The organism is Oceanimonas sp. CAM02 (genome assembly GCF_032842915.1).
GTDB lineage: Bacteria > Pseudomonadota > Gammaproteobacteria > Enterobacterales > Aeromonadaceae > Oceanimonas > Oceanimonas smirnovii.
In genome coordinates this window covers 171,708-214,368 of sequence record NZ_JAWJBK010000021.1, presented here as the reverse complement: position 1 = coordinate 214,368, position 42,661 = coordinate 171,708, and the positions used below count along the sequence as shown (strand labels likewise).

Below are 42,661 nucleotides of genomic sequence, written 5' to 3'. Positions count from 1 at the left end.
GAGTGTGGACGGCGCGCAAAGCGGCAGCACCAGCCTGGGCAGCTGGTCGGTGAGCCCCGACGGCACCTTCAATTACACCCTGACCAGTGCCACCACGGACGTGGATGGCGTGGCCGAGACCGACAGCTTCAGCTACACCGCGACCGACAGCGTCGGCAATACCGTGAGCAACACCGTGGTGATCACCATTGTGGATGACGAGCCGGTGGCGGAGGATGATAATGTCACCATTACAGAAGAAGGACTGCCAAAATATAACCTTACCCTGGTTATTGACATTTCTGGCAGTATGGCAGGAAGTAAACTGGCTTTAGCGAAAGCTGCATATATTAACCTGCTTAATAGTTTTGATGATATTTCATCTGATGTAAAAGTGAATGTCATTAGCTTTAATAGTAGTTCGCAAATTGTTGGTGAAGGACTTACTCTCTCTCAGGCTGAAGGGAGTATTAATTCTTTGGTTGCAGGTGGGACAACTAACTATAGGGCTGCATTAAATAATGCTGAGACAGTTCTCGGGAGAGCTCCAAGTGGTTATGTTGATAAGGTCTATTTCATTTCTGACGGGCAGCCTGTCCCTTCGTCAAATAATGCTCCGGATAGTTGGCAGGACTATGTGGATAACAATAATATTGATGTATATGTTGTTGGTGTTGGGATTAGCAGCTCAAATGTAAGTGCAGTTAACGAGCTTGATCGTGTAGAAAATAGTGGTGATGATCCGGTGTTGATTGATGACGCCAATGAGCTTGATGCCATATTCCAGGATACAGTACCAAGCCTTTACGCTGGGAATGTACTGATAAAAGGCTCGCAGAGCCAGGATGTTAATGATGATTTTTTTGGTGCTGATGGTCCTGCTCTAGAAAAGCTGGTGGGAATAGAGCATGATGGAATTTTTTATGAAGTAGGTGGAACTTCATCAAGTACACGGACTATAACCACAGAAAAAGGAGGGGAGTTCAGTATTGATGTTGATGGTAACTTTACTTACAAAGGGCCGGCAGATGTTGATGATGATATAACTGAGATTTTTATTTATACCATAGAGGATGCAGATGGAGATAGAGCAAATGCCACGTTAAGCATTACAGTGGAAGATCAGGATGCTGTAACAAGTCAGGCAAGTTACTTTAGCTTCGATTCTTCCAGTAATAACATTGTGGATGTAGGTTTTGGTGATAATATCCTTAACGGCACGGATATTGTGGATACCTTTGTGTTTTCCCAAGTGTCTATTGGTTCTACTAATGAAATTATTAATTACAATCAAGATGAGGATGTGGTGGATTTAAAAGCACTCCTTACAGGAGAGAGTGAAGATACTTTAACAAGTTATCTTGAGTTCAGCAAAGAAGGTAGTGACACTGTACTCACCGTCACGCCGTTGGGCGCAGGTAGCAGTGATACGCAGGAGATACGTTTTGAAAGCGTAGATCTGATGGGCTCCATGACCAGTGCTGAGCTGATTACGTCGATGGTAGATGATAATACGCTGCAGGTTGATAAAACCTGACGGGAGACAACCATGTCCAAAGTAACCACGGTAATGCTGCAGGGAGTGCGTTATCACTGGAATGGTGAAGATATTCTGGTGGATGACGGTGTAGGGTTGCCGTGGTCTTTGGCTGGGCCGGCACTGGAACAGGTGGAGCTTTACAACGAGGATGGCGACGTTTCCGGTGAGTTCAGTATTAACTTCGAGCAACAAAGCTGGTGGCTGCAAGGAGATAATATGGCTGATGCCGTGACGCTGGTAGACGACAGCGGAGCGGCGCTGGCCGCTTTATTATCTGATCCGGAGGCTCCTTTACCGGTTAGCCTGGATGATATTTTGCTTGGCAGCGAACTTGCCGGCCATCTGGATGGTGCGACCATCCCTGACACAGGCATGCCAGATGCAGAGTTGCTTGACGATGTGATCAATTGGCTCTCGGTGTATAGTGGCTACGAGTAACCATCTGCGGAGAGTGATTATGCGTAAATTTGTACGTCCTGCCTTCTATAGCTTGCCTTTGTTATTCAGCTCAGCCAGTTTTGCCATTGCTGTGCCCGATGCGCCGCATTTGGTTACGGAAGGTCAGGCCAGCATCAGTGTGGTACCGGACATGTCCACCCTGACGTTTAAAGTAACCGCATTAAAGGACGACAGCAGTGAGGCCAAAACCGAAGCAGACACTCGTGTGGCTGCCTTGTTTAGTGGTCTGAACGGTCTGGGTATCAAAAAAGCCGATATTGACAGCGGCAATCTGCTTACCCGGCCCGATTATCACTATCCTGAAAACGGCAAACGTGAGCTGAACGGTTACGTTGCTGAGCGCCATGTCACGGTAAGGTTGTATCAGCTGGATACCCTCAGTCAGGTAATTGATACTGTACTGAAGCAGGGCATACAAAATGTTCAAAATATTGCTTATGGTGTGCGTGAAGCTGACGGCTATCAGCAAAAAGCCCGGCAAGCAGCCATCAAGCGTGCTACCGAGCTTGCCACCGAGCTTGCCACCGGCTTTGATGAGAGCCTGGGCGATATTTATGCCATTGAATACACCGAGTCGTCGCCTGTGCATCCGCGTCCTCTGGGCATGGCTAAAATGATGGCCGCAGATGCGCCTGTCGAGAGCTATCAGCAAAACGAGATAGAGTTTACCGACAGAGTTCAGGTGGTTTATACCCTTAAGTAATTCTTAAAAAAAAATTTATAAGTTAAAAAAACGTGACTTTGATGGCAAAAATTCCCTAAGGTCGATGTTTTTGGTACTTTATGAAAAACCCTAACGCAGTAGTCATAAAGGACCCAGTAATGGCCAACTATTCTCTAGATAAAGATAAAATCAAAATTTTGTTGCTCGAAGGTGTGCACCAGGGCACGGTGGATTCTTTTAAAGCCGCTGGCTACAACAATATTGATTATCTGAAAACGTCTCTGGCCGAAGATGAGCTGAAAGAGCGCATTAAGGATGCGCATTTTGTGGGCCTGCGCTCCCGCACTCAACTGACTGAGTCTGTGCTGGATGCCGCTGAGAAGCTGGTTGCCATTGGGTGTTTTTGCATTGGCACTAACCAGGTTAACCTGGATGCGGCCCAGGTGCGCGGCATTCCCGTGTTTAATGCGCCTTTCTCCAACACCCGCAGTGTGGCTGAACTGGTGCTGGGCGAGCTGTTGTTGCTGCTGCGGGGTATTCCGGAGCGCAACGCCAAGGCCCATCGTGGTGAGTGGCAAAAAACCGCGACCGGCTCTTTTGAGGCGCGTGGCAAAAAGCTGGGCATTATCGGTTATGGCCACATTGGGACTCAGCTTGGCATTATTGCTGAAGGCATCGGCATGCAGGTGTATTACTACGACATTGAAAACAAGCTGTCGCTGGGTAATGCCATTCAGGTTGGCAGCCTGAAAGAGCTGCTTGGCATGGCGGATGTGGTGTCCTTGCATGTGCCGGAAACCGCGCAAACCAAGAACATGCTTGGTGCTGAAGAAATTGCGATGATGAAACCGGGAACCATTCTGATTAATGCCTCACGAGGCACAGTGGTCGACATTGATGCGCTGGCTTCTGCGCTGGCTTCCGGGCACATTGCCGGTGCCGCCATTGATGTATTCCCGGTTGAACCCAAGTCTAATGACGAAGAGTTTGTGTCTCCGCTACGAGAGTTTGATAACGTGATCCTGACGCCGCATATTGGCGGCTCTACTCAGGAAGCGCAGGAAAACATTGGTTATGAAGTAGCCGGCAAGCTGATTAAATATTCCGATAACGGCTCTACGCTGTCTGCTGTGAACTTCCCTGAAGTGTCTTTGCCCAGCCATGCCGGAACCAGCCGTTTGCTGCACATTCACCATAACAAGCCGGGCATTCTGAGCCAGATTGCGCAGGCCTTTGCGGGTGATGACATCAATATTGCCGCACAATATCTGCAAACGTCGCCGAAAATTGGTTATGTGGTGATTGATGTGGAAACCGCCCAAAGCGAGCAGGCTCTGGCCAAGCTGAAGGCCATTGATGGCACCATTCGTGCCCGTATTCTGCATTAATTGCCGGCATATCCGGTTATCATAAAGGGGCGAAAGCCCCTTTTTTAATGGTAAGATTTTGCGAATGAGCGAAGCGACTTCCAACATTTGCGTTGCTGACAGAACAAACGCCGGCCTGCGCCGAAGTGACGGGGTTATATTCAACGGGATAACAATATGAGCAAAGCACTGGATGATTTATTAACCTTGCTGGCCCTGGAGCCGCTGGATGATGGCCTTTACCGCGGCCAGAGCACAGATCTTGGCTTTGGTGCCGTGTTTGGCGGCCAGGTCATGGGGCAGGCGCTGGCAGCGGCTAAATATACGCTGCAGCCGGAGCGACCGGTGCACTCTTTCCACTCTTATTTTTTACGCCCGGGCGATGTTAACAAGCCCATTATCTACGATGTAGAAAACATCCGTGATGGCAAAACTACCTCCACCCGCCGGGTGCAGGCGCTGCAATATGGTAAGCCTATTTTTTATATGACGGCCTCGTTTCAGCAGCCGGCAGCCGGGTTTGAGCATCAGTCGCTTATGCCTGAGGTGCCGGGGCCGGAAGAGTTAACCCCTGAAAGCGAACGGCTGGCGGCGCTGGCCGACAAGGTGCCGGCCAAGCTGCGTAAAAAGCTGCTGGCAGAAAACCCTATCGATATGCGTCAGGTGAACTATGTGGATCCGATGAAGCCGGAAAAAGCCGAGCCGCTGCGCTATATCTGGCTGAAGGCCAATGGCGAGTTACCCGGCGATCCCCGCATTCATAAATATCTGCTGACCTATGCCGCTGATTTTAACTTTTTGCCCACGGCACTGATGCCCCATGGTCATTCGTTCTGGGAGCCGCAGCTGCAGGTGGCCACCATTGACCATTCCATGTGGTTTCATGACAACTTTCGGTTTGATGACTGGATCTTGTATGTCATGGAAAGCCCGCGCAGCATTGCCGGTCGAGGCCTGGTACAGGGGCACTTTTACAGCCGCGATGGTCGTCTGGTGGCCACGGCCATGCAGGAAGGGCTTATTCGTCCGCGGGGAGGTCAGTGATGGCTGTTTCCTGGCATGATGTGCTTGGCCCGGAAAAGCAACAGCCTTATTTTATTGAGGCCATAAATGCAGTAGATGCGGCCCGGGCTGCCGGTAAGCAGGTGTTTCCGCCCAGAAAGGATATGTTCCGGGCGCTTGAGCTGACACCGCTGGAGCATGTGAAAGTAGTGATGCTGGGGCAGGATCCCTACCACGGGCCGGGCCAGGCTCATGGTTTGTGTTTTTCGGTGCGCCCCGGTGTTAAGGTACCGCCTTCTTTGCGCAATATGTATAAAGAGCTGGAAACGGATATTCCCGGCTTTGTCGCGCCCGATCATGGTTTTCTTGAGCCGTGGGCGCAGCAGGGGGTGCTAATGCTGAATACGGTATTGACCGTAGAGCAGGGCAAGGCACATTCTCATGCTGGTTTTGGCTGGGAGATCTTTACTGACAAAGTGATTCAGGCAGTCAATGAGCATTGTGAGGGAGTGGTGTTTTTGCTGTGGGGCAGTCATGCCCAGAAAAAGGGCCGGCATATTAACCGGGAGCGTCATCATGTATTAAGCGGCCCGCATCCCAGCCCCTTGTCTGCCTACCGTGGTTTTTTTGGCTGCCGGCATTTTTCGCAAGCCAACCAGTTGCTGCAAAACGACGGCAAAACGCCTGTTAACTGGCAACTTGATTAATATATGCAGGTGTTTTTTCTTTTTTGCGTTGCAGCTTAATAATTTTGCAATAACAAAGTTCTACTTTATAACCTCTTGTGATATATCAATAGCCGACTGCAACTGATAACCAACAGGAGGGAGCTCACATGGAGAGGTCAAGCTTCGATCAGGACTTTGTAGTTGAACGGGCACCCCGTACACCACGGGAACCGGCAAAAAAGCGCAAGTGGCGGGAAATTGAAGCCATTATGGATAAAAAGCGTTTGCAGGAAGAGCTTCAGGATCTGGATTGCACCCTCGAACTTGAGGCGCTGCCCGAAGAGCTGGAGCTTTAAGAGCACAAAATAATCAAGGCGTCGCAAGACGCCTTTTTTATTCTGTTAAATCGTGGACGGAGGTCAGATCATCGCCTTCAGCATGTCTTCCAGCTTGTCCTGATCTACCGCGAAGTTACGAATGCCTTCGGCCAGCTTCTCGGTAGCCATGGCGTCCTGGTTTTGCTCCCAGCGGAACTCGGCTTCGGTCATGGGAGCGGGGCGGTCTTTATTAGCTCCGGTGTCTTTCAGCTTGGCTGTCACTGTTACGCTGGCATTGTTCAGCTCTTCCAGCAGGTCAGGGCCAATGGTGAGGCGATCGCAGCCGGCCAGCTCAATGATTTCGCCGGTATTACGGAAGCTGGCTCCCATGACGACTGTGCTATAGCCGTGGGTTTTGTAGTAGTTATAAATGCGGGTAACAGACTGTACGCCGGGATCTTCCTCTGCAGTGTAGTCTTTCTTGTCGGTGTTGTTTTTATACCAGTCGAGAATACGACCCACAAAAGGAGAGATCAGGTACGCGCCGGCTTCGGCACAGGCACGGGCCTGAGCAAAGCTGAACAGCAGCGTCAGGTTACAGTTAATACCTTCTTTTTCAAGCACTTCAGCAGCACGAATGCCTTCCCAGGTCGACGCCAGTTTGATCAGAATACGCTCTTTGGACACACCGGCATCGGCATACAGGGCGACAAGGCGGCGGGCCTTGGCAATGCTGGCTTCAGTGTCAAACGATAAACGAGCATCTACCTCGGTAGAGATGCGTCCGGGAATAATTTTCAGGATTTCACAGCCAATGTTCACGGCCAGCTTGTCGGAAGCGTCGATCAGCTGCTGCTCTGCATTCTGGCTTTGTGCTTTGGCCCAGCTAACGGCGTCTTCCAGCAGCGGGCGATATTCCGTAATTTGTGCCGCTTTCAGAATGAGTGAGGGGTTGGTGGTGGCGTCTTCGGGCTGATATTTGCGAATGGCTTCAATGTCGCCGGTGTCGGCTACCACTGTAGTGAGCTTGCGCAGTTGAGTAAGTGAATTGGCCATGAACGGGTCCTGTGGGTGTGTGTTAGCGCTATATTCTAATTTTATCCGGCACAAAAGTCATTTATCGCCATGCGGGCGCTTGTGGTACATTGCCCCGCTTCATACAGGACTAACGCAGAGGTGTTCATGGATTCTGTTATTGCCTTTATCAACAATCTGCTGTGGGGATCCGTACTGATCTACCTGCTGCTGGGTGTGGGCGTATTTTTTACCTTTCGATTAGGTTTTATTCAATTCCGCCATTTTGGCCATATGTTTTCAGTGCTGAAAAACAGCCGTAAAGCTGATGCGGCGGGCATTTCATCGTTTCAGGCGTTATGCACCAGTCTGGCGGCCCGGGTGGGCACCGGCAATCTGGCCGGGGTAGCGGTGGCGCTCTATCTGGGCGGACCGGGCGCTATTTTCTGGATGTGGCTGATTGCTCTGATTGGTATGGCTACTGCGTTTGCCGAAAGCGCGCTGGCCCAGCTTTACAAGGTAAAAGACGATGAGGGCAACTATCGTGGCGGGCCGGCCTATTACATGGAGCGCGGCCTGGGCATGCGCTGGATGGGGGTGCTGTTTGCCATTTTTCTGATTATTGCGTTTGGTCTGGTATTCAACGCGGTGCAGGCCAATTCTATCAGTGCTGCCATGCAGGTGGCCTTTAATGTGCCCGAATGGGCTTCCGGTATGGTGCTGGTGGTGCTGGCAGGGCTGATTATTTTTGGTGGCTTGCGCACCATAGCGCGCTTTGCAGAACTGGTGGTGCCGGTGATGGCGCTGGCATATTTGCTGATTGCGCTGGTGGTGGTGGCCATGAACATCACTGAGCTGCCCGGTGTGCTGTCGTTAATAGTGAAATCAGCTTTTGGTCTGGAGCAGGCCGGTGGTGGTGCCATGGGTTATGCCATTTCTCAGGCGCTGATTAATGGCATTAAGCGCGGTCTGTTCTCTAACGAGGCAGGCATGGGCTCGGCACCCAACGCGGCAGCCTCGGCTACCCCTTATCCGCCCCATCCGGCGTCTCAGGGCTATGTGCAAATGCTGGGTGTGTTTGCTGATACTCTTGTGATCTGTACCTGTACCGCGTCTATTATTCTGCTGTCGGGTCAGTTTGAACCAGGCTCTGGTGTGACCGGCATTGAGCTGACACAGAAAGCGCTGTCGAGCGAGGTGGGTGAGTGGGGCAATATCTTTATTGCCATTGCCATTTTGTTTTTTGCCTTTACCAGCATAGTGGCCAACTATGCCTACGCCGAGAACAACCTGGTGTTTCTGGAGCACAACCACGAAGGCGGCCTGCTGGTGTTCCGGCTGTTTGTGCTGGGCATGGTGATGTTTGGCTCTGTGGGTGAGCTGCCTATTATCTGGGCCATGGCCGATACCTCCATGGGCATGATGGCACTGATTAACCTGGTGGCTATCTTGCTGCTGTCGGGTGTGGTAGTGAAACTTGCCAAAGATTATAACAACCAGCGCAAGCTGGGCCGGCTGCCCACCTTTGATGTGACCAAATATCCCGAGCTGAAAAGCCAGCTGGAAGAAGGGATCTGGGACAAGAAGTAATATTGGGGAAGGTTGGCAATGAGCGCAGCGAATTTCAACATGAAGCCGGCTGCGGAATGTTGCTACGGCCTTCCCATGTGCTCCGGCCTCCGGGCCGGAGCCATCCAGCAGCCATACACTGTTTACAGGTACAGCTCAGAACCTGCAATTTTTGCCACTTACAGCTGACAGCTTATGGCTCCCCGAAGGGGTCAGGGCTGGTCGCCGACCAAAAACTGTTTGCTGATGGTTTTAAATGTGTCGGTGCCGGCTTGTTGCATCAGTTCGAACACCACCATTTCACGGCTGACAATCTGGGCACCGGCGTTGCGCATACGCTCCAGACCCAGCTGACGATTTTCTTCAGTACGGCTGCCTACCACATCGGCTACTACAAAGACATTTTTGCCGTTTTGCAGCAGATCGAGCACGGTTTGCAGCACGCACACATGGGTTTCCATGCCGCACACAATGATCTGACTGCGGCTTTGCCATTCTCTGGGCAGACAGCCGCCGGCCACCGCAGAAAAATGCACTTTGGTGGAAACCGCCGGGCGCTCGACCAGACTGGTGAGCGTGGGCAGAGTATGGCCCAGGCCACGGGGGTATTGTTCGGTGAACAGGGTGGGAATATTCAGTATTTGACAGGCCTGTATCAGCCAGCTGGCACGGGCGGCCAGCTGGTCACCCTGATGAATGGCAGGGACCAGTTTTTCCTGAATATCAACGACCAGCAAAGCGGCCTTTTCGGGTTGCATCAGCATGAATGCCTCCTTTTTGTAACAACTGCGTAAAGTATGCCGGAAACAGCCGGAATAAAAAGCCTGTTGGCGCACGCAATGTCTTGCCTGGCACTGATTTTCGATTTATTTATATTGCCGCTGCGTTGAGCGTTCGCTCTGTTCGCTGGCTTCTTTTTGTTGTGCTCAATTTTTTTGTTTTCGTCACTGTGTTGTTTTGCCGGGAGGTAAGGCGTTGATGAGTGGTGGCAATCCTTGCTTGAATTGTGGTGCCTGTTGTGCGTTTTTTCGCGTGTCATTTTATTGGGGCGAAGTGCACAGCGACTTTGCCGTGCCCGAAGCACTGACCGAGCCGGTATCGTTTGCGCGTCTGGCCATGAAAGGCACCAATCAGCCTTCACCGCGTTGTGTGGCGCTGCAAGGCGAAGTGGGAGGCTGTGTGTCCTGTAGTATTTATGAAAACCGGCCCGGGCCCTGCCGGGACTTTGAGGCCTTTGATGCCGAAGGTGCCTGCAACCGGGCCAGAGCTGCCCACGGCCTGCCACCGCTGGAGCCACCACTGGTTGCAGCTTAGTGGCGGAAAACATTGGTGTTTTTTTAATAGTCAGGTAATTTGGACAGCAGACAAACACAAGGAGCCCGGTTATGGAAAAACTCTCTGCCCTGGAGCAACGTGTTGTTGGCTGCCTGATTGAAAAGCAGGTATCTACGCCCGATGTATATCCGCTGACGCTGAACTCTCTGATTAACGCCTGCAACCAGAAAAGCAACCGAGATCCTGTGATGAGCCTGAGTGAAGGCGAGGTGCAGTCGGTACTGAATAACCTGGTTGCACGGCGGCTGGTGAACAATGTGGCGGGCTTTAATGCCCGGGCGGCAAAGTATCAGCACCGTTTTTGCAATACCGAGTTTGGCGAGCTGCACTTCAATGACGGTGAGCTGGCCATCATCTGCGAGCTGCTGCTGCGTGGCCCGCAAACTCCGGGAGAGCTGCGCAGCCGCTGTGCCCGGCTGCATCAGTTTGGTGACGTCAGTGAAGTGGATGCCTGCCTGCACAGCCTGATGGAAAAAGGCCCTTATGTCGTAAAACTGGCGCGCCTGCCCGGCAAGCGGGAAGCCCGCTATGCTCATTTGTTTGGCGATGTTCCTGTGGCTGATGCCGGCGCACCGGCTGCTGCAGTATCGGCTGTCGAAAACAGCGCAGCCCGTATTCAAGAGCTGGAAGCTGAGGTGGAAAGATTAAAGGCACGGATTAAAGAGCTGGAGGCGCAGTTGTAACAGGAGTGTGCAGAAATGTGACAGCAAGCGGTTGCTTTTGATTCTTTTCGGCAGTTCAATACGACTTAAGTACCATATCATCAGTATATGACAAGGAATGTTTGATGAAACTGACGCATAAGGTGGGGCTGACTGCTGCTGCCGTATTGTTGCTCACCGTTGGTTTGCTGTCCTGGTTGCAGCTTTCGCAGGTACGGGAAAGCCTGCGAGAGCAGACTGCGGCGTCTGTTCATGAAACCAGTGCCACCCTGGCTCGTCAGATTGAAAGCTGGCTTAATGGCAAGCTTGCTCTTATCGATATGGCTGCTCAGCAAATAAGCAGTGATTTCAGCCGTGAGCAGGTACAGCAGACATTTGATCTGCCGTTGCTGGCCGAAGAATTCATGCTTGTATTTGGTGGTCTGGGGAGCGAATACGGACGAGCCATCAGTAATACACCCAGCTGGAACCCTCCGGGCTGGGATGCCCGTCAGCGGGGCTGGTATCAGCTGGCACGGCAAGCTGACAGCGCCATATTAACCGAGCCCTATGCCGATGCCAGCACCGGTGAAATTCTGATTTCTGCAGTAGCCAAACTCACTGATAACGGCACCTTTCTGGGCGCTTTTGGCGGTGATCTCAGTCTGAAAAGCGTGTCTGAGTCTGTCAATGTGATTGATTTTAACGGGGCTGGTCATGCTTTTCTGGTGGCCGGTAACGGTAATATTATTTCTCACCCGGACAGTGCTCTCAACGGCCGTCAATTAAGTGAATTGTTTAATGGTGAAATGCCGGCGCTGAGCAATGAGCTGCATACCTTTGAGCTTGATGGGCAGCCCCACTGGGTGGCGTTTACGCCCCTCCACGATCTGCAGGGGGCAGACTGGTACATTGGTGTAGCACTGAATGAAAATATTGTGATGGCCCGGGCTGACAGACTGCAGTGGCAGTCAATGACAATTGCCGGTTTTGGAGTGACGGTAAGTCTGGCAATACTGGTGCTGCTGATGACCCGTCAGCTGAAGCCGCTGGGAGGTCTGTATCGTTCTCTTACCGATATTAACAGTGGTGAAGGTGATCTGACCAAGCGTCTGCCTGTTACCAGAAAAGATGAATTTGCGCTGGTTGCCGGCGAGTTCAATGGGTTTCTTGCTCATTTACAGCAGCTTATTGGAAATGTCATGACCAGTGCCCGGTCGCTTAAATCGAGCATTAATGAAACATCGGAGCAGTCGGAACAGGCTGAACAGGAATTACAGCGACAACTGCAGGAGCTTGATCAGCTTGCCACTGCCATGCATGAAATGGCTGCCACAGCCAATGATGTAGCCCGCCATGCACAGCAGGCTGCTGAGGCGGCGAACGCTGCCAGTCATGAAACCGAGCAGGGCGTTGCCGTGGTGGCGCGTTCTACACAGGCCATAGAACGTCTGTCTGCTGATATGGATGAAACCATGACATCAGTTAATGAGCTGGCTCAGCTTAGTCGCAATATAGAGTCTATTTTGTCTGTGATCACCGACATTGCCGAGCAGACTAATTTACTGGCCTTGAATGCGGCCATTGAGGCGGCCCGGGCAGGTGAGACGGGCAGGGGCTTTGCAGTGGTGGCGGATGAGGTTCGTTCACTGGCTTCTCGTACTCAGCAGTCTACCCGTGAAATCAGCGAGATGATCGAGCAGCTGCAGCAGGGAGTACAGCAAACCGAGCACAAAATGCAGCAAAGTCAGGCACTGGCTGCAGACACCACCACTGATGCAGCGGAAGCAAATGAAGTTCTGGTGCGTATTCGTGAAGCCATTGCCCGTATTAATGATATGAACCTGCAGATAGCCACAGCAGCGGAAGAGCAAAGCGCCACCAGTGAAGAGATTAACCAGAATACCACCAATATTCGGGATATCAGTCAGGGCGTTGCCGGCGGAGCGCTGGAGCAGTTGAGAAAATGTCAGGGCATGCTGGATCAAATGCAGCGCCAGGATCAGTTGCTGAGCCGGTTCAGGGTATAAAACCGGCAGCATCTGACTTACCGTTTTAATTCGTTAATAACGCCTTCGGGGCCATCGCGCAGGCCGCTTTGCTGAAACAGTAGGCACCTTGTTCATCGTTACAGCGTATCAAGAAAGGTATCGACTACCAGGTTGCTGCGCCGGCTGCGGGCGGTAATGACGCAAAAGCGGGTGGTAAAGCCCGGTTGCAAGGGTCTCAGCCGGCCGGCGGCCACCCAGGGGGCGGCATAGTGCTCGGGCAGATAGCCCAGATAACAACCGGTCAGCACCAGAAATAAAATACCTTCCCGATCGTTGGCATGGGCACCCGTGGTGTGCCCTGCATAGAGGGCTGCGGCCTCGGCTGCCTGCTGAAAGCGCGGCTGCACCACTTCATGACCTTCGGTATTGATGTTTTGAGCATTGAACAAGGGATGTGAATCGGCGCAATAAAGCCAGTTGCTTTCTTCATAAAGCGGGGAGTAATGCAGCCCCGGCAGCTCCCTGACCTGAGGGATCACACCCACATTAAGCCGGCCGTCGAGCACGCCCATTTCTATGTCGTCGGACGGTTGCATACGCAGATCAATGTGCACCTCCGGGCCTTTGGCCTTGAGGGCGGCCAGGCCATGGGTAATTTTCATTCCCGGATGAGACACCAGGTTGTCGGTAATGCCAATGATCAGAGTGCCCCGCAAGTGCCGATGCAGATCGTTCAGCTCGGCCCTGAAGTACTCCACCGCGCCAAACAGCCGGTCGCTGGCTTCCAGCACCCGTTTTCCTTCATCGGTCAGGGCAAAGCCGGCGCGCCCGCGTTGACACAGCTTTACCTGCAGCCGCTTTTCCAGATCCGCCATTTGCATGCTGATGGCCGCCCGGCTGATGCCCAGCGCCACCTCGGCGGCAGCAAAGCCGCCACAGGCCGCCACAGTGCGAAACACCCGAAGCAGTTTGAGCTCAAAATCGCTGATTTGACCCAGTGTTTTTATATTTGCCATTGGTTCAGCATTCCCTTAACTGAGGTTCACAAAGTTTATATTTAACAAGTGTGTAACTGCAACCAAGATAAGGGCACGGAGCTAAGGGCGAAGCATCAGTGCGGTTGCACTACGCCGACACGCTTCAAGCCCCTCCATGGGTCGCTCGAAAATGCCATACATGGCATTTAATGGTCGGCTTCGGCAATCCCCACTGCTGCTTCGTGCAATATCGGCGTTGTCAGCCGGCCGGAAGGTTGGGACTCGTCCCAACCTATTTCATCGGTCCTGGCTCTGGCGTAGGTTGCGGATGAGCGAAGCGAATCCCAACAATACCGGCAGCAAAGATAAGTTCAGAATGAACAGATGAGGTGGTGATGAATACCATGGCAAATATCGTCAGCAAACCGCAGCTGAGTGAGCAGCTGAACCTGGATGCATTCTGGATGCCTTTTACTGGTAACCGGGCCTTTAAGGCAGCCCCCCGGCTGGTGGCCGGGGCCGAGGGTGCTTATTTTACCGATGTGGATGGCCGCCGCTTGTTCGACAGCCTCTCGGGACTGTGGTGCACCGGCCTTGGCCACAAGCACCCCAAAATCATTGAGGCCATTCATCAGCAGCTGCATACCCTGGACTATGCTCCCGGTTTTCAGACCGGGCATCTGCTGGCCTTTGAGCTGGCGGAGAAGCTGGCATCCATGGCACCGGCAGACTTGAACCGCGTGTTTTTTACCAACTCCGGCTCGGAATGTGCCGACACCGCCCTGAAAATGGCACGCGCCTACTGGCGGGCCAAAGGCAAGCCGGAGAAAACCCGGCTGATTGGCCGTGCCCGTGGCTATCATGGCGTGAATATGGGCGGCACCAGCGTGGGCGGTATGGGCCCCAACCGCAAACATTATGGCCAGCTGCTGGATGCGGATCATCTGCCTCATACCCTGCTGAAGGAAAACGCCTTCAGCCGTGGCCAGCCGGAGCAGGGGGCTGAGCTTGCCGATACGCTGCTGCAACTGATTGAACTGAATGATGCCTCAAACATTGCCGCCGTCATCGTGGAGCCTATGTCGGGCTCGGCGGGAGTCATAGTGCCGCCGGTGGGCTATTTGCAGCGGCTGCGCACACTCTGCGATGAACACGACATTTTGCTGATATTTGATGAAGTGATCACCGGTTTTGGCCGCATGGGCGAGATGTTTGGTGCCGACTTCTTTGGCGTGGTGCCCGATATCATGAACCTGGCCAAACAGTTAACCAACGGCGTGGTGCCCATGGGAGCCGTCATTGCCAAAGAACATATTTATCAGGCCTTTATGGAGCAGCCAGGGCCGGACTACATGGTGGAGTTTGCCCACGGTTATACCTATTCCGGCCATCCGGTGGCCTGTGCCGCAGCCATGGCCTCTTTAAATGTGCTGACTGAAGAAGACATGCCCGCCCGGGTTAAACAGCTTATGCCCACATTTGAGGAGCAGATACACAGGCTCAAGGGGCTGCCTCATGTGGTTGATATTCGTAACTGCGGCCTGGCTGGTGCGGTGCAGCTGGCACCTTACCCGGGCGAACCGGCGCGCCGGCCCATGGAGCTGGCAATACAGCTGTGGCAGGCGGGTTATTACGTGCGCTTTGGCGGCGACACCCTGCAATTTGGCCCGCCCTTTATCTCCACCCCCGACGAGCTGGAGCAGCTGTTTAATGCGGTAGCGGGCGTATTGATTTGAATCGAACTCAAAACAAGGATTTTCCATGAACACCATTCCTCATCTGATCAACGGCGAACAATATCACGGCAATAACACTCTTGAGGTTTTCAATCCGGCTACGGGAGAGGTGTGTGCACAGCTGGCCATGGCCGATGCCAATACGGTGAGCCAGGCGGTGGCAGCAGCGAAGGCGGCGTTTCCGGCCTGGCGTGACACACCGCCGGCCAGGCGTGCCAGAGTCATGTTTCGTTATTTGCAACTGCTGGAAGAGCGGGCGGATGATATTTGCCGGCTGATTGCCGAGGAGCACGGCAAAACCCTGGAAGATGCCCGTGGCGAGCTGCAGCGAGGCATGGAAAACGTGGAATATGCCTGTGGTGTGCCCGGCCTGCTAAAAGGGGAATACACCCGTAATGTTGGGCCGGACATTGACGCCTGGTCCGATTTTCAGCCGCTGGGTGTGGTGGCGGGCATTACGCCGTTTAACTTTCCGGCCATGGTGCCGCTGTGGATGTTTCCCATGGCCATTGCCTGCGGTAACTGCTTTGTGCTGAAACCCTCGGAAAAAGATCCCTCTTCTTCGTTGCTGATTGCCGGGCTGCTGGAAGAGGCCGGCCTGCCCAAAGGCGTGATTAACGTGGTGCAGGGCGGTCGTGATGCGGTAAATGCGCTGCTGGAGCACAAGGATGTTAAAGCCATCAGCTTTGTTGGCTCCACCCCGGTGGCGGAGCATATTTATGCCAAGGGCACCGCCAACGGCAAGCGGGTGCAGGCGCTGGGCGGGGCCAAAAATCATGCGGTGCTGCTGCCGGATGCGGATTTGGATAATGCGGTCAATGCCCTGATGGGGGCGGCCTACGGCTCTTGCGGTGAGCGCTGCATGGCCATTTCGGTGGCCGTGTGTGTGGGCGATGCGGTGGCGGATGCGCTCACCGAAAAGCTGAGCCACAAGATTAAAGCACTGAATATAGGCCCGGGCACAGAGCGGGGGCACGATATGGGGCCGGTAATAAGCAAAGAGCATCTCGATAAAATCACCGGCTATATAGAAGACGGCATTCAGGCTGGGGCAGAGCTGGCAGTGGACGGCCGGGGTGTGACCGTGGCGGGCCATGAAAATGGTTATTTTATCGGTGGCTGTCTGTTTGACCGGGTCACCCCCGAGATGCGCATTTACAGGGAAGAAATTTTTGGCCCTGTGCTGTGTGTGGTGCGGGTTAACAGCCTGGAAGAAGCCATAGCACTGGTTAATGCCCATGAATATGGCAACGGCACCTGTTTGTTTACGCGCAACGGTGAAGCGGCGCGGCTGTTTGGGGATCAGATTGAAGTGGGCATGGTGGGCATTAATGTGCCCCTGCCGGTGCCGGTTGCTTACCACAGCTTTGGCGGCTGGAAACGCTCTTTGTTTGGCGACCTGGCCGCCTATGGCCCGGATGCGGTGCGCTTTTATACCCGGCGCAAAACCATTACCCAAAAGTGGCCTGAGCGGGCCAGCCATCAGGCCTCCGACTTTACTTTTCCCAGTCTCTGACGAGCAGGGAGTGGGGAATGGCGCGCAATATAAGTGTCAAGTCACTCCGGGCTTGCCCCGGAGTCTATCACATAGAGCCTGTTTTTCTGCGTCATACTCAATTTCATGCAGAGTGGATTCCGGCTCCGTCATGCTGAACTGGATTCAGTACCGGAATGACGTTAAGGCTGCTTTACCTATTTTTACGCGCTTATCACACTGCTGGCCAGCCAGCCGGAATAAGCCACATACACGGCCAGCAAAAAGGCCCCTTCCAGCCGGTTAATCCTGCCCTGCCGGCCCTTGAGACCGAACCCAAGCACAAATACCGACAGTGTCAGCACTATCATTACCACAAAGTCACGGGTGATCACTTCCGGCATCACTTCCAGCGGATGAATGACGCCAGCCAGGCCCACGACTGCCAGAGTATTGAACAGGTTGGAGCCAATCACGTTACCCAGTGCCAGATCGTGCTCATTTTTGCGAATGGCGGCAATGGACGATGCCAGCTCGGGAAGTGACGTCCCAATGGCAACAATGGTCAGGCCAATGATCAAGTCACTCACCCCAAAGGCCTGTGCCACATTCACTGCACCCCATACCAGAAAGCGGGAGCTCACAATCAGCAGTATCAGGCCGGCTACCAGCCAGAAAATTGCCATTTTCAGGCTCATCAGATTTTCGTCCAGCTCCTTTTCATGCTCTGCGGCCAGGCTGTCTTTACCGCTTTGCAGCCCCTGGCGAATACTCCAGGCCATCAGCAGCACAAATACCACCAGCAACATCATGGCGTCAGTGCGCGCAAGCATACCGTTCCACAGTAAACTGAGCGACAGCAGGGTGATCAGCAGCAAAATGGGGAGCTCCTTGCGCAGCACCTGAGAATGCACGGCAATAGGGCTGATCAGTGCTGTTATCCCCAGAATAAGACCAATATTGGCAATATTGGAGCCATAAGCATTGCCCAGTGCCAGCCCGGGATTACCTTCCAGCGAGGAAATAACCGACACCACAATTTCCGGTGCTGAGGTACCAAAACCCACTATCACCATGCCAATCAGCAACGGCGGCATACCCGCATAACGAGCCGTGGCCGAGGCACCGTCCACAAAACGATCGGCACTCCACACCAGCACGGCAAGGCCTAATACAATGGCTGCAACAGACATCAGCATGGCAAGTTCCCCCTATCGGCAGGGGTAAACAGAAAAACTGACGGGCTAAACACATTCATAAAGGGGCTCTTCAGGGCGGGACCGATTCACACGAGACGTAAACACTCCCCGCCCGGTGAGTGGTTGCGTCTCGAGTCTCATCAATCCAAAACGGACACGACTGCCATAAGCTTGTTGCTCAGAGATTGTTGACAGCCGTTTCGGCTGGGTGCCGAACGATTACTCCCTCAAGATTGAGCGTATTGTGACAGCTTGCCGCCAAGATGAAAAGAGCCGGCGATAAGGCCGGGCTCTTCACCCATTCCCGCCCATTTACCTCCGTTCTCCGTCCTGCCCAAAATGAGCGCTTTGCGTTCTGTTTCAATGGTGGCTGTGTCTATACTGACCCGAACAAGCTTGTATTTTCGGAGAGACATAATGACCGGACACATTTATTCAGCGGGGCTTTTATGTGCCGCACTGGTCTTGCCCGCAGTGGCGGCAGAAACACCGCTGTCGGCAGAAGACAGCGACCCCGGCAAGCTGGGCTGGATGCAGGGTTTTCCGCCGCCTGCGGATAAGCGGCTGCGGGCTGCCGACGGCTCTTTTTTCGAGTTTCCGGCGCTGCGTTACAGTGTGGCGCACATGCGCGAGTTTTCACCCACAGTGAATGTGTCGCGCGGGCTGGAAGCGCCGGTGGCGCTGAATTATCGTCCGGATCCGGTTATCGACACCCTGCGCTTTATGCCCTGGGGCAGTGACCAGCCCATGACCTTTGCCGAGGCCTTTGATCATAACTACACCGATGGCCTCATTATTCTGCACAGAGGTGATGTGGTGTATGAGCGCTACGCTGGTGCCCTGAAAGAAGATGGCCAGCATGCCGCCATGTCGGTGACCAAGTCGTTTACCGGTTTGCTGGCGGCGATTCTGGTGGCGGAAGGCAAGCTGGATGAGAACAAGCGGGTGGCGGACTATGTGCCGGAGCTGACGGAGTCGGCCTTTGGTGATGCCACAGTGCGCCAGTTAATGGACATGACCACAGGGCTGCAATACAGCGAGGACTATGCCGATCCCAATGCGGAAGTATGGCAATACTCTGCCGCCGGCAGCCCCTGGCCCAAGCCGGATGGCTATACCGGCCCGGTAGGCTACTTTGAATACCTGACCGGCGTACAAAAGCAGGGTGAGCATGGTGATGCCTTTGGCTATAAAACCGTGAACAGCGACGCCCTCGGCTGGGTAATTGCCCGGGTAGCGGGTCAGTCGGTGGCCGAACAATTGTCTCAGCGTATCTGGCAACGGCTGGGTATGGAGCAAAGTGCTTATTATCAGGTAGATGAGCTGGGCACGCCCTTTGCCGGCGGTGGCCTGAGTGCCGGCCTGCGAGATATGGCCCGCTTTGGTGAGCTGGTGCGCAATAAGGGGCGCTGGCAGGGAGAGCAGATTATTCCGGCTGCCGCCATTGAAGATATTGAACGGGGGGGCAGTCAGGCAGCCTTTGCCAAAGCCGGTTTTGATAAGCTGAAAGACTGGTCCTATCGCAATATGTGGTGGATAACCCACAACGATAATGGTGCCTTTGCTGCCCGGGGCGTACATGGTCAGACCATTTATATCGACCCCGCCGCGGAAATGGTGCTGGTGCGCTTTGCGTCCCATCCGGTGGCGGCCAACGGGGCCAACGATCCATGTTCGCTGCCGGCTTATCAGGCGGTGGCCGATCATCTGATGTCGGTTAAAACCCAATAACAGGAGCACATATGAAACCTGCTGAATTATTTGATCTGAGCGGCAAAGTGGCCATTATTACCGGCGGTGCCAACGGCATTGGTAAGGGCTGCAGCAAAATGCTGGCGGCGTTTGGTGCCAGCGTGGTGGTGGCGGATCTCAAGCTGGAAGCGGCTGAAGCCACTGCAGAAGAAATTCGCAAGGAAGGTGGTAAGGCGCTGGCGCTGGCCTGCAACGTCACCAAAGACGAAGAGCTGGTCGCCCTGGTGGATAAGACGCTGGCGGAATACGGCCAAATTAATATTCTGGTGAACAATGTGGGCGGCGGCGGTGCCGGCCGTGAAAGCCCTGCCACCCTTACGGTGGAGCAGTTTGCCCGCACTTTTGAGCTGAATGTGTTCAGCAACTGGCGGCTGGCCCAGCTGTGTGCGCCGCACATGGAAAACGCCGGCTACGGCTCCATCATTAATATGTCGTCCATGAGCTCCATCAACAAAAGTCCGGCCATCAGTGCCTATGCCTCGTCCAAGGCTGCCATTAACCATATGACCGCCAACCTGGCCTTTGACTACGGACCAGCGGGCATTCGCGTGAACGCCGTGGGCCCGGGAGCTGTGCGTACCGATGCACTGGCCTCGGTGCTGACCCCGGAAATTGAGGCCAGCATGCTGGCACACACGCCGCTCAAGCGGCTGGGCGAAGCGGAAGACATTGCCGGTGCCGTGCTCTACTTTGCGGCACCCATTTCTCGCTGGGTGAGCGGCCAGACTTTGTTTGTAAACGGCGGCGGGGTGCAGACCCTGGATTAACCGGTGGCTGGCTGCCAGCGGTATTCGTTGTTATAACTCTGCAGCAGGCGCTCTGCCTGCTCGCTTTGCGGGTTGTTCAGCACCTTGTGGCTGGGGCCCGCTTCCACCACATTGCCTTCGTGCATCAGGATCACCTGATCACTGATATGGCGTACCACCCCCAGATCGTTGGCCACCAGCACATAAGACAGCGCCAGCTCGTCCTGCAGGCTCAGCAGCAGGTTGATGATCTGCGAGCGTACCGAAATATCCAGGTTGGAGATGGCCTCGTCCGCCACAATAATATTGGGGGAGAGGATCAGCGCCCGTGCCAGGGCCACCCGCTGTTTTTGTCCGGTAGAAAACATTTGCGGATAAAAGTGAGTGTGCTCTGCCAGCAGGCCCACCATGCGCAGTGTGTCTATGATCAGCGCTTCCCGTTGCTCGGCATCAAGCGCTGTGTTCAGTAACAGCGGGGCTTCCAGGATCTGACCAATGCGGCTGCGGGGGTTAAGCGCCGTGTTGGGATCCTGAAAAATCATACGAATAAGCTGACAGCGCTTTTTATAGTCGTTGGCTTCTATTTTTTCGCCGTTGATAAAAATGCTGCCCTGGGTGGGCGGCAGTACTCCCGCCAGCACCTTGGCCAGGCTGCTTTTGCCCGAGCCGGCGTCCCCCATCAGTGCCAGGGTCTGGCCCCGCTCCAGGGTGAACGACAGCGGATAAAAAGCGGTTTTCACCGTTTTGCGAAACAGTCCGGTATGGTTCACATAAACCTTGCTCAGGTTATCTACCTTCAGCAGCGGTGCCTGGCTCATTTCTTCTTGCCCTCCGGCATATTAAGAGGAAAGTGGCAATAGTAGCTCTGGCCCTTGTAGCGCGACAGGGGCGGGGCCACCACGCAGTGGCGCTGGGCCCGGGGGCAGCGGGGCCCCAGCCGGCAGCCAATGGGCAGGCTCTGCAGCGGCGGAATCACGCCGGGCAGAGTATTGAGCCGGGACTTGTGGGGCAGGGTGCCATCCAGATCCGGCATCATGCGCAGCAGGGCATCGGTATAAGGATGATGAGGCCGGGACAATAATTGATCCCGCGGGCCCGACTCTACCGCCTGACCGCAATACATGACGGTAATATTGTGAGTGAGCTGAGCAAAGCTGGTGATGTCGTTGCCAATCAGCAAAATGGTGGTGCCCGAGAGTTTGTTCACTCGTTCCAGCAGCCGGAATATCTGTGCCTGATTGGTGGCCTCCATGGCGTTGGTGGGCTCGTCGGCCACCAGCAGTTTGGGCTCGTTGGCAATGGCCATGGCAATCATCACTTTCTGGCATTCGCCGTCGGAGAGCTGAAACGGATAGGCGTTCATAATCATCTTATGATCCCGAATGCCCACCCGGTGCAGCAGGCCAATGGCCTGATTGCGCCGCCAGTGCCAGCGCTGCCACCATTTTCCGCGAAAACTGCGGGACGGAATGGCTTCCACCAGCTGGGCACCAATTTTCTCGGACGGATCCAGGCTGGCGGCCGGCTCCTGAAAAATCATGGCCATGTCCCGGCCCATCAGCAAGCGGCGCTCTTTGGACGACAGACTCTGCAGATCCACGTTATCCAGATACATGCGATCGGCGGTCACCCGCCAGGTGTCTCTGTCGATACCGGCGATGGTCTGGGCCACCAGGCTCTTGCCTGAGCCCGACTCGCCCACCAGACCACGAATTTCGCCATGGGCCAGGGTAAGGCTGAATTTATCTACCGCCTTGACCATGCCCTGAGGCGTATCAATTTCAATGGTAAGATTGCGAATATCCAGCAGCGGCATCAGTCCATTACCTCATTAATGGCCTGGCGCAGGCCTTCTCCCACCATGTTCACCACCAGCACACTGAACAGAATGGCCAGTCCCGGCAATGTCACGGTCCAGGGGGCCAGAAACACCAGATCCATGGCATCCGACAACATGGCCCCCCACTCCGGCCGGGGCGGCTGGGCACCCAGCCCAAGAAAGCCCACGGCGGTAATATCCAGAATGGCCGCCGACAGCGCCCGGGTGGTCTGGCTTATCAGGGTATCGCTTAGGTTAGGCACTATGCCAAAGCGCAGAATGCGCCAGGCGTTGGCTCCGTCGAGACGAATGGCGGTGATATATTCCTTTTGCATTTCTTCCGACACCGCATTGTAGGTGGCGCGAATATATTGCGGGATCAGGGCCAGGGTAATGGCGATAAGCGTGTTGAACAGACCCGGCCCCAGAATGGCCACAAAAATAATGGCCAGCAGCAAAGACGGAATGGACAAAAGGGTATCGAGCAGATGATTGAGAATGCTGGCCTTCAGGCCCCGGCTCATGCCGCCGAGAATACCGATGGCAGTACCGAACAGCATGGCCACGGCAACAATCAATACCGCATTGCCAAAGGTCAGCCGGGCACCATTGATCAGCCGTGACAGCATGTCCCGGCCCAGATCGTCGGTGCCGAGAAAAAAGTCTACATTGCCATGGTCAGACCAGGACGGTGGCAGCAGCAGTGCCTGACTGAACTGCTCGTAAGGGGCATAAGGTGCCAGCCAGGGGCCGATAAGAGTAAAGACGCATAAAATACCCAACCCCCACAGGCCGATCATGGCCAGAGTGTTCTGGCGAAACAGCTGCCAGGCCCGCTCCCGGGGGGAGCGCACCTGCAGCTCGGGATAGATGTTAGCCCTGGCTGGCATAAATGGCTTTCCTTCTGCTGGGGTAGATCAGGGTTGAGAGAATATCCATGCCCACACTGGCCACTATGGTAAAGGTAGCAATGGCCAGGGTGCCGCCCTTGATGGCGGCATAGTCCTGCAGGGAAATACTGGTAACCAGCCAGCGTCCCAGTCCGGGCCAGTCAAATACAATTTCGGTCATCATGGCCGAGGTCAGCACAGTACCGAACTGCAGCCCCAGGGTGGGAATGGCCATGGGAAAGGCATTGCGCAGGCCGTGGCGCAGCACCACATGAGTATCACTGAAGCCCTTGGTCAGGGCGGCACGAATATAGTTTTGCTTCAGCACTTCCAGCAGGGCGCTGCGAATCTGGCGAATCACTTCGGTGGTGGGCACGATGGACAGCACCAGTGCCGGCAGCACCAGGTGGCGCAGGGCATTGAGAAACGACTCCCAGCGGTGAGGATGCTCGGTAAGCAGTGTGTCTATGGTCATGATGCCGGTGACCGGGCGAATTTCATACAGCAGGCTGAGCTGACCCGATACCGGCAACCAGCCCAGATGCAGGGAAAACAGCATGACCAGCAGCAGCCCCAGCCAGAACACCGGTACCGAATAGCCCACCAAAGTGCCGGTCATGATCAGGGTATCCTGCCAGCGGCCCTGACGAATGGCCGCCAGTGTGCCCAAGGGGACGCCCACTGCCAGCGAGATAATAAAGGCGGCCAGACACAGCTCCAGGGTGGCGGGAAAATACTGCCCCAGGGCCCCCAGCACCGGCAGGCCGGTGGCACTGGAAATGCCGAAATCACCTGCCATCAGTGCCTGTAAAAAACGCCAGTAGCCGTGCCAGAAATCGTTGTCGCCCTGCTGCAGCAGCCGGAACTCCAGCCCGTAGGCAATCAGCGTCAGCAACACCAGTGTGCTTATCAGCAGGTTTAAACGTCGCAGCAAGTAAATCAGCATGGCTACTCCTTGTATGCCCGGTAAAGCACCACGCCGCCATAGGGCTGCAGTTGCAGGCCTTTTACATTGTGCCGGTGAGCCTGCAGCTTGAGGGTGTGATTAAGGGGAATAAGCGGCATATCCTGATACACAATTTCCTGAGCGTTGTGATAAAAGCCGATGCGCTGGCTTAAGGTGGGGGCAGTAAGCGCGGCCGACAACTGATGTTCAAACAGCGGGTTACACCAGCGGCTGGCATTGGTGCCACCGGCAATGGCCTGACAGCTGAGCAGGTTATGCAGCATATTGTCGGGATCCGGGTTATCCGCCGACCAGCCGGTGAGCACCGCATCCTGCTCACCGGTCTGCAGCTCCCGGCGCAAAATTTGCTCTTCCAGGTTTTGCAGCCGCACGGTAATGTCCAGCTCCCCCAGCCGGCGCTGAATAAGCTGGCCGGTTTTCAGGCCGTCGGGGTTATAGCTGCGACTGCCGGCCGGCACCAGCAGCGTCATGGTAAAGCCGTTTTGCAGGCCTGCCTGTTCCAGCAGCCAGCGGGCGCGCTCTGCATCGGGCAGAGGCATTAAAATATTGGGATCATAACCCCAGGATACCGGTGGCAGCACCGACTCGGCCTGAGAGCCGATACCAAAATATACCGCCTGCAAAATATCATCGCGCGACAGCGCCAGGGCCAGCGCCTTACGCACCCGCACATCATTAAAGGGGGCTTTTTGGGTGTTCAGCGCCAGCACAGACACATTCATACCGGTGGCCTGATCCAGCACCAGCTCTTTGTGCTGCTTAATCACTGATATCTGACTGGCCCCCGGATGCGCCATCACATCGCACTCGCCGGTAAGCAGCTTGGCCAGCCGTTTGGACGATTTGGGTGTGATATCAAACACCAGCTGATTCAGCGCCACATTGCCCCGCCAGTAGCCTGAATGGCGGTAATAACGAATAAAGTCGTCGATGCGGTACTGGGCCAGATAAAAAGGCCCTGTGCCCACGGGCTTCTGATCTATCAGCTCGGGCGTGCCGGCTTCAAGCAGCTGAGCGGCATATTCTGCCGACAAAATTACGCCATAGTCGGTAGCCAGACTGGTAATAAAAGAGGCATTGGGCCGGCTCAGCACAAACTCAACTTGCCGCGGGCCAAGGGCCCGCACGTCGGTGACCAGTTCACTCAGGCCTATGCTGTCGAAAAACGGGTAATGGCCGCCGCTGAGGCTGTGAAAAGGATGATTGTTATTGATCAGCCGCTGATAGCTGAACACCACATCGTCGGCATTCAGTGGCCGCGTGGGGGTGAACCAGCGCGTGGTGTGAAACTGAACCCCCGGGCGCAGGGTAAAGCGATAGCGCAGGCCGTCTTCGCTTCGTTCCCAGTGAGTGGCCAGGGCCGGCATGGGTTGCAGGTTGTCGGGGTTGATATCAAGCAGGCGGTCGTAAAGCTGATGAGCGGTGGCATCCAGAGTCTGAGTGGACGCGGCCAGTTGCGGGTTAAAGGTAAAAGGCGCACCTTCTGCACAGTAAAGCAGGCTTTCCTTTACCAGTTGTTGGTCACTGTCATCACATCCTGCCAGCAGCAGGGCAATCAGCCAGCATAGCCAGTAACGCATGTTCAGTCCTTTTGTGAGGCCGTTGTGACCACGGCATGTTTGCGCAGCAGGCCACGCAACTGATGATAACTCAGCCCCAGCAGACTGGCGGCTTCGCGCTGATGATAACGGGCCTGTTTCAGCGCTTCTTCTACCAGGCTGCGCTCTTCGGCGGCCAGGTGCGCTTTCAGATCCAGCGGCCACCGGCGCGTCGAAGCGGGATCCGGTTCCGGCTCAGCCTTTGGCTGCCAGGGCGAGGCAAAGGGGTCCAGGCATAATTGCTCCAGCGGCTGTTCAGGCTGGCGCTGGCGACACAGGCTGCGCTCTACCGCGCTTTTCAGCTCGCGCACATTGCCCGGCCAGTCGTGCTCCAGCAGCTGCCGGCGGGCAAGGGGACCAAAACCGGCAAACAGGCTGTGGCCCAGCTCGGCGCACCATGTTACCGCAAAGTGCTCGGCCAGATGCAGCAGATCCCCATCACGGGCCCGCAGGGGCGGCAATGTAATCACATCAAAGGCCAGTCTATCAAGCAGATCGGCCCGAAATTCGCCTTTTTTGACCAGGGCGGGCAAGTCCTGATTGGTGGCGCACAGCAGGCGCACATTGACCCGCACCGGCTGGCTGCCGCCCACCCGCTCAAATTCGCCGTATTCAATCACTCTCAGCAGCTTTTCCTGCACGCGAGGACTGGTGGTGGCCAGCTCGTCCAGAAACAGGGTGCCGCCGTCGGCCCGCTCAAAGCGGCCCGCATGGCGCTTTTGTGCGCCGGTAAAGGCACCGGCCTCATGGCCGAACAGCTCGGTTTCCAGCAGGCTTTCTGCCAGGGTGGCGCAGTTGATGGACACAAAGGGCTGCTGCCAGCGTGAAGACAAATAGTGTAGCCGGTGCGCCACCAGCTCCTTGCCGGTGCCGCGCTCGCCCACCACCAGTACCGGCCGGTTTAACGGTGCCAGCCGGGACACTTCATCCAGTACCCCCAGCAGGGCGTTGGACTGACCAATCAGTTCGGTATCCATATTTATACTGCCTTTATGCCGTCATTCCGGCGAAGGCCGGAATGACGGCCCACTGTAGGCCCCAATTTATTGGGGCAAGACAAAAGCCGGATCTGCAGAGGCCACTTAATATACCCGCGGCGAAATTTGCCAAATAATAGCCTTTTTAACCACTTTCTGCCAGGCTTCACATTTGTGTGGAAAATAATTTATGTTTAAAAACAGGATGTTACTCTCGTTTTGATGGCTGGCACGGAACTTGATAGGTAAAGTCTGTTATCAATACTCCACAGGAGACAGGCAATGAGCATTTTTTCAAGAATGGCCGACATTATTAACGCCAACCTCAACTCGCTGCTCGACAAGGCAGAAGATCCGGAAAAAATGGTGCGGCTGATCATTCAGGAAATGGAAGACGAGCTGGTGCGCGAGCGCTCCAGCCTGGCCCGCATGCTGGCCGAGAAAAAGGATTTGCAGCGCCAGATTGAGCGCCACCGCGAGCGGGTGGAGGAGTGGCAGGGCAAGGCCGAGCTGGCGCTGACCAAGCAGCGGGAAGATCTGGCCCGGGCCGCATTGCTCGAGAAGAAAAAGCAGAGTGAGCTGCTCACCGCCCTGGAGCAGGAGTGCACCATGGTGGAAGAGAGCATGGCGAAACTGACCGATGCCATCAGCCGGCTGGAAGCCAAACTGGGTGATGCCCGGGCGCGTCAGCAGGCCATGCAGCTGCGCCAGCAAAGCGCGCAAAGCCGTATTAATGTGCAAGAGCGGGTGCGTCGCAGCGAAAACTCGGAAGCCATCGACAAATTTAATCGCATGGAGCGCAAAATTGACGAGCTGGAAGCCCGCGCCGACCTTTATAGTCAGAGCAAGGGGTTGGAGCAGGAGTTTGCCGAGCTGGAAGTGGACGACACCATCAGCAAGGAGCTGGAACGGCTCAAGGCGAAAATGAATAACACCAAGGAGCAGTGATGAGCGAACTGGCCTGGGCCCTGGTGGCCCCGTTAAATATCTTTTTGTTTCTGGTGGTGCCGGTGTGGCTGGTGCTGCACTATCGCAGCAAGCGCCGGCTCGATGAAGGGCTGGACGACAATGCCCGTCAGCGCCTCGACAAGGCGCTGCAACAATCCGAGCAACTGGCCGAGCGGGTGGAAACCCTGGAACGGTTGCTGGATCAGGAGGTGCCCGAATGGCGTCGACGTTAATTAATCTGTACCGCGACAAACGCAACGGCAAGCTGGGAGGCGTGTGCGCCGGCATTGCCCGCCGGCTGGAAGTGGAACCCTGGCTGATTCGCGTGCTGGCCATTACCGGTTTGCTGTTTACCAGCTTTATGACACTGGTACTTTATATTGCCGCCTGGCTGCTGCTGGATGATATGCCTCATGAGCAGCAGCCCGATACCGGCAGAGAGCATGTCAAATCCGCCGGCTGGCGCTCGGGGCTGGCCCCCCAGGAGGCGCTGACCCGGCTGGAGCAGCGGCTGGAGCGGCTGAATGGCCGGGTGGCCACCATGGAGCGGTTAATTACTTCCGGTGAGTTTCGTCTGCGACGACAATTTAACGACTTGCGCGAGGATAAATGAGCAATACAGCCCTGCGCCAGTGGCGCAACAAGGCGGAGTCCTGGGTGCAGCGGGGGCTGGACAAGCGCCTGCGGCTTGCCGTGACCGGGCTCAGCCGCAGTGGTAAAACCGCTTTTATTACCAGCCTGGTAAATCAGCTTGAGCACGCCGGGCTGGACGCCCGTCTGCCGCACTGGCCGCCGGCGGCAGAGGGCCGGGTGCTGGGCAGCCAGCGGGTGCCGGGCCGGCATCATCATGTGCCGGCCTTTGGTTATGAGGCAGCGCTTGGCCAGCTGGCGCAAACGCCGCCGGTGTGGCCCGAGCCCACCCGCGGCATCAGTGAAATGACCCTGGCCATTCGTTATTGCCCCAAAAACCGGATTAAACGCCGGCTGCAGGATACCGCTACCCTGTATCTTGAGCTGGTGGATTACCCCGGTGAATGGCTGCTTGATTTGCCCTTGCTGTCCATGAACTACGCTCAATGGAGCGCTCAGCAGCGCGAGTTATTACAAACGCCGGCGCTGGCCGGGCTGGCACAAGGCTGGCTGAGTGCCGGCGAAGCCATTGCCCCCGACAGCCCCGCCGATGATGCCGTGCTGGGCCCGCTGGCGGCGGCGTACACTCAGTGGCTGCACGACATCAAGCGCGAATGCGGAGCCTATCTGGTGCAGCCCGGCCGCTTTATTCTGCCCGGTGAATATCAGGGTGCGCCCATGCTGCAGTTTGTGCCCTGGGTGTGGGGTGAGGTGCCGGCGGGGCTGAACGAGCAGCACCATTACGGCATGATGGAAACCCGTTTTGAGCATTATAAAAAACATCTGGTGGCCGGCTTTTACCGGGATCATTTTGCCGGCTTTGATCGCCAGATAGTGCTGGTGGACTGCCTGAGTGCCCTGAACCACGGCCCCGACAGCTTTGCCGATCTGAGCCGGGCGATAAACGCCATTGTGCAGAGCTTTGATTACGGCAAAACCGGCTGGTGGCGGCGGCTGTTTGCGCCGCGCATCGACAAGCTGCTGTTTGCCGCCACCAAGGCGGATCATCTCACGCCGGATCAGCATGGCCGTTTAACCCGGTTGCTGGCCACACTGGTGCGCGGCGGCCACCGTCATGCCCGCTTGTCCGGCATCGATATAGAAACCCTGGCGCTGGCCTCGATCAAGGCCACCACCAGCGGAGAAGTAAGCCATAACGGTGAGGCCATTCCCGCCCTGCGGGGCCACCGGCTGGATAACGGCGAGCCGGTTACCCTGTATCCGGGCGAGGTGCCAGACACTGTGCCCGACGCAGCCTTTTGGCAACACCAGGGCTTTGACTTCACCGGTTTTGCGCCGCCGCCCTGGCAGCCGGAGCAACCGCTTCCTCATTTGCGCCTGGATCGGGCGCTGGCCTTTTTACTGGGAGACAAACTCGCGTGAGCCTGAAGAGCAAAGTGATCCTTGACCAGCCCCTGAATACCAACCAAAGCGAGCCGCTGCGGGGCAGCCAGACACTTAACGATGACGATTTTCTGGAAGCCGATGCGCCACTCGAGGGCCCGGCCGTGGTGCTGCAACCCAAACGCCGGCACCGGCTGTGGTGGACCGCGGTCAGTCTGATCATCACTCTGTTGCTGGTGCATTCGGGCATTTCCTTGTGGCAGACCTGGCAGGAAAGCCAGTGGCTGGGAGCAGCTTGGAGTGTGGCACTCTTGCTGCTGGCGCTGGCCGCCGGTGGCAGTCTGTGGCGCGAGCTGGTGCGGGTGCGCCAGCTGGAGCGGGTATCACAACAACGGTTGCAGGCCGAGCAGTTGTTAAGCACAGACGGCCATGGTCAGGCCAGGGGTTTCTGTGAGCAGCTGGCCCGGGCCAGCTGCCTGGAGCACAGCGATGCCTTTGCCAAATGGCAGGCAGGGCTGACCGGTGACGAGCAGAACAGCGAAGTGCTGAGCCTTTACAGCCGGCAGGTGCTGGCCACACAGGACCGGCAGGCCAGAGCCAGGGTACTGAAGTGGTCCGGTGAGGCGGCGGTGATGGTGGCGGCCAGCCCCCTGGCAGCGGTAGACATGTTACTGGTGCTGTGGCGCAACCTGAAAATGATTGAAGACATTACTCAGTGCTACGGCATTCGTCTGGGCGCACTGAGCCGGCTGCGGCTGCTGAAAAGCGTGCTGCATCATATGCTCTATGTAGGCGTATCGGAAGCAGCCATGGACGCCGGCATGGACTTGCTGGGGCTGGAGCTGGCCGGCCGGCTGTCGGCCCGGGCCGGGCAGGGCGTGGGGGCCGGCTTGCTGACCGCCCGCCTTGGCCTGCAAACCATGGACCTGTGCCGCCCCGTGCCCTGGCAGGGGGACGAGAAAAAACAGCTGGGCGGCATACGCCGGGCGCTGGTGGATAAGGTGGCTAAATTGCTGAGTCGCAGTGATAAACACGGGGAATAGGGACTGGGGATTAGTCACGTCCCAACATGTCAGCAAAAAACAGGAGAAGCGTAATGGATGCAGAAAAACTGATGAAAAAGTTTCTGGGCGGCTCGTCCGGCTTTGGCAAAGGGGCAGCCACCGGTGGCATTCTCGGGGCCGTGCTGGGCAGTAAAAAGGGCCGTAAAATGGCCGGCAGTGGCATTAAATATGCCGGTCTGGCGGCAGCGGGCGTGATGGCATGGAAAGCCTACCAGAGCTGGCAGCAGGGCAAACAGCCCGAGCAGGCGGCACCGGTGCAGCGGGAGGATTTTCAGCGAGTGGATCCGCGCTTTTCACCCACGGCCCCGGCTGCCGGCGATGAGCCGTTCCAGTTGTCGCTGATGCGCGCCATGATAGGGGCAGCCAAGGCGGATGGTCATGTGGATGCCACCGAGCAGCAACGGATTTTTGAGCAGGTAGAGCAACTGGGGCTGGCCGCCGATGAAAAGGCACTGGTGTTCGATATGCTCTCGGCAGAGATCAGTATTCATGACATTGTCGCTTCGGCAAAAGGGCCTGAGCAGGCGGCAGAGCTGTATCTGGCATCACGGCTGGTGATGGATCCCGATGAAGCATCGGAGCGGGTATGGCTGGAAGCGCTGGCGCACAGGTTGCAGTTACCGGGTGATTTGGTGGCACATCTGGAGCAGCAGGCAAAACAGGAACTGGGGTGACCGACGGGGCTCGAACCCGCGACAACCGGAATCACAATCCGGGACTCTACCAACTGAGCTACGGTCACCACAAAATGGCGCGCCCTGCAGGACTCGAACCTGCGACCATCCGCTTAGAAGGCGGATGCTCTATCCAGCTGAGCTAAGGGCGCATGTTGTCTGCATGGCAGGCAACGGGGCGGCATAATACCGGCTTGAGACCCCATGGTCAACGGCTTTATCGCACTGGGGGTTGCTTATCAAACCCCTGAAAAAATGCGACAATTGCCGCAGGTTTATAAAGGTGAGAAATAACGCAGATGTCAGCTCAAATAATCGATGGAAAAGCGATTGCACAGGCGGTGCGCAATCAGGTGGCCGAGCGCGTGGCTGCCCGTAAAAGCGCCGGAAAACGGGCCCCGGGCCTGGCAGTAATATTGGTGGGAGCCAACCCTGCCTCTCAGGTATATGTGGGCAGCAAACGCCGTGCCTGTGAAGAAGTGGGCTTTATCTCCAAGTCGTACGACTTGCCCAGCGAAACCACAGAGCAGCAATTGCTTGAGCTGATTGACGAGCTGAATGAAGACTCGGCCATAGACGGTATTCTGGTACAACTGCCGTTGCCGGCACACATTGATTCTACGCTGGTGGTGGAGCGGATTCATCCCCACAAAGACGTGGACGGCTTTCACCCCTACAACGTAGGCCGTCTGGCCCAGCGCATTCCGGCCCTGCGCCCCTGCACGCCCAAAGGCATCATGACCCTGATTGAGCGCAGCCACATTAAAACCCACGGCCTGAACGCTGTGGTGGTGGGGGCCTCCAATATAGTAGGCCGCCCCATGACCCTGGAGCTGCTGCTGGCGGGCTGCACTACCACTACCTGTCATCGTTTTACCGACGATCTGCAGGCTCAGGTTTCCCGGGCCGATCTGCTGGTGGTGGCCGTAGGCAAGCCCAACTTCATTCCCGGCGACTGGATCAAGCCCGGTGCCGTTGTGATTGATGTGGGTATTAACCGGCTGGAAGACGGCCGCTTGGTGGGCGATGTGGAATATGCCGTGGCGGCCGAGCGCGCCGGCTACATCACTCCTGTGCCCGGTGGTGTGGGCCCGATGACGGTAGCGTCACTGATTGAAAATACTCTCATCGCCTGCGAGCGCTATCACGACAATTAATGCAGGAGTGCCTGAATGAAATGGTTGAACAAGGATGTTCTTTATACCGTTATTTTTGGCACTGAAACTCCCGCCGGGCGACGCTTTGATCTCGCTCTGATCCTGGCCATATTGCTGTCTATGGTGGTGCTGTTGCTGGATTCCATCGGCAGCATACGGGCGCAATATGGCCCTGTGCTTTATTGGCTGGAATGGGCTTTTACCCTGCTGTTTACGCTGGAATTTGTGCTGAGGGTTTATTGCGCCCAGAGCCGGCTGGGATATTTGCGCAGCTTCTACGGCATTATCGACCTGTTGGCGGTGTTGCCTACCTATCTTGCCATTTTAATGCCCGGTGCCAGCTTTTTGCTGATGGTGCGTCTGCTCAGGGTTCTCAGAGTATTTCGCGTGCTCAAGTTGCTGCGTTATGTGGATGAAGCCAATTTGCTGCTGCGTTCGCTGAATCAGAGCCGGCGCAAGATACTGGTATTTTTCAGCACTCTGTTTATTCTGGTGACTCTGTTCGGCTCGCTGCTTTATGTGGTGGAAGGGCCGGAGAATGGCTTTACCAGCATTCCCACCAGCATCTACTGGGCTATTGTCACCATTACCACGGTCGGCTTTGGCGACATTACGCCGCAAACCTGGCTGGGCCGCGGCATCGCTGCCGTGACCATGCTGATGGGCTACGCCATTATCGCCGTGCCTACCGGTATTATTACCGCCGAGCTTGGCCGGGAAATGCGCAAGGAGTACTCACGCCGGCACTGCCCGCAGTGCGATCGCAGCGGCCATGAGCGGGATGCGAAGTTCTGCAATCATTGCGGGGCCGAGCTGGAGCCGCAGAGTGTCAGTGAAGCATGAAAGTGAATATAAAAAAGGGAGCCATGGGCTCCCTTTTGGTTTTCGATGCAGCGTTGTGCTTACTGCTCGCTGTCTTCCATCAGTTCATTTACTTTGCGCTCGGCTTCGTCGGCGGCTTCAGCCATGGCATCGGCGGCGGCATCGGCCTGCTCTTCAGCGGCGTCAGCGGCGTTGCTCAGGGCGTCACCGGCAGCGTCGGCCTGTTCTTCAGCGGCAGCAGCGGCGTTGTCCAGGGTTTCATCCGCAGACTCACCCAGCTCTTCCAGTGTGCCTTGTTCTTCCATACCCAGGGCTTCCTGAGCGTCGTCAGCGGTTTGCTCGGCCTGCTCCTGAACCTGCTCTACGGCATTATCCACTTTTTCGCCGGCTTGCTCGGCGGGGCCCTGGTTATCACAGGCGGCAAGGCCAAAGGTGGCAACGGAGGTAAACAGTAAAACATTCAGCAGTGACTTGTTCATATTTTTCTCCCTGTTCTTTTTGCAAGGTGCGGAACATCCGCTTGGTGTTGACATAAACAGTAATAGCTCATGACCGACAACAGCAATAGCCATGCAATTCCATTAATGCTGCCGCTTTCCATTAAAACTCTTTTTAAATCAAAAGTTAACAGGAAAAAGCGAAATAGACTGACGCAATGAAATTAACTACGCCCGTTCATCATATGACGAAGTCTGTCTTTAAGTGAGTTATTTTGGTTCGGCAGTGGCGTCGAGAATGGCGTTGAGCTTATTCTCTGCCTCTTGAGATGCCTGCTCCACTACTTGCTGATGATGTTTTTTCTGCTGCTCAATAACCTCAGGCTCGGGTTGGGCTTCTGCAGGCAGGACAGGAGCTGCCTCGGAATGAAAGCCATTTTCTACCACTTCATCAATATGATCGCCCACATCGGCAGCAGGTCCGGGGCCCTGCGTATCACAACCGGACAGCAGGCCCAAAAACACACCAAATACACACAAGGTTAATTTTTTCATCGCAGACTCCAGTTGTATTTATTAAACCTATAAAGGCACCACATGGGTGCCTTTATAATTAATTTCAACCGTTAATGGTTATTTTCTGCGCCAGCGGGTGCCTTCCGGGCCGTCTTCCAGCACTATGCCCATGGCGGTGAGCTGGTCCCGGGCGGCATCGGCGGCGGCCCAATCCTTGCTCTGGCGAGCATCCAGCCGGGCCTGGATCAGGCGCTCAATCTCCGCCACCTCGTCGTCGGCCCCGCTGTCACCGCGGCGCAAAAAGGCCTCGGGCTCCTGAGCAAGCAGGCCCAGCACACCGGCCAGTTCGCGCAGGCGGCCCCCCAGGCCGGCGGCTACTGCGTCGTCCTTGCCTTTCTGGCGGTTGATTTCCCGGGCCAGATCAAACAGTACCGAGTAGGCTTCGGGGGTGTTGAAGTCGTCGTTCATGGCGGCATTAAAGCGGGTAACAAACTCTTCACCACCGGCAGCAGGCGCTTCGGGCAGATCCCTGAGTGCGGTATAGAGCCGTTCCAGGGCGGTGCGCGCCTGCTTCAGGTTTTCGTCCGAGTAGTTGAGCTGGCTGCGGTAGTGGCCCGACAGCAAAAAGTAACGAATGGTTTCGCCGTCGTAATGCTCCAGCACATCACGAATGGTAAAGAAGTTGCCCAGCGACTTGGACATTTTCTCCTGATCCACCATCACCATGCCTGAGTGCATCCAGGTGTTGACGTAGGGGCTGTGATTGGCGCAGCAGCTCTGGGCGATTTCGTTCTCGTGGTGGGGGAACTGCAGATCCGAGCCGCCGCCGTGAATGTCGAAGTGTTTGCCCAGATGCTTGCCGTTCATGGCCGAGCACTCAATGTGCCAGCCCGGACGACCCGGACCCCAGGGTGACTCCCAGCTGGGCTCACCGGGCTTGGACTGCTTCCACAGCACAAAATCGAGCGGGTTACGCTTGGTCTGCTCCACTTCCACCCGGGCACCCGCCTGCAGCTGCTCCAGGTTCTGGCCCGAGAGCTGGCCGTAGTCGGCAAAGCTGTTCACTTCAAACAGCACATCGCCGTTGTCGGCCACATAGGCATGACCGTCTTTGATCAGGGTTTCCACCATTTCAATGATTTCAGGAATATGGCCGGTGGCCTTGGGCTCGATATCGGGCCGGGCAATATTGAGGGCGTCAAAGTCTTTGTACATTTCGCCGGTCAGGCGCTCGGTGAGGGCCTGCCAGTCTTCGCCGTTTTCGGCGGCGCGTTTGATGATTTTGTCGTCAATATCGGTGATGTTACGCACAAAGGTCAGGTTGTAACCGGCGTGGCGCAGGTAGCGGGTGACCACATCAAAGGCCACAAAGGTACGGCCATGGCCGATATGACAGAGATCGTAAATGGTGACACCACACACATACATGCCGACCTTGCCGGGCACCAGGGGTTTGAATTCTTCTTTTTGACGGGTAAGCGAGTTATATATTTTCAGCATGTTTCAGTGTCTTGGTGGTGGTGAATGGTCAATAAAGTCTGCCGTATTGAACCGTTTATGGCCAGCGGGTGCAAGTGTGGGCTACATTCGGCGCAAAGAGGGTGTTTTAATGGCAGGTCCGTAACAGACGGGAAGCTCAGGAGAAGAGATGCGCATACTGGTGGTGGAAGACAATCCGGATATTCTGGTGAACATTGTTGATTACCTGAGTCTCAAGGGTTGTGTGGTAGACGCCCTGCATAATGGCGCGGCCGCCGAGGCGCTGCTGGCCCGGGAAGAATACGATCTGCTGGTGCTCGATCTCGGTCTGCCGGGGCTGGACGGAGTGGAGCTGTGCCGGCGGCTGCGGGCCGGGCTGAACCCGCTGCCGGTATTGATGCTCACCGCCCGGGACACCCTGGACGACAAACTGGCCGGCTTTGAAGTGGGTGCCGATGATTATCTGGTCAAGCCCTTTGCCCTGCCGGAGCTGTGGTCGCGGATTCAGGCGATACTGAAGCGCAGCCGGCAACAGTTGGTGCGCCGGCTGAAGGTGGCCGATCTCACCCTGGATCTGGACACACTCAGGGTCAGCCGGCAGGAGCGGGACATCAGTCTTAATCCCAAATGCCTCACCTTGCTGGAAGTGCTGATGAAACACTCTCCTGGTGTGGTCAGCCGGGCGACCCTAGCCAGTGCTTTGTGGGCAGATGAGCCCCCCGACAGCGATGGCCTCAAATCTCATATTTACCTGCTGCGCAGCGCCATCGACAAACCCTTTGACCGGCCTCTGCTGCATACCGTACACGGCCGGGGTTACCGGCTGGCGGCCGAAGACCATGCTGCTGACCATTAATGCCCGGCTGCAGTGGGTGCTGAACCTGCTGATTGTCAGCCTGAGTCTGGTGGCGGCGGTGGCCATGGTACTGCTGGTATTCTGGTTTGAGCGCAGCCTGTTTTACAATCACTTGCACAGTGATTTGCTCGATCAGGTGCGGGTTCATGCCAGCCAGCAGCAGCCGCTGGTGCAGCCGATGACCGACACCACCTATTACAAGTTGCCCGTGAGCCAGCAGACCCTGTTGCCGGAACCTTTCCGGGGCTATCCGGAAGGCGGCCACGAGGTATTGCTGGCGGACGGTGCCTATAACCTCTTTGTGCATTACCAGCCGGGCTGGGTGCATGTGCTGGTGCAGGATCAGAGCGAGTTTGAGCGCTATGAACTGCGGGTGTTCGGCGGGGCCACGCTTGCCGTGCTGATGTTGTGGAGTCTGGGATTCTGGCTGTCGCGCCGGCTCAGCCGGCAGATTTTGCAGCCGGTATCCCGGCTGGCAATTGAGGTGGAAAGGTTGCGCCATCAGCCCGGCACCCGTCTGCAGGGAGATTATCCGGACGATGAAACCGGCCTGCTGGCGCGTACCTTTGAAGATTATGCCCGGCAGCTCTATCAGCTGTTGCAACGGGAGCAGCAGTTTTCCGCTAATGCCAGCCATGAGCTGCGCACCCCCATGATGGTGATCCGCGGTGCCCTCGACATGCTGCGGGAAACCGGCAGCGGCACGGCAGCCGAAGTCCGCCAGCTCAATCGCATGGAAGCGGCACTGAATGATATGCAGCAGCAGGTGGAGCTGTTTTTGCAGTTGTCCCGCGCCCCCGAGGCTGCCGCCGCGTACGACACCCCCGAGCCACTGGCCCAGCTGGCGGCCCGTTGCATGGCCTGCTGGCAGCCGCAGGCAGACGCAAGGGGACTGAGCCTGACCCTCATTACCGGAACGGATGACGGACCCATGGTGCCGGCCACCTTAACCGGTGCCGTTATCAATAACCTGTTGCGCAATGCCCTGAATCATACCGCTGAGGGTCACATTGAGCTGTGCCTGGGGCCGGACTGGCTGGAAGTGCGCGACAGCGGCGAGGGCATCGCTTCCGAGGTGCTGGCGCGAGTGCGGGAGCGGGGGGTGAGTGGGGGCAGCGGCTTTGGCCTGGGTCTGGCCATTGTGGCGCGGATTTGCGAGCAACAGGGCTGGCGCTTGAGTCTGACGGCCAACCAGCCGGCGGGTACCCGGGTACGTATCGGCTTTTGACCTTTTTTTCACTCGCTCACCCTTACCCTTGAGAGTCTGTTTATCTGCCGAGATTTATTAATGGGTGTTGCGTTTCGTCCGGGCATCTCGTCCCGCCGGCTGGTGCTGTTGCTGGCGCTCTATTTCTTTTTGGTGCTCAATCTGCCGCTGACCACCCGGCTGATGGGAATACTGGAAGGGCTGGATGGGGTGAGCGCCGGCTTTGTGCTGTCCATTCCGGTGTTTTTTGTGGCCTGCCTGAATGTGTTGTTCACTCTGGTGGCGGTGAAATACCTGGAAAAGGGTATTTTTATTGCGTTGTTGTTGCTGTCTTCTGCGGTCAGTTACGCCATGTTTGAATATGGTGTGGTATTTGACCGCAACATGATGGCCACTATCATGCAGACCCATCAGGGCGAAGCCAAATCCTATCTGAACGGTGCCTCCGTACTGTGGTTTGTGCTGACCGGGGTGCTGCCGGCGCTGCTGGTGGCCAGGGTGCGCATTGAACATGGCGGTTGGCTTAAGGATGTGTTGTGGAAAGGCGTGTCGGTACTGGGCTCGCTGGCCGCCATCGGCGTGATTGCCGCAGGTTACTATCAGGATTACGCTTCTGTGGGGCGCAATCACAACTACCTGAAGCAGCTGATTATTCCCACTTATTATCTGTCCAGCGCCAGTGGTTATATTCATCAGACCTACCTGAAAGAAGCGCTGCCCTGGCGCACGCTCGGTGAAGATGCCAGTGTCAGCCGGCCGCACCATAATCACAAACCCAACCTGCTGGTGCTGATGGTGGGCGAAACCGCCAGGGGCATGAATTTTGAGCTGAACGGCTACCCCCGGGATACCAATGCTTTTACTCGGGGTCAGGGTGTGGTGTCGTTTCAGTCGGTCAGCTCCTGCGGCACCGCCACCGCGGTATCGGTGCCCTGCATGTTCTCGCGCCAGTCCAGATCGGAATACGATGCCGAGCGCAGTGAGCGCCAGGACAACCTGCTGGATGTGCTCAGCCATGCCGGACTCGATATTACCTGGCTGGACAACGACGGCGGCTGCAAGGGAGTATGCGACCGGGTAGCCAGCCAGGCGTTTCATCCGGAAGACGGCGGCCCCCTGTGTGACGGCGATTATTGTCAGGATGGCGTGATGCTGGATCCTCTGCGCCAGGTGCTGGACCGGCCCGGCAGTCAGGACAGGGTGCTGGTGCTGCATCTGGTGGGCAGTCATGGCCCCACCTATTACCAGCGTTATCCGGCGGAATTTGCTCACTTTACGCCCGATTGTCAGCGCAGTGACATTCAGAACTGCAGTGCCCGGGAGCTGGTTAATACCTACGACAACACCCTGTATTACACCGACTACATTATCAGCCGGGTACTGCAAGAGCTGAAACAGCGTCAGAGTGAGTGGAACACCGGCCTGATTTATCTCTCCGATCACGGTGAGTCTCTGGGTGAAAATGGCCTCTACCTGCATGGCATGCCCTATGCACTGGCCCCCGAGCAGCAAACCCGGGTGCCGCTGCTGATGTGGCTGTCCGGTGAACTTGAACGGGAAAACAGGCTGGATCACCGCTGCCTGCAGCAAGAGGCCAGCGCCGGTCAGTTTTCTCACGACAACCTGTTTGACTCCGTACTGGGGTTGATGGGGGTGAGCACGCAAGTGTACCGGCCCGGGCTGGACATGCTGGCCCCGTGCCGGGCAGGCTGAGGTGAAAGCCGCTTTTGACCTTTTTTCGACCCTGTGACCAGTAGGCTGTAGTGACTGAATCAGGGGCGGAAGATAACGATGAACAAATTTAAACAACGGCTGGGCACGTTGTGGCCCTTTTTCGGCTTTGTGGTGCTTAACCTGGGGCTGTTGAGTGGCAGCCGGCTGGGGCTGGCGCTGTGGCAGGCTGAGCGGGTGAGCGACGCCGGCGGCTGGGGGCCGGTATTGCTGCAGGGACTGCGGGTGGATGTATCTGCCCTGTGCTGGCTGTTTGGCGTGCCGGCGGTACTGACCCTGCTGCTGGCTGGCAGGCAGGGGCCGGGCCGCGCCTGGATGGGGCTGATGCGGTTGTGGCTGACCATGGGTACCGGCCTACTGGTGCTGCTGGAGCTGGCCACCCCGGCCTTTATCAATACCTATGATCTGCGCCCCAACCGGCTGTTTATTGAATACCTGATCTACCCGAAAGAGGTGTTCGGCATGCTGTGGCAAGGCCACCTGCCGGCGGTATTGCTGGCCGCCGTGCTGATGCCGGCGGCGCTGTGGGGGCTGTGGCGCTGGTCGGGCCGGCTGTGCCGTGAGCTGACCATGCCCGCCTGGTACTGGCGGCCTGTGCTGGCGCTGCTGGTGCTGGCCCTGGGGCTGCTTGGCGGCCGCTCCACCCTGGGGCACAGGGGGCTGAACCCGGCGCTGGTGGCTTTTTCCACCGATCCGTTGGTGAATGGGCTGGCGCTCAACTCTGCCTACTCGGTGGGCTTTGCGCTCAGGCAACTGGGCAAGGAAGAAAGCGCGTCCTCTCTTTATGGCCGTATGGAGCAGGGCGAGTTGCTCGCTACCCTGCATCAGGCTCAGGGGCGGCCGGAGCAGGATTATGTGTCGGCCGCGCTGCCGAGCCTGACCCACAACACCTCCAGCTACCGGGGTAAGCCGAAAAACCTGGTGATTATTCTGGAAGAAAGTCTGGGTGCTCAGTTTGTGGGCGCACTCGGCGGGCTGCCGCTGACGCCCGAGTTTGACAAACTGGCCCGGCAGGGCTGGCTGTTTGAGCAGTTGTATGCTACCGGTACCCGCTCGGTACGGGGCATAGAAGCGGTGGTGACCGGTTTTACCCCCACGCCGGCCCGGGCCGTGGTCAAGCTCGACAAGAGCCAGACCGGTTTTTTTACTCTGGCGCAACTGCTGCGGGAGCGGGGTTATCACACCCAGTTTATCTATGGCGGCGAAAGTCATTTCGACAATATGGCCAGCTTTTTTCTGGGTAACGGCTTTGAACATATCGTGGATCAGCGGGATTTCGAGTCACCGGCCTTTGAGGGTTCCTGGGGGGTGAGTGACGAGGATCTGTTTGCCCGGGCGCATCAGGAATTTGAACGATTGCATGATAAGGGCAACCCCTTTTTCAGCCTGGTGTTCAGCTCCAGCAATCACGATCCCTTTGAGTTTCCCGATGATCGCATCGAGCTGTATGAACAGCCCAGGGCCACCCGCAATAATGCCGCCAAGTATGCCGACTACGCCCTGGGCCGTTTCTTTGAGCAGGCACAACAATCGGATTACTGGCAGGATACCCTGTTCCTGGTGGTGGCCGATCACGACTCGCGCACTTATGGCCCCGAGCTGGTGCCGGTGCCGCACTTTCGTGTGCCGGCCCTGCTGCTGGGCGAGGACATAGCCCCCCGGCGTGATGGCCGTCTGGTAAGTCAGATTGATCTGCCGCCGACGCTGTTGTCGTTAGCCGGTATCGACAGCGACAACCCCATGCTGGGGCGGGATCTGACCCGCTATTCGCCCAACCGGGCCCTGATGCAGTTCGATCAGAATTTCGCCTTGCTGAAGGGGGAGGACATGGTGGTGTTGCAACCGGAGCAGGATGCCCTCGGCTTTCAATACGACTCCGGGCAACAGGCGTTGACCCCGGCACCGCTGGACACCGAACTGGCCCAACAGGCTAAGGCCTATGCCTTGTGGGGCAGCCTGGCCTATCAAAACGGCTTGTATCGCCTGCCGGATGAGAGCGCGAACGTGGCCCTGAATGAGGAGTCGTCTGATGAAACCCGGTGATACTGGCATCGTACGGGTGATGCGCGCCTTTGGTTACTCCCGTCAGGGGCTGGCCAGCGCCTGGCGGAGTGAAGCCGCCTTTCGGCAAGAATGCTGGCTGGCACTGGTGCTGGTGCCGGTGGCGCTGATCTGGAACCCGGGGCTGGTTCCGACCTTGCTGCTGATTGCCAGCCTGCTTCTGGTACTGATCGTGGAGCTGCTCAACTCGGCGATTGAAGCGGTGGTGGATCGTATTGGCCATGAGCATCATGAACTGGCCGGGCGCGCCAAGGACATCGGATCTGCGGCGGTGCTGGTCACCCTGGCACTGGCGGCGCTGGTGTGGCTGGGAGTTTTTCTGGGACAGTAGAGCAGCGCTCCGGCTGTCAGTTTTATCACCATAGGGCGTGTTGCAGCCGAGGCGGGGGTTCGCTAACGCCGTCGCTTGCGCTAAACTCGGCATCTGAACTTTCACACTCGGACATATGAACATGGTTACACTGCACACTACCTACGGCGATATTACTCTTCAGCTGTTTGCCGACAAGGCACCGGAAACCGTTGCCAACTTTCTGCAATACTGCCGCGATGGTCACTACGACAACACCCTGTTCCACCGGGTGATTGACGGCTTCATGATCCAGGGCGGCGGTTACGGCCCGGGCTTTGAAGAAAAAGAAACCCGCGCGGCCATCAAGAACGAAGCCGACAACGGCCTGACCAACAAGGTAGGCGCCATCGCCATGGCCCGCACCATGGAGCCGCACTCCGCCACTGCTCAGTTCTTTATTAACGTGAACGACAACGATTTTCTGAACTTCAAGTCTGCCACCACTCAGGGCTTTGGCTACTGTGTGTTCGGTGAAGTGAGCGAAGGCATGGACGTGGTGAACAAGATCAAGGGTGTGGCCACCGGCACCCGCGGTTACATGCATCAGGACGTACCGGTAGATGACGTGCTGATCACCGGCGTGACCGTCAGCGAATAAGTTACCTCGGCGTGTGTTGCAATGCCCGCTACGGCGGGCATTGTTGTGTCTGAATCCGGATTTTTTTATGCCCCATACCCTGTTTATTGCCGACCTGCACTTAA

General features: G+C 56.4%; 43 protein-coding genes and 2 tRNA genes (1 of these 45 running past the window's edge). 30 read left to right on the top strand and 15 right to left on the bottom strand.

Features of this window, described 5'->3' with window-relative positions; genetic code table 11:
• The 7 genes from R0I78_RS06950 to R0I78_RS06920 form a co-directional block, all read left to right on the top strand.
• Positions 1–1,516 (top strand): VWA domain-containing protein (locus R0I78_RS06950; protein WP_317074806.1); only part of this gene is annotated, 1,516 nt, incomplete at its 5' end.
• A 12-nt stretch (positions 1,517–1,528) separates the two neighbouring features.
• The gene (locus tag R0I78_RS06945) at positions 1,529–1,957 is read left to right on the top strand and encodes a hypothetical protein (RefSeq protein ID WP_317074805.1); all 429 of its coding nucleotides are present in this window, start codon (positions 1,529–1,531) and stop codon (positions 1,955–1,957) included.
• Positions 1,958–1,976: 19 nt separating this feature from the next.
• Positions 1,977–2,681 (top strand): SIMPL domain-containing protein, encoded by a 705-nt coding sequence (locus R0I78_RS06940; protein WP_317074804.1) that lies wholly within the window; start codon positions 1,977–1,979, stop codon positions 2,679–2,681.
• A 119-nt stretch (positions 2,682–2,800) separates the two neighbouring features.
• Positions 2,801–4,030: a phosphoglycerate dehydrogenase gene (gene serA, locus R0I78_RS06935; RefSeq protein ID WP_019934175.1), complete on the top strand. Its 1,230-nt coding sequence runs from the start codon at positions 2,801–2,803 to the stop codon at positions 4,028–4,030.
• Between the two features lie 156 nt (positions 4,031–4,186).
• Positions 4,187–5,053 carry an acyl-CoA thioesterase II gene (gene tesB / locus R0I78_RS06930; RefSeq protein WP_317074803.1) on the top strand — a complete coding sequence of 289 codons (867 nt, stop codon included), beginning with the start codon at positions 4,187–4,189 and terminating at the stop codon, positions 5,051–5,053.
• The gene (gene ung, locus R0I78_RS06925; RefSeq protein ID WP_019934173.1) at positions 5,053–5,718 is read left to right on the top strand and encodes a uracil-DNA glycosylase; all 666 of its coding nucleotides are present in this window, start codon (positions 5,053–5,055) and stop codon (positions 5,716–5,718) included. The genes tesB and ung overlap by 1 nt, the downstream gene beginning before the upstream one ends.
• A 128-nt stretch (positions 5,719–5,846) precedes the next feature.
• Positions 5,847–6,035: a DUF3545 family protein gene (locus R0I78_RS06920; protein ID WP_019934172.1), complete on the top strand. Its 189-nt coding sequence runs from the start codon at positions 5,847–5,849 to the stop codon at positions 6,033–6,035.
• Between the two features lie 63 nt (positions 6,036–6,098).
• Here R0I78_RS06920 and tal read toward each other — a convergent pair whose 3' ends face one another.
• Positions 6,099–7,052, bottom strand: a complete 954-nt coding sequence (tal, locus tag R0I78_RS06915) for a transaldolase (RefSeq protein ID WP_317074802.1) — start codon at positions 7,050–7,052, stop codon at positions 6,099–6,101.
• Between the two features lie 126 nt (positions 7,053–7,178).
• Here tal and R0I78_RS06910 point away from each other — a divergent pair, with 126 nt between their 5' ends.
• The gene (locus R0I78_RS06910; RefSeq protein WP_317074801.1) at positions 7,179–8,600 is read left to right on the top strand and encodes a sodium:alanine symporter family protein; all 1,422 of its coding nucleotides are present in this window, start codon (positions 7,179–7,181) and stop codon (positions 8,598–8,600) included.
• Between the two features lie 191 nt (positions 8,601–8,791).
• Here R0I78_RS06910 and R0I78_RS06905 read toward each other — a convergent pair whose 3' ends face one another.
• Positions 8,792–9,343, bottom strand: coding sequence for a hydrolase (locus R0I78_RS06905; RefSeq protein ID WP_019934169.1), 552 nt, complete (start codon positions 9,341–9,343; stop codon positions 8,792–8,794).
• Between the two features lie 214 nt (positions 9,344–9,557).
• Between R0I78_RS06905 and R0I78_RS06900 the strand changes: the two genes are divergently transcribed.
• The 3 genes from R0I78_RS06900 (at position 9,558) to R0I78_RS06890 (ending at position 12,585) form a co-directional block, all read left to right on the top strand.
• Complete coding sequence (locus tag R0I78_RS06900) at positions 9,558–9,893, top strand: YkgJ family cysteine cluster protein (protein WP_019934168.1); 336 nt, start codon at positions 9,558–9,560, stop codon at positions 9,891–9,893.
• A 71-nt stretch (positions 9,894–9,964) separates the two neighbouring features.
• Entirely contained in the window at positions 9,965–10,597 is a 633-nt protein-coding gene (locus R0I78_RS06895; protein ID WP_317074800.1) for a YceH family protein, read from the top strand.
• A gap of 104 nt (positions 10,598–10,701) precedes the next feature.
• Complete coding sequence (locus R0I78_RS06890) at positions 10,702–12,585, top strand: methyl-accepting chemotaxis protein (protein ID WP_317074799.1); 1,884 nt, start codon at positions 10,702–10,704, stop codon at positions 12,583–12,585.
• Positions 12,586–12,683: 98 nt separating this feature from the next.
• Here R0I78_RS06890 and R0I78_RS06885 read toward each other — a convergent pair whose 3' ends face one another.
• Entirely contained in the window at positions 12,684–13,562 is an 879-nt protein-coding gene (locus tag R0I78_RS06885; RefSeq protein WP_317074798.1) for a LysR family transcriptional regulator, read from the bottom strand.
• Positions 13,563–13,918: 356 nt separating this feature from the next.
• On the opposite strand from R0I78_RS06885, the gene R0I78_RS06880 reads away from it, so the two are divergent.
• Together R0I78_RS06880 and R0I78_RS06875 are read left to right on the top strand one after the other, a co-directional pair.
• A complete protein-coding gene (locus R0I78_RS06880; RefSeq protein WP_317074797.1) occupies positions 13,919–15,259 on the top strand; it encodes an aspartate aminotransferase family protein in 1,341 nt (446 codons plus the stop codon).
• A gap of 25 nt (positions 15,260–15,284) precedes the next feature.
• Complete coding sequence (locus tag R0I78_RS06875; protein ID WP_317074796.1) at positions 15,285–16,775, top strand: CoA-acylating methylmalonate-semialdehyde dehydrogenase; 1,491 nt, start codon at positions 15,285–15,287, stop codon at positions 16,773–16,775.
• Between the two features lie 182 nt (positions 16,776–16,957).
• Here the strand turns inward: R0I78_RS06875 and R0I78_RS06870 are convergent, their stop codons facing one another.
• Positions 16,958–17,932, bottom strand: a complete 975-nt coding sequence (locus tag R0I78_RS06870; RefSeq protein WP_019934162.1) for a calcium/sodium antiporter — start codon at positions 17,930–17,932, stop codon at positions 16,958–16,960.
• A gap of 417 nt (positions 17,933–18,349) precedes the next feature.
• Here R0I78_RS06870 and R0I78_RS06865 point away from each other — a divergent pair, with 417 nt between their 5' ends.
• Both R0I78_RS06865 and R0I78_RS06860 read left to right on the top strand, forming a co-directional pair.
• Positions 18,350–19,663 (top strand): serine hydrolase, encoded by a 1,314-nt coding sequence (locus tag R0I78_RS06865; protein WP_317074795.1) that lies wholly within the window; start codon positions 18,350–18,352, stop codon positions 19,661–19,663.
• Between the two features lie 11 nt (positions 19,664–19,674).
• Positions 19,675–20,451 carry a glucose 1-dehydrogenase gene (locus R0I78_RS06860; protein ID WP_019934160.1) on the top strand — a complete coding sequence of 259 codons (777 nt, stop codon included), beginning with the start codon at positions 19,675–19,677 and terminating at the stop codon, positions 20,449–20,451.
• On the opposite strand, the gene R0I78_RS06855 is transcribed toward R0I78_RS06860, so the two are convergent.
• Genes R0I78_RS06855 through pspF form a run of 6 tightly spaced genes read right to left on the bottom strand, consistent with a single transcriptional unit; the run spans position 20,448 to position 26,687 of the window.
• Positions 20,448–21,248 carry an ATP-binding cassette domain-containing protein gene (locus R0I78_RS06855; RefSeq protein WP_317074794.1) on the bottom strand — a complete coding sequence of 267 codons (801 nt, stop codon included), beginning with the start codon at positions 21,246–21,248 and terminating at the stop codon, positions 20,448–20,450. The genes R0I78_RS06860 and R0I78_RS06855 overlap by 4 nt on opposite strands.
• Positions 21,245–22,246, bottom strand: a complete 1,002-nt coding sequence (locus tag R0I78_RS06850; RefSeq protein WP_317074793.1) for an oligopeptide/dipeptide ABC transporter ATP-binding protein — start codon at positions 22,244–22,246, stop codon at positions 21,245–21,247. The genes R0I78_RS06855 and R0I78_RS06850 overlap by 4 nt, the downstream gene beginning before the upstream one ends.
• The gene (sapC, locus tag R0I78_RS06845) at positions 22,246–23,139 is read right to left on the bottom strand and encodes a putrescine export ABC transporter permease SapC (protein WP_019934157.1); all 894 of its coding nucleotides are present in this window, start codon (positions 23,137–23,139) and stop codon (positions 22,246–22,248) included. The genes R0I78_RS06850 and sapC overlap by 1 nt, the downstream gene beginning before the upstream one ends.
• Positions 23,123–24,085: an ABC transporter permease gene (locus R0I78_RS06840; protein WP_317074792.1), complete on the bottom strand. Its 963-nt coding sequence runs from the start codon at positions 24,083–24,085 to the stop codon at positions 23,123–23,125. The genes sapC and R0I78_RS06840 overlap by 17 nt, the downstream gene beginning before the upstream one ends.
• A 2-nt stretch (positions 24,086–24,087) precedes the next feature.
• Entirely contained in the window at positions 24,088–25,686 is a 1,599-nt protein-coding gene (locus R0I78_RS06835; protein WP_317074791.1) for an ABC transporter substrate-binding protein, read from the bottom strand.
• A gap of 2 nt (positions 25,687–25,688) precedes the next feature.
• Entirely contained in the window at positions 25,689–26,687 is a 999-nt protein-coding gene (gene pspF / locus R0I78_RS06830; RefSeq protein ID WP_317074810.1) for a phage shock protein operon transcriptional activator, read from the bottom strand.
• A 276-nt stretch (positions 26,688–26,963) separates the two neighbouring features.
• Here pspF and pspA point away from each other — a divergent pair, with 276 nt between their 5' ends.
• The 6 genes from pspA to R0I78_RS06800 are packed head-to-tail and all read left to right on the top strand — an operon-like array spanning position 26,964 to position 31,341.
• Positions 26,964–27,629: a phage shock protein PspA gene (gene pspA / locus R0I78_RS06825; protein ID WP_317074790.1), complete on the top strand. Its 666-nt coding sequence runs from the start codon at positions 26,964–26,966 to the stop codon at positions 27,627–27,629.
• Positions 27,629–27,862, top strand: a complete 234-nt coding sequence (pspB, locus tag R0I78_RS06820; protein ID WP_019934152.1) for an envelope stress response membrane protein PspB — start codon at positions 27,629–27,631, stop codon at positions 27,860–27,862. Before pspA ends, pspB begins: the two co-directional genes overlap by 1 nt.
• Positions 27,847–28,242, top strand: a complete 396-nt coding sequence (gene pspC / locus R0I78_RS06815) for an envelope stress response membrane protein PspC (RefSeq protein WP_317074789.1) — start codon at positions 27,847–27,849, stop codon at positions 28,240–28,242. The genes pspB and pspC overlap by 16 nt, the downstream gene beginning before the upstream one ends.
• Positions 28,239–29,642 (top strand): YcjX family protein, encoded by a 1,404-nt coding sequence (locus R0I78_RS06810; RefSeq protein WP_317074788.1) that lies wholly within the window; start codon positions 28,239–28,241, stop codon positions 29,640–29,642. Before pspC ends, R0I78_RS06810 begins: the two co-directional genes overlap by 4 nt.
• Positions 29,639–30,646, top strand: a complete 1,008-nt coding sequence (locus R0I78_RS06805; protein WP_317074787.1) for a TIGR01620 family protein — start codon at positions 29,639–29,641, stop codon at positions 30,644–30,646. The genes R0I78_RS06810 and R0I78_RS06805 overlap by 4 nt, the downstream gene beginning before the upstream one ends.
• 53 nt (positions 30,647–30,699) lie before the next feature.
• Entirely contained in the window at positions 30,700–31,341 is a 642-nt protein-coding gene (locus R0I78_RS06800) for a tellurite resistance TerB family protein (RefSeq protein WP_317074786.1), read from the top strand.
• Here the strand turns inward: R0I78_RS06800 and R0I78_RS06795 are convergent.
• Positions 31,334–31,409, bottom strand: a tRNA-His gene (locus R0I78_RS06795). The genes R0I78_RS06800 and R0I78_RS06795 overlap by 8 nt on opposite strands.
• 7 nt (positions 31,410–31,416) lie before the next feature.
• Positions 31,417–31,493, bottom strand: a tRNA-Arg gene (locus R0I78_RS06790).
• Positions 31,494–31,640: 147 nt separating this feature from the next.
• Between R0I78_RS06790 and folD the strand changes: the two genes are divergently transcribed.
• Together folD and R0I78_RS06780 are read left to right on the top strand one after the other, a co-directional pair.
• Positions 31,641–32,498: a bifunctional methylenetetrahydrofolate dehydrogenase/methenyltetrahydrofolate cyclohydrolase FolD gene (gene folD / locus R0I78_RS06785; RefSeq protein ID WP_317074785.1), complete on the top strand. Its 858-nt coding sequence runs from the start codon at positions 31,641–31,643 to the stop codon at positions 32,496–32,498.
• A 15-nt stretch (positions 32,499–32,513) separates the two neighbouring features.
• Positions 32,514–33,341, top strand: a complete 828-nt coding sequence (locus tag R0I78_RS06780) for an ion transporter (protein ID WP_317074784.1) — start codon at positions 32,514–32,516, stop codon at positions 33,339–33,341.
• Positions 33,342–33,400: 59 nt separating this feature from the next.
• On the opposite strand, the gene R0I78_RS06775 is transcribed toward R0I78_RS06780, so the two are convergent.
• The 3 genes from R0I78_RS06775 to cysS all read right to left on the bottom strand — a co-directional run bounded on the left by R0I78_RS06775 (position 33,401) and on the right by cysS (position 35,773).
• Positions 33,401–33,799 (bottom strand): hypothetical protein, encoded by a 399-nt coding sequence (locus R0I78_RS06775; protein ID WP_019934146.1) that lies wholly within the window; start codon positions 33,797–33,799, stop codon positions 33,401–33,403.
• Positions 33,800–34,027: 228 nt separating this feature from the next.
• A complete protein-coding gene (locus tag R0I78_RS06770; RefSeq protein ID WP_317074783.1) occupies positions 34,028–34,312 on the bottom strand; it encodes a hypothetical protein in 285 nt (94 codons plus the stop codon).
• Positions 34,313–34,390: 78 nt separating this feature from the next.
• The gene (cysS, locus tag R0I78_RS06765; protein WP_317074782.1) at positions 34,391–35,773 is read right to left on the bottom strand and encodes a cysteine--tRNA ligase; all 1,383 of its coding nucleotides are present in this window, start codon (positions 35,771–35,773) and stop codon (positions 34,391–34,393) included.
• 148 nt (positions 35,774–35,921) lie between these two features.
• On the opposite strand from cysS, the gene R0I78_RS06760 reads away from it, so the two are divergent.
• The 7 genes from R0I78_RS06760 to lpxH form a co-directional block, all read left to right on the top strand.
• On the top strand, positions 35,922–36,608 hold the full coding sequence (locus R0I78_RS06760; RefSeq protein ID WP_317074781.1) for a response regulator transcription factor: 687 nt from the start codon (positions 35,922–35,924) through the stop codon (positions 36,606–36,608).
• Positions 36,592–37,836 (top strand): HAMP domain-containing sensor histidine kinase, encoded by a 1,245-nt coding sequence (locus tag R0I78_RS06755; protein WP_317074780.1) that lies wholly within the window; start codon positions 36,592–36,594, stop codon positions 37,834–37,836. The genes R0I78_RS06760 and R0I78_RS06755 overlap by 17 nt, the downstream gene beginning before the upstream one ends.
• Before the next feature lie 60 nt (positions 37,837–37,896).
• Entirely contained in the window at positions 37,897–39,528 is a 1,632-nt protein-coding gene (locus R0I78_RS06750) for a phosphoethanolamine--lipid A transferase (protein ID WP_317074779.1), read from the top strand.
• A gap of 78 nt (positions 39,529–39,606) precedes the next feature.
• Entirely contained in the window at positions 39,607–41,589 is a 1,983-nt protein-coding gene (locus R0I78_RS06745) for an LTA synthase family protein (protein WP_317074778.1), read from the top strand.
• Positions 41,576–41,938, top strand: a complete 363-nt coding sequence (locus R0I78_RS06740) for a diacylglycerol kinase (protein ID WP_317074777.1) — start codon at positions 41,576–41,578, stop codon at positions 41,936–41,938. Before R0I78_RS06745 ends, R0I78_RS06740 begins: the two co-directional genes overlap by 14 nt.
• A 121-nt stretch (positions 41,939–42,059) precedes the next feature.
• Positions 42,060–42,557: a peptidylprolyl isomerase gene (locus tag R0I78_RS06735; RefSeq protein WP_019934143.1), complete on the top strand. Its 498-nt coding sequence runs from the start codon at positions 42,060–42,062 to the stop codon at positions 42,555–42,557.
• Positions 42,558–42,624: 67 nt separating this feature from the next.
• Positions 42,625–42,661: the beginning of a UDP-2,3-diacylglucosamine diphosphatase gene (gene lpxH / locus R0I78_RS06730; RefSeq protein ID WP_317074776.1), read on the top strand. It continues 692 nt past the right edge of the window; the window shows 37 of its 729 coding nt (coding positions 1–37); it begins with the start codon at positions 42,625–42,627; its stop codon lies beyond the right edge, outside the window.

What these genes read in the sequence shown, in the direction of transcription:
- folD (WP_317074785.1), top strand. Translation starts at nt 31,641, where the DNA reads ATGTCAGCTCAAATAATCGATGGAAAAGCGATTGCACAGGCGGTGCGC.
- R0I78_RS06745 (WP_317074778.1), top strand. Translation starts at nt 39,607, where the DNA reads ATGAACAAATTTAAACAACGGCTGGGCACGTTGTGGCCCTTTTTCGGC.
- R0I78_RS06760 (WP_317074781.1), top strand. Translation starts at nt 35,922, where the DNA reads ATGCGCATACTGGTGGTGGAAGACAATCCGGATATTCTGGTGAACATT.
- pspB (WP_019934152.1), top strand. Translation starts at nt 27,629, where the DNA reads ATGAGCGAACTGGCCTGGGCCCTGGTGGCCCCGTTAAATATCTTTTTG.
- R0I78_RS06810 (WP_317074788.1), top strand. Translation starts at nt 28,239, where the DNA reads ATGAGCAATACAGCCCTGCGCCAGTGGCGCAACAAGGCGGAGTCCTGG.
- R0I78_RS06885 (WP_317074798.1), bottom strand. Translation starts at nt 13,562, where the DNA reads ATGGCAAATATAAAAACACTGGGTCAAATCAGCGATTTTGAGCTCAAA.
- R0I78_RS06835 (WP_317074791.1), bottom strand. Translation starts at nt 25,686, where the DNA reads ATGCGTTACTGGCTATGCTGGCTGATTGCCCTGCTGCTGGCAGGATGT.
- tal (WP_317074802.1), bottom strand. Translation starts at nt 7,052, where the DNA reads ATGGCCAATTCACTTACTCAACTGCGCAAGCTCACTACAGTGGTAGCC.
- R0I78_RS06850 (WP_317074793.1), bottom strand. Translation starts at nt 22,246, where the DNA reads ATGCCGCTGCTGGATATTCGCAATCTTACCATTGAAATTGATACGCCT.
- serA (WP_019934175.1), top strand. Translation starts at nt 2,801, where the DNA reads ATGGCCAACTATTCTCTAGATAAAGATAAAATCAAAATTTTGTTGCTC.
- R0I78_RS06800 (WP_317074786.1), top strand. Translation starts at nt 30,700, where the DNA reads ATGGATGCAGAAAAACTGATGAAAAAGTTTCTGGGCGGCTCGTCCGGC.
- R0I78_RS06860 (WP_019934160.1), top strand. Translation starts at nt 19,675, where the DNA reads ATGAAACCTGCTGAATTATTTGATCTGAGCGGCAAAGTGGCCATTATT.
- cysS (WP_317074782.1), bottom strand. Translation starts at nt 35,773, where the DNA reads ATGCTGAAAATATATAACTCGCTTACCCGTCAAAAAGAAGAATTCAAA.
- R0I78_RS06900 (WP_019934168.1), top strand. Translation starts at nt 9,558, where the DNA reads ATGAGTGGTGGCAATCCTTGCTTGAATTGTGGTGCCTGTTGTGCGTTT.
- R0I78_RS06855 (WP_317074794.1), bottom strand. Translation starts at nt 21,248, where the DNA reads ATGAGCCAGGCACCGCTGCTGAAGGTAGATAACCTGAGCAAGGTTTAT.
- R0I78_RS06755 (WP_317074780.1), top strand. Translation starts at nt 36,592, where the DNA reads ATGCTGCTGACCATTAATGCCCGGCTGCAGTGGGTGCTGAACCTGCTG.
- R0I78_RS06910 (WP_317074801.1), top strand. Translation starts at nt 7,179, where the DNA reads ATGGATTCTGTTATTGCCTTTATCAACAATCTGCTGTGGGGATCCGTA.
- pspC (WP_317074789.1), top strand. Translation starts at nt 27,847, where the DNA reads ATGGCGTCGACGTTAATTAATCTGTACCGCGACAAACGCAACGGCAAG.
- R0I78_RS06890 (WP_317074799.1), top strand. Translation starts at nt 10,702, where the DNA reads ATGAAACTGACGCATAAGGTGGGGCTGACTGCTGCTGCCGTATTGTTG.
- R0I78_RS06920 (WP_019934172.1), top strand. Translation starts at nt 5,847, where the DNA reads ATGGAGAGGTCAAGCTTCGATCAGGACTTTGTAGTTGAACGGGCACCC.
- R0I78_RS06865 (WP_317074795.1), top strand. Translation starts at nt 18,350, where the DNA reads ATGACCGGACACATTTATTCAGCGGGGCTTTTATGTGCCGCACTGGTC.
- R0I78_RS06840 (WP_317074792.1), bottom strand. Translation starts at nt 24,085, where the DNA reads ATGCTGATTTACTTGCTGCGACGTTTAAACCTGCTGATAAGCACACTG.
- R0I78_RS06770 (WP_317074783.1), bottom strand. Translation starts at nt 34,312, where the DNA reads ATGAAAAAATTAACCTTGTGTGTATTTGGTGTGTTTTTGGGCCTGCTG.
- R0I78_RS06735 (WP_019934143.1), top strand. Translation starts at nt 42,060, where the DNA reads ATGGTTACACTGCACACTACCTACGGCGATATTACTCTTCAGCTGTTT.
- pspA (WP_317074790.1), top strand. Translation starts at nt 26,964, where the DNA reads ATGAGCATTTTTTCAAGAATGGCCGACATTATTAACGCCAACCTCAAC.
- tesB (WP_317074803.1), top strand. Translation starts at nt 4,187, where the DNA reads ATGAGCAAAGCACTGGATGATTTATTAACCTTGCTGGCCCTGGAGCCG.
- R0I78_RS06945 (WP_317074805.1), top strand. Translation starts at nt 1,529, where the DNA reads ATGTCCAAAGTAACCACGGTAATGCTGCAGGGAGTGCGTTATCACTGG.
- R0I78_RS06870 (WP_019934162.1), bottom strand. Translation starts at nt 17,932, where the DNA reads ATGCTGATGTCTGTTGCAGCCATTGTATTAGGCCTTGCCGTGCTGGTG.
- R0I78_RS06780 (WP_317074784.1), top strand. Translation starts at nt 32,514, where the DNA reads ATGAAATGGTTGAACAAGGATGTTCTTTATACCGTTATTTTTGGCACT.
- R0I78_RS06740 (WP_317074777.1), top strand. Translation starts at nt 41,576, where the DNA reads ATGAAACCCGGTGATACTGGCATCGTACGGGTGATGCGCGCCTTTGGT.
- R0I78_RS06880 (WP_317074797.1), top strand. Translation starts at nt 13,919, where the DNA reads ATGAATACCATGGCAAATATCGTCAGCAAACCGCAGCTGAGTGAGCAG.
- R0I78_RS06875 (WP_317074796.1), top strand. Translation starts at nt 15,285, where the DNA reads ATGAACACCATTCCTCATCTGATCAACGGCGAACAATATCACGGCAAT.
- ung (WP_019934173.1), top strand. Translation starts at nt 5,053, where the DNA reads ATGGCTGTTTCCTGGCATGATGTGCTTGGCCCGGAAAAGCAACAGCCT.
- R0I78_RS06940 (WP_317074804.1), top strand. Translation starts at nt 1,977, where the DNA reads ATGCGTAAATTTGTACGTCCTGCCTTCTATAGCTTGCCTTTGTTATTC.
- R0I78_RS06895 (WP_317074800.1), top strand. Translation starts at nt 9,965, where the DNA reads ATGGAAAAACTCTCTGCCCTGGAGCAACGTGTTGTTGGCTGCCTGATT.
- R0I78_RS06775 (WP_019934146.1), bottom strand. Translation starts at nt 33,799, where the DNA reads ATGAACAAGTCACTGCTGAATGTTTTACTGTTTACCTCCGTTGCCACC.
- R0I78_RS06905 (WP_019934169.1), bottom strand. Translation starts at nt 9,343, where the DNA reads ATGCTGATGCAACCCGAAAAGGCCGCTTTGCTGGTCGTTGATATTCAG.
- R0I78_RS06750 (WP_317074779.1), top strand. Translation starts at nt 37,897, where the DNA reads ATGGGTGTTGCGTTTCGTCCGGGCATCTCGTCCCGCCGGCTGGTGCTG.
- sapC (WP_019934157.1), bottom strand. Translation starts at nt 23,139, where the DNA reads ATGCCAGCCAGGGCTAACATCTATCCCGAGCTGCAGGTGCGCTCCCCC.